This is a genomic window from Proteiniborus sp. DW1, from assembly GCF_900095305.1.
Lineage (GTDB): Bacteria > Bacillota > Clostridia > Tissierellales > Proteiniboraceae > Proteiniborus.
The window spans coordinates 1-57,671 of the sequence record NZ_FMDO01000057.1 but is presented as its reverse complement, the minus strand read 5'-3'; the positions used below and the strand labels follow the sequence as shown (position 1 = coordinate 57,671).

At 33.1% G+C, this 57,671-nt stretch carries 52 protein-coding genes and 1 pseudogene; 48 read left to right on the top strand and 5 right to left on the bottom strand.

From position 1 onward, the window contains the following. The first annotated feature begins 101 nt into the window (after positions 1–101). Positions 102–1,493: a PdaC/SigV domain-containing protein gene (locus DW1_RS14150; protein WP_074351524.1), complete on the top strand. Its 1,392-nt coding sequence runs from the start codon at positions 102–104 to the stop codon at positions 1,491–1,493. Between the two features lie 110 nt (positions 1,494–1,603). Here the strand turns inward: DW1_RS14150 and DW1_RS14145 are convergent, their stop codons facing one another. Beyond that, the gene (locus DW1_RS14145) at positions 1,604–2,611 is read right to left on the bottom strand and encodes an XdhC family protein (RefSeq protein WP_347499870.1); all 1,008 of its coding nucleotides are present in this window, start codon (positions 2,609–2,611) and stop codon (positions 1,604–1,606) included. Positions 2,612–3,054: 443 nt separating this feature from the next. Between DW1_RS14145 and DW1_RS14140 the strand changes: the two genes are divergently transcribed. Continuing rightward, on the top strand, positions 3,055–3,312 hold the full coding sequence (locus DW1_RS14140) for a YkuS family protein (protein WP_074351523.1): 258 nt from the start codon (positions 3,055–3,057) through the stop codon (positions 3,310–3,312). A gap of 79 nt (positions 3,313–3,391) precedes the next feature. Here DW1_RS14140 and DW1_RS15705 read toward each other — a convergent pair whose 3' ends face one another. Next, positions 3,392–3,721, bottom strand: a complete 330-nt coding sequence (locus DW1_RS15705; RefSeq protein ID WP_074351521.1) for a P-II family nitrogen regulator — start codon at positions 3,719–3,721, stop codon at positions 3,392–3,394. Further along, a complete protein-coding gene (locus tag DW1_RS15700; protein WP_074351519.1) occupies positions 3,722–4,090 on the bottom strand; it encodes a P-II family nitrogen regulator in 369 nt (122 codons plus the stop codon). It lies immediately after the preceding gene. Positions 4,091–4,367: 277 nt separating this feature from the next. Between DW1_RS15700 and DW1_RS14125 the strand changes: the two genes are divergently transcribed. The 41 genes and pseudogenes from DW1_RS14125 to DW1_RS13940 all read left to right on the top strand — a co-directional run bounded on the left by DW1_RS14125 (position 4,368) and on the right by DW1_RS13940 (position 46,646). Next, on the top strand, positions 4,368–5,063 hold the full coding sequence (locus DW1_RS14125) for a response regulator (protein WP_074351517.1): 696 nt from the start codon (positions 4,368–4,370) through the stop codon (positions 5,061–5,063). A gap of 37 nt (positions 5,064–5,100) precedes the next feature. Next, positions 5,101–6,456, top strand: coding sequence for a HAMP domain-containing sensor histidine kinase (locus tag DW1_RS14120; protein WP_074351549.1), 1,356 nt, complete (start codon positions 5,101–5,103; stop codon positions 6,454–6,456). Next, on the top strand, positions 6,457–7,962 hold the full coding sequence (locus tag DW1_RS14115) for a hypothetical protein (RefSeq protein ID WP_074351515.1): 1,506 nt from the start codon (positions 6,457–6,459) through the stop codon (positions 7,960–7,962). Between the two features lie 229 nt (positions 7,963–8,191). After that, entirely contained in the window at positions 8,192–9,685 is a 1,494-nt protein-coding gene (locus DW1_RS14110; protein WP_242942512.1) for an amidase family protein, read from the top strand. Between the two features lie 145 nt (positions 9,686–9,830). Further along, on the top strand, positions 9,831–10,586 hold the full coding sequence (locus DW1_RS14105) for a tetratricopeptide repeat protein (protein WP_074351511.1): 756 nt from the start codon (positions 9,831–9,833) through the stop codon (positions 10,584–10,586). Between the two features lie 463 nt (positions 10,587–11,049). Continuing rightward, positions 11,050–11,202: pseudogene (locus tag DW1_RS15845) on the top strand (DUF1905 domain-containing protein); the annotation flags it as partial. Between the two features lie 628 nt (positions 11,203–11,830). Continuing rightward, positions 11,831–13,705, top strand: a complete 1,875-nt coding sequence (locus tag DW1_RS14100; protein WP_083605694.1) for an endonuclease MutS2 — start codon at positions 11,831–11,833, stop codon at positions 13,703–13,705. Between the two features lie 642 nt (positions 13,706–14,347). Next, positions 14,348–15,346, top strand: a complete 999-nt coding sequence (gene dhaK / locus DW1_RS14095; protein ID WP_074351510.1) for a dihydroxyacetone kinase subunit DhaK — start codon at positions 14,348–14,350, stop codon at positions 15,344–15,346. Positions 15,347–15,457: 111 nt separating this feature from the next. After that, a complete protein-coding gene (gene dhaL / locus DW1_RS14090; RefSeq protein WP_200800536.1) occupies positions 15,458–16,093 on the top strand; it encodes a dihydroxyacetone kinase subunit DhaL in 636 nt (211 codons plus the stop codon). Beyond that, the gene (locus DW1_RS14085; protein WP_074351508.1) at positions 16,093–16,614 is read left to right on the top strand and encodes a type 1 glutamine amidotransferase domain-containing protein; all 522 of its coding nucleotides are present in this window, start codon (positions 16,093–16,095) and stop codon (positions 16,612–16,614) included. The genes dhaL and DW1_RS14085 overlap by 1 nt, the downstream gene beginning before the upstream one ends. A gap of 10 nt (positions 16,615–16,624) precedes the next feature. Continuing rightward, a complete protein-coding gene (gene dhaM / locus DW1_RS14080) occupies positions 16,625–17,023 on the top strand; it encodes a dihydroxyacetone kinase phosphoryl donor subunit DhaM (RefSeq protein ID WP_074351506.1) in 399 nt (132 codons plus the stop codon). Positions 17,024–17,070: 47 nt separating this feature from the next. Continuing rightward, entirely contained in the window at positions 17,071–17,637 is a 567-nt protein-coding gene (locus tag DW1_RS14075; RefSeq protein WP_074351504.1) for a glycerol-3-phosphate responsive antiterminator, read from the top strand. A gap of 59 nt (positions 17,638–17,696) precedes the next feature. Continuing rightward, positions 17,697–18,044 (top strand): Lin0368 family putative glycerol transporter subunit, encoded by a 348-nt coding sequence (locus DW1_RS14070; protein WP_074351502.1) that lies wholly within the window; start codon positions 17,697–17,699, stop codon positions 18,042–18,044. Between the two features lie 61 nt (positions 18,045–18,105). After that, the gene (locus DW1_RS14065) at positions 18,106–18,438 is read left to right on the top strand and encodes a Lin0368 family putative glycerol transporter subunit (RefSeq protein WP_074351500.1); all 333 of its coding nucleotides are present in this window, start codon (positions 18,106–18,108) and stop codon (positions 18,436–18,438) included. A gap of 56 nt (positions 18,439–18,494) precedes the next feature. Next, positions 18,495–19,994 carry a glycerol kinase GlpK gene (gene glpK, locus DW1_RS14060; protein WP_074351498.1) on the top strand — a complete coding sequence of 500 codons (1,500 nt, stop codon included), beginning with the start codon at positions 18,495–18,497 and terminating at the stop codon, positions 19,992–19,994. 229 nt (positions 19,995–20,223) lie between these two features. Further along, entirely contained in the window at positions 20,224–21,666 is a 1,443-nt protein-coding gene (locus DW1_RS14055; RefSeq protein WP_074351496.1) for an NAD(P)/FAD-dependent oxidoreductase, read from the top strand. A 12-nt stretch (positions 21,667–21,678) separates the two neighbouring features. Beyond that, positions 21,679–22,938 carry an NAD(P)/FAD-dependent oxidoreductase gene (locus DW1_RS14050; RefSeq protein WP_074351494.1) on the top strand — a complete coding sequence of 420 codons (1,260 nt, stop codon included), beginning with the start codon at positions 21,679–21,681 and terminating at the stop codon, positions 22,936–22,938. Between the two features lie 4 nt (positions 22,939–22,942). After that, complete coding sequence (locus DW1_RS14045) at positions 22,943–23,311, top strand: DUF1667 domain-containing protein (protein WP_074351493.1); 369 nt, start codon at positions 22,943–22,945, stop codon at positions 23,309–23,311. A 984-nt stretch (positions 23,312–24,295) separates the two neighbouring features. Then, positions 24,296–24,436 (top strand): hypothetical protein, encoded by a 141-nt coding sequence (locus DW1_RS15620; protein WP_159433599.1) that lies wholly within the window; start codon positions 24,296–24,298, stop codon positions 24,434–24,436. Between the two features lie 408 nt (positions 24,437–24,844). Continuing rightward, complete coding sequence (locus tag DW1_RS14040; protein WP_074351491.1) at positions 24,845–25,159, top strand: RNHCP domain-containing protein; 315 nt, start codon at positions 24,845–24,847, stop codon at positions 25,157–25,159. Positions 25,160–25,469: 310 nt separating this feature from the next. After that, positions 25,470–25,868: a hypothetical protein gene (locus DW1_RS14035; RefSeq protein ID WP_074351489.1), complete on the top strand. Its 399-nt coding sequence runs from the start codon at positions 25,470–25,472 to the stop codon at positions 25,866–25,868. Positions 25,869–25,909: 41 nt separating this feature from the next. Next, complete coding sequence (locus tag DW1_RS14030; RefSeq protein WP_074351488.1) at positions 25,910–26,269, top strand: hypothetical protein; 360 nt, start codon at positions 25,910–25,912, stop codon at positions 26,267–26,269. Positions 26,270–26,286: 17 nt separating this feature from the next. Beyond that, positions 26,287–26,457, top strand: coding sequence for a hypothetical protein (locus tag DW1_RS15615; protein ID WP_159433598.1), 171 nt, complete (start codon positions 26,287–26,289; stop codon positions 26,455–26,457). Positions 26,458–26,864: 407 nt separating this feature from the next. After that, positions 26,865–28,982, top strand: a complete 2,118-nt coding sequence (locus DW1_RS14025; RefSeq protein WP_083605693.1) for a BglG family transcription antiterminator — start codon at positions 26,865–26,867, stop codon at positions 28,980–28,982. 32 nt (positions 28,983–29,014) lie between these two features. After that, a complete protein-coding gene (locus tag DW1_RS14020; protein WP_242942511.1) occupies positions 29,015–29,296 on the top strand; it encodes a PTS sugar transporter subunit IIB in 282 nt (93 codons plus the stop codon). 50 nt (positions 29,297–29,346) lie between these two features. Then, entirely contained in the window at positions 29,347–30,726 is a 1,380-nt protein-coding gene (locus DW1_RS14015; RefSeq protein ID WP_074351482.1) for a PTS ascorbate transporter subunit IIC, read from the top strand. A 101-nt stretch (positions 30,727–30,827) separates the two neighbouring features. Then, entirely contained in the window at positions 30,828–31,736 is a 909-nt protein-coding gene (locus tag DW1_RS14010; RefSeq protein WP_083605692.1) for a PfkB family carbohydrate kinase, read from the top strand. Positions 31,737–31,790: 54 nt separating this feature from the next. Continuing rightward, positions 31,791–32,717: a tRNA modification radical SAM protein MnmL/YtqA gene (locus tag DW1_RS14005; RefSeq protein WP_074351480.1), complete on the top strand. Its 927-nt coding sequence runs from the start codon at positions 31,791–31,793 to the stop codon at positions 32,715–32,717. 238 nt (positions 32,718–32,955) lie between these two features. Further along, complete coding sequence (locus tag DW1_RS14000; protein ID WP_074351478.1) at positions 32,956–34,356, top strand: isoprenoid biosynthesis enzyme family protein; 1,401 nt, start codon at positions 32,956–32,958, stop codon at positions 34,354–34,356. Next, the gene (locus tag DW1_RS13995; protein WP_074351476.1) at positions 34,353–35,207 is read left to right on the top strand and encodes a GNAT family N-acetyltransferase; all 855 of its coding nucleotides are present in this window, start codon (positions 34,353–34,355) and stop codon (positions 35,205–35,207) included. Before DW1_RS14000 ends, DW1_RS13995 begins: the two co-directional genes overlap by 4 nt. Before the next feature lie 26 nt (positions 35,208–35,233). After that, positions 35,234–35,767, top strand: coding sequence for a GNAT family N-acetyltransferase (locus tag DW1_RS13990; protein WP_074351474.1), 534 nt, complete (start codon positions 35,234–35,236; stop codon positions 35,765–35,767). 157 nt (positions 35,768–35,924) lie between these two features. Further along, a complete protein-coding gene (locus DW1_RS13985; protein WP_242942509.1) occupies positions 35,925–36,503 on the top strand; it encodes an RNA polymerase sigma factor in 579 nt (192 codons plus the stop codon). Then, positions 36,490–37,794, top strand: coding sequence for a DUF4179 domain-containing protein (locus tag DW1_RS13980; protein ID WP_074351471.1), 1,305 nt, complete (start codon positions 36,490–36,492; stop codon positions 37,792–37,794). The genes DW1_RS13985 and DW1_RS13980 overlap by 14 nt, the downstream gene beginning before the upstream one ends. 233 nt (positions 37,795–38,027) lie before the next feature. Next, a complete protein-coding gene (locus DW1_RS13975) occupies positions 38,028–38,315 on the top strand; it encodes a sodium ion-translocating decarboxylase subunit beta (protein ID WP_074351469.1) in 288 nt (95 codons plus the stop codon). 24 nt (positions 38,316–38,339) lie between these two features. Continuing rightward, positions 38,340–38,792: a GNAT family N-acetyltransferase gene (locus DW1_RS13970; protein WP_074351467.1), complete on the top strand. Its 453-nt coding sequence runs from the start codon at positions 38,340–38,342 to the stop codon at positions 38,790–38,792. A gap of 106 nt (positions 38,793–38,898) precedes the next feature. Beyond that, positions 38,899–39,678 carry an APH(3') family aminoglycoside O-phosphotransferase gene (locus DW1_RS13965; RefSeq protein WP_074351544.1) on the top strand — a complete coding sequence of 260 codons (780 nt, stop codon included), beginning with the start codon at positions 38,899–38,901 and terminating at the stop codon, positions 39,676–39,678. A gap of 43 nt (positions 39,679–39,721) precedes the next feature. Beyond that, positions 39,722–40,162, top strand: coding sequence for a J domain-containing protein (locus DW1_RS13960; RefSeq protein WP_074351465.1), 441 nt, complete (start codon positions 39,722–39,724; stop codon positions 40,160–40,162). Positions 40,163–40,207: 45 nt separating this feature from the next. Next, positions 40,208–40,930: an NAD-dependent protein deacylase gene (locus tag DW1_RS13955; protein WP_074351463.1), complete on the top strand. Its 723-nt coding sequence runs from the start codon at positions 40,208–40,210 to the stop codon at positions 40,928–40,930. Between the two features lie 149 nt (positions 40,931–41,079). Beyond that, positions 41,080–43,002, top strand: coding sequence for an ABC-F family ATP-binding cassette domain-containing protein (locus tag DW1_RS13950; protein WP_074351461.1), 1,923 nt, complete (start codon positions 41,080–41,082; stop codon positions 43,000–43,002). Between the two features lie 202 nt (positions 43,003–43,204). Further along, on the top strand, positions 43,205–43,414 hold the full coding sequence (locus DW1_RS13945) for a hypothetical protein (RefSeq protein WP_074351459.1): 210 nt from the start codon (positions 43,205–43,207) through the stop codon (positions 43,412–43,414). A gap of 706 nt (positions 43,415–44,120) precedes the next feature. Next, the gene (locus DW1_RS13940; RefSeq protein ID WP_074351457.1) at positions 44,121–46,646 is read left to right on the top strand and encodes an EAL domain-containing protein; all 2,526 of its coding nucleotides are present in this window, start codon (positions 44,121–44,123) and stop codon (positions 46,644–46,646) included. Between the two features lie 279 nt (positions 46,647–46,925). Here DW1_RS13940 and DW1_RS13935 read toward each other — a convergent pair whose 3' ends face one another. Next, positions 46,926–48,227, bottom strand: a complete 1,302-nt coding sequence (locus tag DW1_RS13935; RefSeq protein WP_074351455.1) for a helix-turn-helix domain-containing protein — start codon at positions 48,225–48,227, stop codon at positions 46,926–46,928. A gap of 441 nt (positions 48,228–48,668) precedes the next feature. Continuing rightward, positions 48,669–50,093, bottom strand: a complete 1,425-nt coding sequence (locus tag DW1_RS13930; RefSeq protein ID WP_074351453.1) for an FG-GAP repeat domain-containing protein — start codon at positions 50,091–50,093, stop codon at positions 48,669–48,671. Positions 50,094–50,462: 369 nt separating this feature from the next. Here DW1_RS13930 and DW1_RS13925 point away from each other — a divergent pair, with 369 nt between their 5' ends. From DW1_RS13925 to DW1_RS13905, 5 genes are all read left to right on the top strand, one after another. Next, the gene (locus DW1_RS13925) at positions 50,463–52,649 is read left to right on the top strand and encodes a DNA topoisomerase III (RefSeq protein WP_074351451.1); all 2,187 of its coding nucleotides are present in this window, start codon (positions 50,463–50,465) and stop codon (positions 52,647–52,649) included. A gap of 107 nt (positions 52,650–52,756) precedes the next feature. Next, positions 52,757–53,452 (top strand): response regulator transcription factor, encoded by a 696-nt coding sequence (locus tag DW1_RS13920; protein WP_074351450.1) that lies wholly within the window; start codon positions 52,757–52,759, stop codon positions 53,450–53,452. Positions 53,453–53,477: 25 nt separating this feature from the next. Beyond that, entirely contained in the window at positions 53,478–54,539 is a 1,062-nt protein-coding gene (locus DW1_RS13915) for a sensor histidine kinase (RefSeq protein ID WP_074351448.1), read from the top strand. Between the two features lie 329 nt (positions 54,540–54,868). After that, positions 54,869–55,636, top strand: coding sequence for an ABC transporter ATP-binding protein (locus DW1_RS13910; RefSeq protein WP_074351446.1), 768 nt, complete (start codon positions 54,869–54,871; stop codon positions 55,634–55,636). Next, on the top strand, positions 55,623–57,584 hold the full coding sequence (locus tag DW1_RS13905) for an ABC transporter permease (RefSeq protein ID WP_074351444.1): 1,962 nt from the start codon (positions 55,623–55,625) through the stop codon (positions 57,582–57,584). Before DW1_RS13910 ends, DW1_RS13905 begins: the two co-directional genes overlap by 14 nt. Positions 57,585–57,671 lie beyond the last annotated feature (87 nt).

Below are 57,671 nucleotides of genomic sequence, written 5' to 3'. Positions count from 1 at the left end.
ATATTTATAATTTTTTCTTAAATCGTAATCTTTCTGTAACTCATAGATATCTAAAAAGTATTATTATTATTGAGACATTTAAAATATGAGGAGGAAGAGAATTGAAAAGGAAACCATTTAAAAAAGTAATGATTTTAGCACTAACAGCAGTAGTCTCACTATCAACTATAGGCTGTCAACCTTCTGTCAAAGCAGAAACCTATAAGGTGGCTAGGGAAGATATTCAAGTAAATGAAGAAGCATTGAATATTTCAGAAGAAAATATAGAAGGAGAAGTAAAGATTCCAAGTATGTTAAACCTATCTGATAGCGTGGTCCAAGATAAGATAAATGCCACACTTAAAGATGACATTATGAGTTTTGTTGATAGTCAGAAGTATTTAGGCGAGCACTATAAAGAAGGTAATGACCCTTCAAAGTTGTTGATAGATGTAAGCTCAGAGATTACCTTTAAAGGTCAAGATCTGGTGAGTATATTAATTTTAAAACAGTCTAAGTATGAAGAAAACTATACATATAAAATAAAGACTGCATATACATTTGACTTAAACACAGGTAAAAATATTTCTCTAGATAAACTTATTAATGGTAATGAAGACTACAGAGAAACTATTAGAAGCTATATTGAAAAGAACTATAAGGAAAAAAGTAATATAAGAAAATCGGATATTAAAGATAACCAATACTATTTACGAGATGGAAAGCTATATATATTCTTTAATGGGTATGGTTTTGATGAAGAAGTTAATGATAAGGATCAGTACCATGTACCTTTTGAGATTTTTAAAGAAGGAGTAGACCTTCAGCCAAAATTAGAGCCTTATGCAGTAGAATTAAGTGCTAAAAGGATTAAAGAATCAAATGAATACTTTGAGACAGATATGAATATTCCAGTTGTTTCAGGGTTAAAGGATGAGAAGGTACAGGGTATTATTAATAAAAGATTTGAAGAGGATGCTTTAGAATTCAAAAATAAGATTGAAGGCTTTGCAAAGGAAGCCTATGAGGAATCACTAAAGGAAGGATTTACATATTATAAGTATTCTGCAAATATAACATTTGAGGAAAAAAGGAATCAAGGGGAGATAGTTAGCATATATGTTGTCTACCATCAATACACAGGTGGGGCTCATGGAATGTATTATCCAGTCACCTATAACATTGATTTAAAAACAGGAAATCTTATTGCACTGAAGGACCTATTTTATGAAGGAACTGACTATATAGGAATACTTGATAGTAAGGTAAGAGAGCAAATCCAAGCAATTAACGAAGAGGAGAAAGCTTTCGTGGAAAAATCAGGAAAAGAAGATAGCTTCTATTCTTATTATGAAGGTTATGAAGGAATAAATGAAGATCAATTATATTATTTGACTGATGATAAATTAGGAATATACTTTGGTCTGTATGAGATTGCTCCTTATGCAGAGGGCATACCTACATTTGAAATTCCTTTAGAGGATTTAAAGGAATATATGGAGCCAATAGAATAGATACTTTATCTTGCCTATTTAAGACAATAATAAAAAGGTGATATGCCTGTATACGGTGGTATCACCTTTTTATTTTACTTAATTATTAAAATTTTTGAAATATGTTCCTTTTAAAAAGATTCAATAAGTACATCAATTATTCCACCACATACCATGCCTTCATCTTCAGCTATTTGTCCTGTCATGTCAACATGTTCTATGGTATATTCATTATTTAGTATTGTATTTCTTGCAATAGTTATTATACTTGCTTCACTACAGCCTCCACCAATAGTCCCCATAATCCTTCCATCAAGCCAAACAATCATTTTTGCTCCAGCTTTTCTAGGAACAGAACCCTTTGATGAAATAATAGTAACAAGTGCTCTAGGGACTTCTGAATCCTTAGACATTTCTTCAACTACAGCTTCATCAAACTCAGGCCAGTTAAATTTCATACCAGATTCCTTATTTATAGCTTTGCCTCTAGCCCTTCTATAGCTAATAACCTGAGCTATTATAGAGATAGCTATTTCTTCAGGAGTGACAGCACCGATGTCTAATCCAATAGGAGAGTTAATACTGTCTATTTGCTCTTGTGGATAGCCTTCTTCTAGCAACTCTTCCTTCATAGCTTTTACCCTACGCTTAGAACCAATCATACCTAAGTAGGCAGTATTGTGGGAGAGTGAATTTCGTAAGCATACTCCATCATGCCTATGGCCCCTTGTAACTATAACAATAAAATCTGATTTTCTAATATCTAGGCGAGAGAAGACATTTTCAAAGCTATCACAAATAACCTCATCTGCTTCAGAAAAACGACCAGGGTTTGCAAAGCTAGGCCTATCATCTGCAACGACCACAGAAAAACCAACTTTAGTGCCGAATTCAGCCAAAGGTTTGGCAATATGTCCTCCACCTAAAATAATCAACCTAGGTTTTGAAAAGTAAGGTTCAATTAAAATAATCTCTCCTTCATGTTCAACGAGCTGGAGATTACCTGAGTCAAAAGCAAAAATCACTTTTTCACGAAGCTCTTTACTCATATCATTGAAAAGGGGATTATCGTCTATATTATCCTTAGCTAGTACGATTTTATTTACTATAGAGCCTTTTTTGTTATTAATGGGCTTCATGAAGGTTAACATAACTGCTTCATTACCAGAAGACAATTTGTCCCATAAGTCTTTATAAATATGATTAAACACTACTAGACACCATCCAATCCAAAAAATTTTGTTATGACTATTTTATCATATAAATTATATTTTTAAAGCTATAAAGCTATAGAATAGTAGCTGGACAGAGATTAATTAACGGTTTATTGCTAAGCTGTCGGTGCTATTGGCAAACATAGAGAGGCACAGGTTGGCATGAACTGATTTTTTGTTATTTTAAGTGCCAGAGAAGAATTTGATTTTTGAGTTATTTTGGTTCATTTACTTTACTAAGGGAGACAGTTTTTGCATTGTCTGCTGTCCCTAATACTTTGGAATGACTAAAGAACATTTTAATATATTCCCAAAAACACTGAATATATTAAAAATCAATTGCACAAAATAACCTTGAGGTGATACATGTGAAAAAAGTTGGTGTAGAAAAAGGACTAAGAAATGTTGCAGATTATTTAAGTAAAGAAGGTTATAATGTTCAAGAGTTAAGTGGTTCAATAGACCAAAATCTTTCAAGGCTAGATAATCTAGATTGTATAGTAACTTCAGGACTAAATACAGATATGATGGGTCAAAGTGCTACAGAAACCAAGACCCCAGTAGTTAATGCAGATGGATTAACTCCAGAAGAAGTTAAAAGTATGATTGAAAGACAAACAAGATAATAATTACATTGCCAATAAGAAGAAGCATAAAGAAAGGCCTGCAGATTTGACATAATCAAATGATGCAGGCAATTTATTTTTAGTTATTATTAAGATAATGGCTTATTCCCACAGCTTTTTTTACATCTATGACAAATGCAATGCCCTTACCAGGTTTGTTTATACCAACCTTATCTGAAATAGCTTGTAGTACCTGCTCTGTTTTACTAACATCTACAAGGCTCAATACAATTTCCTTTTCTGGTTCCATAAGAAAGCCAAAGAGCTTTGCAACTTCATGTATTCCAGAACCCCTACCACTAATAACAGTTCCGCCTTCAGCCCTAGCTTCTTTGGCAGCATTTATTACATCTATCGAGTGGCCTTTATTGACAATAGTTATTATTAAATCGAATTTATTATCATTCATTTAGAACCCCCCCTTCTTACTTGTCCATTTGTCAAGTAGCTGGGTAATACCAAGGTGATTTTTTACATCTATGATAAATGAAATACCATTGCCTGGCTTATTTAGGCTTGCTTCACTTGAAATGGCATCTAATACATTGTCAGCATCTTCCTGCTGGACTAATGTAAGTATTATATCTCTTTCTAGCTCAAAGTCCATTCCCAAAACATTCTGATATATATTTTTATCTGCTATTCCTTTACCTAAAAGAATAGTTCCACCATCTGCACCTGAATTTTTAGTTATGTCTATAATACTAGGGCCTAAACCCTTCTTTACTATAGTGATGATAAGACTGTATTTACTTTTATCAGCATTATTTACTGTCATCATAAGTGCTCCTTTCTATTAAGGCTGAAGCAAAATTGATAATATAAATATTATAATTAAAATGTATCAATAAATCAATGTACTACAGGAAATACCCCTGTAAATTGAATCGTAACCTTTTTGTAAAGCTTTAAATTACATAAAAGTATATTATTGTAATATACAATAACTATTAATAAAATGATAAAGGGAATTATTACATTTCCAATAGGGTTTCATGATAATACTAATAAATGTATAATAAAACTTAGAAAGATACAGTATTGGAGTGATAATCATGGATGAAACAAAAGTATTAGTAGTTGAGGATGAAGCACCTATAAGAAAGCTTATTTCCATTAATTTAAATAGAGCTGGCTTTAAAGTGCTGGAAGCTGAGTCTAGTGAAGAAGCATTAGAAATAGTCAAAGAATCTGATCCTATGGTGGCTGTTCTAGATGTTATGTTGCCAGGAGTTGATGGGTTCACCCTTTGTAGTTATTTACGTGATAAATCTCCTAATATGGTGATTATTATGCTAACTGCTAAAGGTCAAGATACAGATAAAATAAATGGTCTTGAGATCGGGGCTGATGATTATATGGTTAAGCCTTTTAATCCTATGGAGCTAATTGCAAGAATAAAGGCAAACTTAAGAAAAATCCATATTGTCAACAAACCTTCTACTGATGTAGTTAGACTTAATGACATGGAGATTGATTTGTCAGCCCAAAGGTTTTTCAGAAAAGAACAAGAAATAGAGCTAACCCCAACAGAATTTGCTATTATGAAGATGTTTTTACAAAATCCTGATAAAGCATTAAGCAGACATGACATATTAGACTTAGTATGGGGAGAAAGTTATTTTGGTGACATAAAGATAGTTGATGTAAATGTAAGAAGAATCAGAGAAAAAATAGAGGATAATCCTTCTGAACCTAAAATAATTGAGACCGTATGGGGAGTAGGATATAGGGTGCGAGGAGAGAAATAATTTGAAGAGTATAAAAAAGAGATTAGTTGTATACTTCATGTTCATAATTGTAATTACAGTATTGACTTTAGAGATATTTCTAATAAATACTGTAAAGCAAAATTATTATAAAAATCTAGAAAGTAACCTTTACAATCAGATAAAAATGTCTACTAACTTATACTATCAATACTTTTCAGATACTACTCTCCATGAAAATGTATTAAATAATGTAGATACTTTTTGGAGACAAACCTCAGCACAGGTTCAGATAATTGATTTAGATGGAAACATTATCATGGATTCCATAGGAGTCACTAGTTTTGATAGTAAGAAAATGGATGATGTAAGTAAGGCCCTTAATGGTGAAATGGGAAAATGGATTGGAAGAGTAGACTACGATACTGAGCAAGTAATGGCCATATCCTATCCTCTTAAATCTGGAAAAAATATTGTGGGAGTTCTTAGATTTATTACTTCATTAAGAGAAGTAAATAAGGATATCAGACAAATATCAGCTGTGTTTATTTGGTTTGGTATAGTAGTCATCATCACCTCAGGCTTTTTAAGCATATTTATGGCGAAATCAATTATTGGTCCAGTAAAGGAAGTAACTGCTGCAGCGGAGAAAATGGCATTAGGAGATTTTAAGGCTAGAAGTAATAAGAAGCACGATGACGAAATTGGGAAGCTTTCTGATACATTGAACTACATGGCAACTGAGATACTCAAAAGAGAACAGTTAAAAACAGATTTTATTTCTTCTGTTTCTCATGAATTGAGAACTCCCCTAACATCCATAAAAGGCTGGGCTATTACCCTAAAGCAGGGCTATGAAACTAAGGAGCTCCTAATGGATGGATTGGATATAATTGAAAAGGAAAGTGATAGGCTTACTTTAATGGTAGAAGAGTTGTTAGACTTTTCAAAGTTTGTATCAGGTAAAATAGCTCTTGAAAAGCAGTTAATTGATGTTACTAGAATTATAGAACATATAAAGAAGCAGTTGACTCCAAGAGCTTTAAGAGATCAAATAGATTTTAAGGTCATTTATGAAGAAAATCTTCCGGAGACTTATTCCGATGGCAATAGATTAAAGCAGCTTTTTATAAATATTTTAGATAATGCATTTACATTTACTCCATCTGGCGGTCAGGTCATATTTAGCACTAAGTATGAGAACTCCAACTTTATTTTTAGTATTGAAGACACAGGCTGCGGGATACCAGAGGAAGATCTACCAAGGGTTAAAGAAAAATTCTATAAAGGGAAAACGAGCAAATCTAAAAATGGAATTGGCTTATCTATTTGTGATGAAATAGTATCATTAATGAATGGTACTTTAGAGATAAAAAGTCAGCTTAGTAAAGGAACTTTAGTTTTGATCACAATTCCTTTAGAGGAGCGTGAATAGATGAAAAAGGTAAAATTAATTTATGTATTGATTTTAATAGTTGTAGTCATGGTAGGATGTTCTGCTTCTCCTAAGGAATCTACTGATAGAATTTCATCACCTAACAACAATCAGGTTCCTGTATCAGGGACATGGAAGGTTGCTAAAGTTATTGAAAAAGATTCAAAAGAAGATGACACAATTAATGCAGAGTGGGAAAATAAAATAGTCGAGTTTTCTAAAGAATATATGGCATTAGATGACTATTATTTAGAAGAACCAGGATATCAGGTTAAACGTGTTAATGGAAAGGAGTATTTGCTATATAATCATAAAACCTTTTTAAAAGATTTCAATATTCCTGATGGAGAGATAGAAGTTATTACAGTAACAGATGGGGATAAGCATTATTGTGAAATAGTTAGAATAAGTGACAGTGAATTAGTTTTAAGTGCTTCAAGTTTGAATCTAAACTTAATAAAGATTTCTGATGAGGTAAGTAATGATTTTAAAGTTCAGGAGAAGCAAAAAGAATCTGATGGTACTAACTTAGTGATAAATAAAGAGAAGGCACTTCTTCGTTCAGGAGTATTGTTTGGTTTGCGTTCAGATAATCCTGATGGGTATTCTTATAGAACCCTATGGATTGGTTTTAAAAACAAAAGAGTAGATCCTATTTTAGAAACAGAGGGAATAATTTTTCCAAGAAGAAGTGGATTTTGGAAAATGGAAGCAGTTACATGTGAAGAGGATGATAGGACAGAAGACTTCTTGTATGCATATAACATTTCAAAAGATAACCTTTATGAATCAAGAGTGTTTCTGCAGCTTGATTATTCTGATTGGGCTGACAGAGTAGGTAAGATAGAAAAACGAATTGACTATATTGGCAATGACTATGTATCTATTCAAGTTTCAGGAAAGGGAAGCTATGAGTATAGTGATAAAATATGGCAAGAGGATATTTTGCAAATCTTACCTATAGATAGCTTATCTAGTAAAAAGAATATTAAAATCACAGATCTTTCTGAAGATGAAAGCCTTGGAGCTATAGAGCTTGGAATACAAAAAACTATGACAAAACTAAATATTCAAGAAAGTGATATTTTAAATAAGCATAAGCTTTTAGATAGCTTTGGTCTAGTGAGAAAGATGGGGCATTGGTTTTTTAAAGGAAGAATCAATTATATGCTAGATAATGAGTTTCGCTATGCGGACTATAATATTAGCATACTTCCTCCACCTAAACTAGTAATATACGATGAGCTGGATATAACATGGACACATATAAAAAACAAGGTACCAGGAGCAATTGATGCCTTTACCTCACCTAATAAGGATATAGTCCTTGTCTTTACTAAAAGCGAAATAATAATCTACGGAATCGAACGTGGCGAAATAGAAAGCTCACCTTTGAGGAGAATAACCTTAAAGGATAACGAAACAATAATAATGGCAGAATGGGCTACAGGAGATTATGTAGATAATTGGACTAAAACATTAGGTAGTTTAAATGCTAATGAATAATACTTAGAATAGCACCTGCTTTTTTGATATGAATGTAGGTGCTATTCTTTTGTTATCCTAAGAGTTAGTGAGGAATATCTATTATTGAAACTTCATAAGACATTTGTTTCCTTTTTGTGTTCAAATAATAAAGATTATGCAAGAGGTTTACATATATAATTAATATAAGGGTTAATGTAAACGTTTTTTGAAAATGTATATTAAAAATAAACTTTGGTAGGTGATACTAGTGAGTATAGAAAACGTAGGATTTACATTAGAAGAAGCGACAATATCATCAGTCCACGAGGCAATGAAAAGAGGAGAACTAACTTGCCGTCAACTAGTAGAGATGTATATAAAGAGAATAGAAGCATATGACAAAAAGGGACCTTCTCTTAACTCGGTAATTATGATAAACCCAAAGGCTTTAGAAATAGCAGATGAACTAGATAAAAAGTTCAAAGAATCAGGCTTTACAGGAACGCTACACGGAATACCAGTATTATTAAAGGACAACGTAGATACAGGTGATATGCCGACTACAGCAGGTTCTTTAAGCTTAGAAGGTGTAGTTCCAGAGGATGACGCTTTCATTACTAAAAAGCTAAAGGAAGCAGGTGCAGTTATAATTGCCAAAGCGAACCTCCACGAATTTGCAGTGTGGGGCGAAACAGTTAGTTCTATATTAGGTCAAACTATAAATCCATACGATTTAACTAGAACACCTGGAGGTTCAAGCGGTGGAACAGGAGCAGGTATAGCTGCTAACTTCGGAATCATAGGAATAGGAACTGATACCATTAACTCAGTGCGTTCTCCTTCTTCAGCTTGTAGCTTAGTTGGACTTAGACCAACTGTTGGATTAGTAAGCAGGGATGGTATAGTGCCTTATTCAATGACTCAAGATACTGCTGGACCAATTATGCGTACAGTAGAAGATGCTGCTAGAGTATTAGATGTAATAGCTGGATACGATCCTGCTGATCCACAGACAGCTTGGTCCATAGGACATATTCCTGAAACATATACAGCTTTTTTAAACAAGGACGGATTAAAAGGAAAGAGAATAGGAGTATTAAAAAGCGCCTTTGGTACTAAGGACATACATCAAGAGGTAAATGAAGTAATCAACAACAGCCTAGAAGAAATGAAGAAAAATGGAGCTACATTAGTACCTATTGAAGAAAACATAGATACAGATAAGCTTGTTAAAGAGGTAAGTGTTCATCTTTATGATTTAAAAGCTCATTTAAATGTATACTTACAGGATTTAGGCTCACGTGCAGAGGTAAATTCCCTAGCAGATGTTATTGCATCAGGTAAATACCATGAAGGAATAGAAGAGAATATTAAGTTTGCAGAAACTTTAGATATAGGTACTCCAGAATATAACGAAAGACTTATTAAGAGAGCTCAGCTTAGAGACCAAGTCATGAGAATCATGGCAGAACATAACTTAGATGCAATAGTATATCCACATCAAAAAAGACCAGTAGTCAAAGTTGGACAGCCACAAGCAGAGAGAAATGGAGTAATAGGCTCAGTAACAGGCTTCCCATCCTGTGTAGTACCGGCAGGCTTCACAAAGCCAACAGATACAGCACCTATTGGAGTACCAGTAGGACTAGAAATACTATGCAGAGAATGGGATGAAGGAAGATTGATTGAAATAGCATATGGATTTGAACAGGCTACACATTTTAGGAAGGCCCCTGTTAGTGTACCTTGTTTAGAAGGATAATTTTATATATTAACTAAACATAGTATTCATTTAAACCTACTAAGAGAAGATTTTAGTAGGTTTTTTTGTTAAAAATTCCTGCTTTAATGTTTTTACATAAGAAGACTTCGTTAAGACTACATTATATGATACTGCAGCTAATATAATGGCTAGAAATATTAACAAAATCATGAGTGAAAGAAACCTAAATATTTTCATTAAGCCAGAAGACCTACTCAACCCTAAAAGATACGAGGCAAGAAAAAAGGCTGATACATATATTGAAAGACTAGAAAATGACTTAGCTAATAAAAAATTTGACATTGAATTGGACGAGCTTAATGAAATCGAAGCTTTTTTAAATGAGTGGGATTTAGCTGATAAAAAAGTAAAAATATATGAAATATTAGGCAATATCTTTTATGAGTCTAATAACTTAAGCAAGGAATACTACTACTATTTTAAAGCATTAGAAGCTTCTTATGATTTACCAAATATGAAAAAGCGATATAGGATTGCTTTGAAATTAGTAAGTAATTGCATAGTTACAGGTAAATGTAAAGAGGCTATTAACTTATGTGAATATATGCTATTAAGCCAAAATGATATGCCTGATATAGCTAAAGGAGCATTTTATTATAATATTGCTTTAGCCCTTAAAAAATTAAATAATATTGATGAATGTCTTAGAGCTTTAAATAAAGCAAAGGTCTTTTTTGATAAAAGTAATTATAAAAACTTAAAAAGTATTTTTATGTTAGAAGGTGTTTGTTTTTATAGGCTTGGTGATTATAGTAATGCATTACAGTCTTATAGCAAAGTAATAGAAATTTTAGATGAAGAAAACCACCTTGATGAAATCTGTGCTACATATATTAATATAATCTTGACTTATATGAAAAAAATGATAAGAAAAGTGTAATAAAATATCTTGATAAGGTCATGGACAAGCTACCTTATATCAATGAAGACTCTTTCTACCTAACTGAAATTTATTTTGAAATTTCAAATGTTTTATTATACTTAAAAAGATATGATGCCTGTAAGGAGTATTTAAAAGTTGCTTTAGCTTTAGCAAATAAGGCCCTTTGGTGATAGTTAGAGTAGGTATTTTCTTGAGGAAGGACAAAAGGACAGATACAATGTTTTTTAATAAAGAGTGATACTTTACCATAGCAAAAGTATGGCAACTGCAGAAAATAAATTTACGTAGAATAACAAAATATAATTTAGAATAGAAAGAACCACTAGCTTTTACTCCATAAAAAAATGAGACAGCATATCTATGTGCTTGTAAGTATACTAATAATTCACCATATTAAAAGATGGCCCACATGATAAGCTTTAATAAGAAATAAAAACTGGGGCCCCTTGCATTATATATAACATGTGATGGTGAGCCTTATGCTGGCAGTTCAGTAAGGATGAAGACACCGTGTCATATTATATGAATTAGAAAAGATATTCGAGCGAAGATTGGAAAGCAACCAGGTGATACTATTAAAGTTACAATTACAGAAAGAATAGTGAAAAAATAAATAAAAGTATATACTTTAACAATAAGGATTATCATATGGTAGTGTATAGATAAAAAATAATATTAATACTTGAAGTTTCATATTACAAATGATACAATATATATTGATTTACGACAAGGGAGAATGTTTTATGATAGAGGTTGTTCTTAACTAAGTAATTTAATATTTGAGTCTTGAAATATCTAAGTACCTATATTTAATAGGTCTGTTTGTTGTGCGATTGAATTAGATATTACTTTCAAGACTTAAGCTTAGATAAGAACACAGAAAACAGTATCTTTATTTTAATTTGGATAATCTATCTGTGCTACTGCACAGATTTTTTGTCTTATATAAAGCTTTTTACCTTGTGAAAGTCTTGTATCTATGCGCTAGGTAGGTGATTTTAAGGCTAGAGCCATAAGGATATGATTTTCACTTTATGAGTAGAGCTATTTAATTGCATCACATAGCTTTATTTCATAATTATTTAGGTATCAGGATTTATGAATAAAAGATTGCAGAGGCTGTAAGTGAACATGTGTTCATTTACAGCCTTTTGTTTTTTGTCACTAAAGTGGGAGGTGAGTGGATGTTAAGTGTGGTTAAAGTTATGATGTAAAATTATAAAAATATTTGGAGGTTAAGGATGAATAAAAAAACTATTGAATTATTGGAATATAACAAAATAAAAGAAACATTAAAAGGTTTTGCATTATCAGATTTGGCAAAGGAAGAGATTGATAAGCTAGAACCATATATAGACATCAGTTTAATAGAAAAAAATATGAATGAAACTACTGAAGCAAGGGCTATAGTAGATATTAGTTCAAGTGTTCCGATTCATAGCTTAATTGGAATCAATAATGTAAAGCAAAAGATTAAAAAGGGCATAGTACTTAACCCTGAGGATTTAGATAATGTAGCAGGTTTATTAAGAGAAGTGACAAAGCTCAAAAGATTTATGTCAGATAAGGAACACGTAGCTCCTACTATTAGCTCATATGCACTATCTACTTTTGGGCTAGACTACTTAAGGGAAGAGATTGAACGTTGTATCGTCCATGGAAGGGTAGATGATAGAGCTAGCTCTGAATTATCAAAAATACGCAAGAAAATCGTAATTCTTGAAGAAAGGATAAGGAGTAAGCTTGAGAGCATACTTAGAAATGAAAAATATAGAAGTTATCTTCAAGATGGACTAATCAGTACACGGAATGGAAGGTATGTAATTCCAGTAAAGAATGAATATAAGAAAAGTATAGAAGGAAGTATTCATGACATGTCTGGAAGTGGCTCTACAGCCTTTATAGAACCAGCAGAAGTTAAGAGATACCAGGACGAGCTTAATGTATGTTTAATTGAAGAAGAAAAAGAAGTATATAGGATATTATCTACTCTTACTGTAATGATAGAAAATAGAGAAAGAGAGTTCAATAGAAATATTGAAGTTATGTGTCATTATGACTTCATTTTTGCCAAAGGCAAGTATAGTAAGAGTATTGGTGGAACAACTGTAAAATTCAATACTGATAATTATATAAATATTAAGAAAGGAAGACATCCTCTTATAGGAACATCAGCAGTACCATTAGATTTTACAGTTGGAAAAGAGTACAAAGGAGTAGTTATTACTGGTCCAAATACTGGTGGCAAAACTGTGGCACTTAAGACTGTAGGCTTGTTAACTATGATGGCTCAATCAGGTATCCATGTACCAGTAGAGAATGGAAGTGAATTTGCTGTATTTGCAGATGTGCTAGTAGATATTGGAGATGGTCAAAGTATAGAGCAAAGTCTAAGTACATTTTCATCTCACATAAAAAATATAATCAGTATTTTAGATATGGCAAATAAATATACTCTAGTTATTATGGATGAAGTAGGAGCAGGAACAGATCCAGGAGAGGGTATGGGAATAGCCGTTGCAGTTCTAGAGGAGCTTTACAAAAAAGGTGCAACAATTTTAGCAACTACCCACTATAGTGAAATCAAAGATTTTGCCTTAAATCATGAGGGATTTGTAAATGGTTGTATGGAGTTTGATATCAATACCCTTAAGCCCTTATACAAGCTTAGTATTGGTAAAGCAGGAGAGAGTAATGCTTTTCTGATAGCATTAAGGTTAGGTATGAGTAAAAATTTAATTGAAAGAGCTCATGAAGTCACTTATAAAGAAAAGAAGGAGTATTTAGAATATAAAAGTGAGGAGAGAAAAGAAAATTGGGAAGATAACAATGAATCTATTGCTAATGAACAAAAACTACAAAAATTTGAGGAGGCCAAACGACTAAATAAGGGACTTGAAAAGCAAAGAAAGGGGTCTAAGTTTAATGTAGGAGATAGTGTATTCATTAGCTTTATGAATAGAGCAGGAATAATCTATGAGACTGAAAATGCAAAGGGAGAATATGGTGTATTAGTTATGAAAAAGAAGCTAAAGATAAGCAAAAAACACCTTTCTCTTCATATTGCTAAAGATAAGCTATACCCAGAGGATTATGATTCTGATACTGTGTTTTAAAGTAAAGAAGACAGAAAAAAGAAAAATATTATGAATAGAAAACATGAAAAGGGGATAGAAATTGAGATTAAGAAGCAGTAAGAAAGTTTCTTGCTGCTCTTTACAAAATTATAATACAATTTAATTAATTATTTAAATAGGGGTTGAAAAATTTTTTAGGAGGCAGTCTAGGCAATTGAGTTTTTAAGGGAAAACCTATTATGAAAAAAGGCAGTGCATATGACTGTATCAAACTAGAGAAAATATTAGTGAAAGAATATGTTAAGCTATTACAAAGAAAATCTATTAATATAAATGCTTATATAATTTAATAAAAATATAAAATTATTGCATATATATAAATAAATAAGCATATCTATAGTATTAATATATGGACATAGTGTATAACAATTAAATAATATGTGGAGAATTGGAGAACCGCACTATCTAACTTATGGGGACATAAGGCTAGATACGTGCGGTTTTTTGTACAAAAATGTGTAGATAAAATGTTATATGGCTTTGTCATAAACTAAACTCGGAAAAATATACATGTAATACAAGCTTAAAGGCCTAGTTTGAAATATTTACTAGGTCAAAGGAACGCCGAATTAAAGAAAAGAGTTTTTATGTAGGTTTAATTATTTGAAAGGAAGTGGAATGATGAAAAAGATTATTAACAGCAGAGAGAACGTTGTAGAAGAAATGCTTCAAGGTATAGTAGCAGCTCATCCAGAGTATGTGAAAAGACTAGAAGGCTTTAATGTGTTAGTCAGAAAAGATTCTCCAATAGAAGGTAAGGTAGGCTTAGTAAGTGGTGGAGGAAGCGGACATGAGCCATCCCATGGAGGATATGTTGGAATGGGTATGCTAGACGGAGCAGTAGCTGGTGAAGTATTTACATCACCTACACCGGATCAGGTTTATGAAGCGATTAAAGCTGTAGATGGTGGTGCAGGAGTACTACTAGTTATTAAAAATTACACAGGAGATATTATGAACTTTGAAATGGCAGCAGAAATGGCTACAGCTGAGGGAATAACTGTTGAAAGTGTTGTAGTAAATGATGACGTAGCAGTTGAAAATAGTACCTATACCACAGGAAGAAGAGGAATTGCAGGAACTGTATTTGTTCATAAAATAGCTGGTGCAGCAGCTGAAAAGGGTCTAGAGCTTAGTGAAGTTAAAAGAGTAGCTGAAAAAGTAATCAAGAATGTTAGGTCTATGGGTATGTCCTTAACTCCATGTATAGTTCCAGCAGTAGGCAAACCAAGCTTTGAAATAGGCGAGGATGAAATGGAAGTTGGCTTAGGTATACATGGGGAGCCGGGAACTCATAAGGAAAAGATACAAACAGCAGATGAAATAGCAGATCATCTGCTAGAGAAGATACTAGGAGATATTGAAATCAATGAAGATGAGGAAGTAGCTGTTATGATAAATGGCTTAGGTGGCACGCCATTAATGGAGCTTTATATAGTTAACAGAGAAGTTCATAAGAAACTAAACGAAAATGGAATAAAGGTATATAAAGCTCTTGTAGGCAACTTCATGACATCTATAGAAATGGCAGGAGCATCAATAAGTGTACTTAAGCTAGATGACGAAATAAAGGAATTACTAGATGCAAGTGCAGATACACCAGCATTTAGACAATTATAGGTTTCTAAAAGCTGATTAACGGTAGTGTAACGATTGATTAACTACTGCTAAACTTCTTCTAGACTATTGTTTAACTGCTGTCCAAACTATTGTTCTCGGGGGGAAATAATTATGATTACATCAGATATGCTCCTGACATTGATTAAAAACATAGGAGGAGCAATAAAAGAAAACAAGGAGTACTTGACAGACTTAGATACTGCAATAGGAGATTCTGACCATGGAATAAACATGAGCAAGGGCTTTTCAGCAGTATTAAGTAAGCTAGATGGAATGGAGGGTAAGGACTGTGGAACCATCCTAAAAACAGTAGCCATGACTTTAATATCTACTGTAGGAGGGGCATCAGGCCCCCTATATGGTACAGCCTTTTTAAAGGCATCATCAGTAGTTAGTGGGAAGGTTTATATAGATAGACAGGATACAATTCAAATGCTGTATGAAGCTATTCAGGGAATAAAGTCTAGGGGCAAGGCTGACAAGGGAGATAAAACAATGCTTGATGCATTAATCCCAGCCTATGAAGTGCTCAAGGAATCTATAGAGAATGGAGAAGAAATTATTATTGCCTTTGAAAAAGCCGAAAATGCTGCAAAGGAAGGAGCAGAGTATACAAAAACAATTCTAGCAAGAAAAGGTAGAGCTAGCTATCTAGGAGAGAGGAGTATTGGACATCAGGATCCTGGGGCTACATCTAGCTATATTATCATAAAAACAATAGCAGATACTTTGAAGGAGGCAAGATGATGACAGGTAGAAAGAAAAAGATAGTGGTATTAGCAGAAGAAGGCTATGAAGACTTGGAGCTCTGGTATCCAGCTATAAGGTTAAGGGAGGAAGGATACCATGTTGATATAGTAGGCAGCGGAAGCCAAAAGAAATACACAGGAAAATACGGAACTACAGTACAGGTAGATTTAGATTATGATGCTATTTTATCAAAGGATTATGATGGAATAATTGTTCCGGGAGGTTGGGCACCAGATAAATTGAGAAGATGTCAAGGCATACTTGATTTAGTTAAGGAGTTTGCAGATGAAGGAAAGTTATTAGCTACAATCTGCCATGGAGGTTGGGTTTTCATATCAGCTAAGGTAGTTAAGGGCTATAAAATGACCTGTGTAAATGCAATAATTGACGACATTGAAAATGCTGGTGCTACTTATATAGATGATGAAGTGATTGTAGATAGAAATATGATAACATCTAGGACTCCTAAGGATTTACCAAGTTTTATGAAGGCAATTATCGATTTTCTTCAGCAGTAGGAGGATTTAGATGATTGGAATAGTTGTAGTATCCCATAGTAACAAAATATCTACTGGAATAGTAGAGTTATGTAAGGAAGTAGCAAGAGATGACATTAAGATAATATCTGCTGGGGGCACTAGAGATGGAAGATTAGGAACAGATGCAACTCTAATTATGGAGGCTATAGAAGAGGCCAACAGTGGTGATGGGGTAGCCATATTGGCAGATATGGGAAGCTCCATAATGAGCTCTGAAATGGCAATAGAGATGCTGCCAGAGGAAATAAAGGGAAAGGTAGTTATACTCGATGCTCCAATAGTAGAGGGTAGCTTGGCAGTAGCTATACAGGCATGTATTTCAAATGATTTGGAGGATATATTAAGAGCCGGAATGGAAGCAAAATATATGAATAAGATTGGGAACTGACTACCTCCAGCATCTATTAATAATCATATGGATGAGGGGTGTGTTAAATGTGGGATGGATTCTTTAAAAATATCATTAATAATCCAATAGTTGCAGCTATAAATGATCTGAATAAAGCAGAGGCTGCTATTAACTCACCTTGTAAAATAATCTTTTTATTAGCTGGAGACATATTTAACATAAAAAGCATTGTAGATAGAGTAAAGGAAAATCACAAGCTTATTTATGTTCATATAGACTTAATGGAAGGCTTTTCAAAGGATATCATAGCCCTACGGTTTATTAATGAGAACATTGGTCCAGATGGAATAATTACCACAAGAGGAAATATTGTAAAGGCTGCAAAGGAAATGAATATTTTTGCAATACAAAGACTATTTGTATTAGATTCTCTATCCTTAGATACTGGAATAAAGTCCATAAGAAGCACTAGACCAGATGCTATTGAAATACTACCGGGAATTATGCCAAGAGTAACTAAGGCAATACACAGTGAAACTAAGATTCCTGTGATTACAGGTGGATTAATAAGTAAAAAAGATGATGTAATCCAAAACCTAAGGTCTGGTGCAATTGGTGTATCTACTAGTAAGGAAGAGATTTGGTATATGTGAGGAGGTACAACCTAGGTATTGACCTAGTTGTATATATAAAAAAATAAGGGGGTGTAACTATGAAACATTTAGGTACAATTCTAGGAACTGCCATAGCAGGTATGTTTGTCATGAGCGTATGGGGAGCATTTGCCGGTGCTTATGGAATTGCAGGGGGATGGTTTGCTGGACTACTTATAATAGGCACTATGTGGTTTATGAACCATTCACTAGGACTAATTAATAACGATGGAGCATTTGTAGATATGGCAGTTGGCATCGGAATGGCAGGTACAATGAGAGATGTATTCATGAACGGGGGACAGGTATTTGTAGACGCACTACCAACTTTAGTAATAGTTCTTTTGGGCGGTATAGTAGGTGGCTTTACAGCTGCTAAGCTTGAAAAGTATTTAGCTTCAAAATAATGGGCTAAGATTTAACTACTTGAATTTCAAAATGAAATTATAATGAAAAGGGGGGCTAAGGATGACAGTTAAGTTAGCAATAGCTACATTTGCAGGAGGTTTTATATTCCCATTTCTAATTAGATTGTTATGGGGCAAAATGTGCGAAAACTGGGGAAATATTGGCGGATGGATGGCAGCTGGATTTATAGTTGGTCTTGCTTGGACATTAAATCATGGTGTGGGTATGATTTATCAAACAGGTGCATGGATAGACATGGCTTGGGCTGCAGGAATAGGATTATTTACAGCTTCAGTAGCTAGTGGAGACAAATTTGGAAAGGGCGCTGTTAATTATATAGTAGCATTAATAGGAGGCACTTTAGGAGGATTTATCCTATCTTGTTTCCTATAAAAACACACTTGAATATTTGACATATAAGAACTAAACTGAAATAAGGAGGGTACGTTATGGAAAAGAAATATATATTGGCCTTTGACCAGGGTACTACAAGCTCGAGAGCAGTATTATTTGACCATGATGGAAAAATAGTAAATGTTGCTCAAAAAGAATTTACACAAATATACCCAAAAGCAGGTTGGGTAGAGCATGATGCAATGGAAATATGGGGAACTCAAAGCGGAGTTGCTAGAGAGGTTCTAGAAACTGCAGGAATTAGACCTGATGAAGTTGCTGCTATAGGTATTACAAATCAAAGAGAAACTACAGTTGTATGGGATAAGAATACTGGAAAACCAGTATACAATGCAATAGTATGGCAATGTAGAAGAACTGCTTCCATATGTGATGATTTAAAAGCAAGAGGACTTGAAGATTATGTTAGAGAAAATACAGGACTTGTTATAGATGCATATTTCTCTGGAACTAAGGTAAAATGGATACTAGACAATGTAGAAGGTGCTAGAGAGAAAGCTGAAGATGGTGATTTGTTATTTGGAAACATTGATACTTGGCTAATCTGGAATCTTACAAGAGGAAAGGTTCATGTAACTGACTACTCAAATGCTTCTAGGACTATGCTTTATAACATTAAAGACCTTAAATGGGATGAGAAAATCCTTGAGGAATTAAATATTCCTAAATCAATGCTTCCTGATGTAAGACCATCAAGTGAAATCTATGGCTATACAGATGAGGCAACCTTTGGTGGAGCTATGATACCAATAGCTGGTATAGCTGGAGACCAACAGGCTGCATTATTCGGTCAGGCTTGCTTCGAGCCTGGTATGGCTAAGAATACTTATGGTACTGGATGCTTCATGCTAATGAATACAGGAGAAGAAATGGTTCCATCTAAGAACGGTCTTCTTACTACAATAGCATGGGGAGTAGATGGAAAAGTTGAATACGCACTAGAGGGAAGTATATTCATAGCTGGTGCAGTAGTTCAATGGCTAAGAGACGAATTGAAACTAATAGATAGTGCAAAGGATAGTGAATACTTTGCAACAAAGGTAGAAGATAATAATGGAGTTTATCTAGTTCCAGCATTTGTTGGATTAGGAGCTCCATACTGGGATATGTATGCAAGAGGAACTATTGTGGGCCTAACTAGAGGAGCAAACAGAAACCATATCATAAGAGCAGCATTAGAGTCTATTTGCTATCAAACCAGAGATGTTCTAGAAGCAATGCAAGAAGATTCTGGTATAGATCTTCAAGCTCTTAAGGTAGATGGTGGAGCAGTAGCTAACAACTTCTTGATGCAATTCCAATCAGATATTCTTGGTGTTCCTGTTCATAGACCAGAGGTTATAGAAACAACAGCTCTTGGAGCTGCATACTTAGCGGGTCTAGCAGTTGAGTTCTGGGAAAGCAAAGAAGAAATAGCTAAGAAGTGGAATGTAGATAGAGAGTTCAATCCTGAAATGAACGAAGACAAGAAGGCTGAACTATATGAAGGATGGAAGAAGGCAGTAGGCAGAGCACTTAAGTGGGAAGAAGCATAGGTCTAGACCATCAGTTCTTTTTTGAGACTATTCAATAAAAGATAATAATAATTAAGACTAGAGCAAGAGAGCCGTACAGTCTATGCCTATGATGAATAGGGGTAGATTTGAGCGGCTTTTTTTCTACTGTGAATTAGTAAAACAGATGTCATCCTGAGCGTAGCGAAGGATCTCTTCTTGAGATTTCTATATGGATTTTTTTATTATTAAAGCAAAAGGGGTGAAAAAGATGTATGATGTCACAATAATAGGTGCTGGCATAATTGGAGCTTTTATTGCACGAGAGCTTTCTAGATATGAGCTTAAAATAGCATTGCTTGATAAGGAAAATGATGTATCTAATGGAGCATCTAAAGCTAATAGTGCAATAATACATGCTGGATATGATGCCAAGCCTGGGACTAATATGGCAAAATTCAATTCACTGGGAAATCCCATGTTTGATAAGATATGCGAAGAGCTAGATGTTGAGTTCGAAAGAATAGGTTCATTTGTTGTAGGGTTTGACGATGATGATATGGAAACTATAAAAGATCTATATAAGCGGGGAATAGAAAATAATATTAAGGGCCTAGAAATAATTGACGGAAACAAGGTAAGAGAAATGGAGCCTAATCTAAACGACACAATAAAAGGAGCCTTATATGCACCTACCTGTGGAATTCTTAGTCCATGGGAATTAACCATAGCATTAGCTGAAAACGCAGTAGATAACGGAGTAGAGATCCTATTAAATAATGAAGTGCAGGATATTGAAAAAACTGATTTAGGCTATAAGATAATTACAAATAAAGGCGAGATAAACTCTAAATATGTAATAAACTGTGCAGGCGTATATGCAGATAAAATAAATAACATGGTATCTAAAGAATCTTTTGTGATAAAACCTAGAAAGGGACAATACTTTGTACTAGATAGAAGCGAAGGAGATTTTGTAAATACAGTAGTATTTCAATGTCCTTCAAGTGTAGGAAAGGGTATACTCATAACTCCAACAATCCATGGCAATCTATTAGTAGGACCTGATGTAGAGGATATTCAAGATAAGGATGACACTTCAACTGCTACAGAAAACCTAGAATACATAAAGGAAGTAGCTAGAAGGTCAGCTCCTACTGTTCCAGTAAATAAGGTTATAACCACATATTCAGGTCTAAGAGCAGAGGCAAGTACTGGAGATTTTATAATTGGAGAAGTCAAAGACGCAAAGGGATTCATAAATGTAGCTGGTATTAAGTCACCTGGACTATCCGCTTCACCGGCTATAGCTGAGTATGTAGTTGACATAATGAAAGATATAGCAGGGGGACTCAAGGAAAAAGAAAACTTCAATCCAAGGAGAAGAAGAGTTATTAGATTTAACAAACTAAGTGATGAGGAAAAAGCTGAATTAATTAAAAAAGACCCTAGATTTGGAAGGATAATATGTAGATGCGAAAGCGTTACAGAAGGAGAAATAGTAGATATTATCAACAGAAATGTAGGTGCAACTACAGTAGATGGAGTTAAAAGAAGAGCAAGACCGGGAACAGGAAGATGCCAGGGAGGCTTCTGTGGACCTAGGGTAGTTGAGATATTAGCTAGAGAGCTTAGTAAGGATATGGATGAAATTGTGAAGGATAGTGAAGATTCATATATATTGATAGGCAAGACAAATAAAGGCAATAGGTAAGGGGGTGATGGTGTGAACTACGATATTGTAGTTATAGGAGGAGGTCCAGCAGGCTTAGCAGCAGCAGTAGAGGCTAAAAAGAGCGGAGTAGATAATATTCTCATAATAGAAAGAGATAGAGAACTTGGAGGTATACTTCAGCAGTGTATTCATAATGGATTTGGACTTCATGAATTTAAAGAAGAGCTTACAGGTCCTGAATATGCTGAAAGGTTTATAGACCAAGTAGAAGAACTTGAAATAGAATATAAGCTAGATACCATGGTACTTAATATTTCTGAAGATAAGATTATTAGTGCAATAAACTCAAAGGACGGGCTAATTAATATAAAGGCAAAATCAATAATACTTTCAATGGGCTGTAGAGAACGAACTAGGGGAGCTATAAATATTCCAGGTACAAGACCTGCAGGTATATTTACTGCAGGAACAGCTCAAAGGTATATAAATATGGAAGGTTATATGGTTGGCGAGAAAATATTCATACTAGGTTCAGGAGATATTGGACTTATAATGGCAAGAAGGCTTACATTAGAAGGGGCAGAGGTTATAGGAGTAGCAGAGCTTATGCCTTATTCAGGAGGACTAACTAGAAACATTGTTCAATGTCTTCATGATTATAACATACCTTTATTCTTGAGTCATACTATAACAAGAATAGATGGAAAAGATAGAATCGAAGGAATACAATTATCAGAGGTAGATGAAAATAGAAGACCTATTCCAGGCACGGAGAAATATTATGAATGTGACACATTACTTTTGTCAGTAGGGCTAATACCTGAAAATGAGCTTTCAAAGAGTGCAAACCTAAAGCTTGACAACATAACAGGAGGGCCCATAGTAAATGAATCTATGGAAACCACAGTAGAAGGGATATTTGCCTGTGGCAATGTAGTTCATGTTCATGATTTAGTTGATTATGTAAGTGAAGAAGGACGTAGAGCAGGGAAAAATGCAGCCAAATATGTATTAGAAGGCTTTAGTAAATCAGAGAGACTTATTCACACCAAAGCAGGGAGAGGAATCAGATATATAGTACCGCAGATAATAAGACTAGAAAACTTAGATAATGCTATAACTCTTTTCATGAGGTCAGATGATGTATATTCTAATGTAATCATGAATGTGAAGCTAGGTGAAAAAGTAATTAGAAAAATTAAGAAGAGAACCCTCACTCCAGGAGAAATGGAGAGAGTAAACATAGATATTAGCCTCCTAAAAGATACTGCTACAGAGACTTTAGTTGTAGAATTAGAAGGAGGGAAATAATAGTATGGAAACTATTTGCATAGTTTGTCCAATTGGATGCCGACTAACCATAACCAAAGACCCTACAAGCCATGATGGCTATGTAGTCACAGGAAACCAATGCAAAAGAGGAGAGCGTTATGGAATACTAGAGATGACAAATCCTACTAGAGTGATTACCTCAACTGTTAAAATAAACAATGCCCATCTAAATAGACTTCCTGTAAAGACTAATGGAGCTATACCAAAGGATATGAACTTTAAATGTATGGAACTCATAAATTCCCTTGAAGTAGAAGCACCTGTAAAAGTAGGGCAGGTAATAGTTAAAGATATATTAGGTATAGGAGTAGACTTAGTGGCTTCTAGAAGTATGGAGCGATTTTCGGATTAGAGGAACTTGGGGAAATAAATACAGATGGTAGTTAAATAAAGTGTGGAAAGATTCAAACCATACAAATAGATAAGACTAATAAGATAATACATCCAGAAAGTAAAATAGTATTTATTTTATAACTGCAGCCAAGTAGAGATACTTGGTTGTTTTGTTACATATATTAATCACTTCTATGTTTTATATGAAAAACAAAAATATGGAAGGGAAAAGTTATTTTATGTAGAGTTAGTAAAAGTCTTATATAAATTTGGTACAATAGTCCTAATTTATACCCTTTACTCAACACTTCAATAAACAATATTACTAACTACTTTCAAATATGGTGAATTATTATCTGCTAATTAATGACAAACTTAATACTTTCTTTAGAATGAATTTTTTAGTCTATGCTCTCTCCTATACTTATCTTAAAGTATTCAATTAAATGAATAGATGCTTAAAATAAGAACGTGCTCATTAACAACAAACAGCTGATAATAATGAGACTTATAAAAGTAATAAAATGATTATTTTTTTTATTATAATCAATTAGTTTAGGAAAACGAGCAATTATTATAGCTGTAATAATTGACGTTAATGCTGCAGATATAGAAAAAGCGTTAATGTTTTTTGAAATGTAAAGCACTGATATATTCACTACAATAATGACTAATGAAAATATAATTTTTTTAGACATTTTTCACCATCTTTCCATATTTATATATAATATCATATACTTGACATTATACCATAAAGATGGTAAATTTTAAAAGAAGTTGCAACCCAGAAAAGTAAAAAAATCTCAAAATCACAAAGAATGATGTTATATAAAATCCCATAAAAATTGACCACCGCATCCTATGGCGGAATGAAAAAAGAAAAAATAGAGGGAGACTATGAAAACGGGGCTAGATTATAGGTTTGGATATGCAATAGAAAGCAAAAAGAGATTTAGCTTAATAAGAGAAGCTGGATTTGATTGTGTCATGCTTTGGTGGGGAGATGAGTTTAAGAGATATAAATGGAGAAAAAGAATTATTACCTGGCCTAGCTAGAAAATCTGGGGTAGAAATAGAAAATATACATGCTCCTTACGAAAGTATGAATGAAATACGAAAAGATAATAGTACAGAGCCTGTGTAAATACGGAGCGTTATGCAACAGTACTAACTCATTTCTAAGAGTGTTTATGGGGTCAATTTTTTGATATCTTGTGACAGAAAGAAGGAAGTGAAAACTTGAGCAACAAAGTATTATTCTTTACTCAAAGCTAATTGGGGACGAACGCCAATGTTAGTGAGAATGAAACTACACATACCAGTGGAAGGTGGGCCCCACCCGCCTTACAGTGATTAATACAAAGTAAGACAAAGTTAATCATGGTTCGGATTTAAGGATGAAAAATGCCTTAATGAAGCTGGAACTGGAAGTAATCGCTAACCCTAAAGGAATGGCGGTGAATTTGTCACTTGTTCATTCAAGCCTAAATTAAAGAATAAAACGGAACCCATTTCTTGATTTAGCAAATAAATCAAGAGAGGGGAAGCTATTTTGAGTAGAGAACAAGAAAACAAAGGGTTTATTTGTGAAAATTGCGGACAAGTTGTCTTGCCATTAAAAAACGGTAGTTACAGAAATCATTGTCCATTTTGTTTATATTCTAAACATGTAGATAATAAGCCTGGAGATAGACAAAGCATGTGTATGGCTTTAATGAAGCCAATAGGCATTAAGAATTCATCCAAAAAAGGGATTCAGATAGTACATCAATGTGTAAAATGTGGTTCACGAAAAGTTAATATAATAGCAGAATATGATTCTCAGGCAGATAGTATAGAAGAAATAATAAAACTAATGAACTGCTAAAATTATATTAGTTGACATTATATGTACAAGTAAAAATTGATCTTATTAGATTAAACTATTGGAGATGAGTTAGCACCGTTGCATAACATTGTTGCAGAGTTTTAAGAAGTAATAAGGGAGATGGGTATGGGAAAAAACGTATTTTATTATTATTATTATTTGTAATTTATAGTACCGTAATTCTATTATTGCTCTTAGCAAAAAATGAAGAAGTATTGTCTTTAAAGAAAGCTATAAAGGATAATGAAATTCAATACGATATAAGGAGAAAAATTATTAGCTGACATCTTTTATTGAAAGGAAGAGAAATATGAGTTACACCAATAAAAATATTATTAAAATTCTCTTTACTATTTTATTTATAATATTATTATCTTTACCAAGGTTTATTAGCTTAGCTTTTTCAAATGAGATAAGAGATTTAATTGCTATTATAGTTGGAGCACTAGTACTTATCCTTATGATATATGAAACCCATGTTGATATAAAGAGAAAGCAATTTACTACAAATATATATTTAGCATTAATAGATATTATACAAGTAGTTGCTTTTGCAGTTTTAGGTTATCTCAGTTTTAAAAGGTATGATAAGGGAAATATCGAGGCTGTATTAAAAAGAAATGAATTTTCCATATTATTTGTTCTATTATTTGTAGGGACATCATTTTTAAAGGATTTTTTTAAAAGTGAAGCATTTAAGAAAAAGTAAAGCTTAGAGAAATTTTATTATTATTTATAGAGGTGGAAAGTATGTATAACTTTGAATATGAACTTACCGAGCAAGACTATATTAGTTTTAATTTGCATTTTTTCAACACATCTAAGTCATCAACTAGAATGTTGGTGATAACAAGGTTATTATTGGGGCTTTTAATATTGATTTCATCAAAAATTGTATTTCATAGATACAGTATTATTGAATTTATTATTTCTTTAATATTAGCAATAATCGTAGTATTAATCTTTAATCCATTTTTTTATTGGTTATTTAGATTAAGGATTAAGTGGCTCCTTAAGGAAGGAAGTAAAGGAGATATGTTTGGGAACAGAAAAATATGTATATCTGAAGATGGAATACATTCTGAAAAGCCTAGTTCCACATTGCATTAACAGGGGGATATTACTATTTGCAGTTTGGATTTGAGCCTGCATTACAATATAATATTATTTTATCAGAAAATAATCCTGAAAATGAATACCTAAAGATTCTTTTCTTAAACAAAAATAATGTAGGTAAGGTTTGTGGTGTCATGAGATTCTGCGATTCATTCTATAATGAAAACGGTGAACTGCTTTAACTTGAAGTGGTTTTTATATTCTGATTATTGAGCCTTGATGTTAATATATAGGTATGAACACAAAATAAAGATTTAAGTACTAACCTCAGATAGAAAAGAAAACTTTTAGTAACTATTGAAATGATTTAACTGGAGAGAACCAAGACTGTACCCCTGAAGGAAATAAGCAAATTTGTATTTTGAATTTCGAGAAGCCTGATACCCTATTAGGGTATTTTTTTACATAACCAATGATTTTTAATTTAGTACCTACAATATTGTAGGTGCTTTAGTTGTTTATTGATTTAAGTAAATTATCTAAGGTAAAGCTACTTTTGCCACATTTTGAAACAACAAATAATAAACTTCTATAGTAAATTCATAAATGATATATTTATACTAAGAAATATTAATAAATTGTAAGGGAAGTGAAAGCTATTATACTTTACAAAAGAGCTGCACAGATACTTACATATTTGATAAACAGTCAAACTCCTCATACAATATCTGACTTACAGAAGATAATGATGGTCAGTAATAGGACTATCAGGTATGATTTAGATTTAATAGATGATTTTTTAATATTTCATAAGCTTTCTAAGCTAGATAGGAAGCCCAGAGTAGGAGTACATTTTAGTGGAACTGAGACTGAAAGAAAAAGGGTAGCGGAGTTACTAGAAAGCATAAACGAATATAACTATGTTCTATCCCCAGATGAAAGAATTAAACTAATAATATTAGAATTTGTAGAAGCTGACAATTATGTCACTATTGAAAGTCTTAGCGACAAATTAATGGTAAGCAGAAGTACAATAAACAAAGATTTAAAAGCTGTTAGGCAGATATTAGAGAAGCATGATATTTCATTAAATCCTGTTTTTGGTCAGGGATTGAAGTTAGAAGGAAAAGAGAAGAACATTAGAAATATATTATCAGAAATGTGGCTTGAATATGTATATAGAGCTCAAGATGTAGGGAAAGATAAATCAAGACTTAAACGAGAAAATTTTAGGTATAGAAGGCTAGTATCAAGACTTAAGCAAAGAATTGACATTCCATTTGTGGAAAATTGTGCAAATATTATGGAAAGTGAATTAGGTATAGGGTATTCAGATGTTGCTTATGCCAATATAGTGGCAAATATGTGTATTACAATAAACAGATTAAAAAGAGGAAATAGAATAACTTTAACAGAGCAGGAAAAAGAAAAGCTAAGAGGTACTAAAGAATTTAATGTAGTTAGAAATTTTGTAGAAATAATTGAGGACTATTTCAGTATAAAGATGTGTGAGGATGAGATTGCATATATTGCAACCCATTTCTTAGGTGGAAACCTTTCAGAAATAGACAAAGATACACAGGGAGAATGGATTTATTTACAGCTAATCGTAAAGAAGATTATTCAAGAAGTCAATAAAAAAATAGCTGTAGATATTATTCATGATAAGAAACTTTTTACCAGTCTCTTAAAGCATATAGATCCAATGATTTATAGATTAAAGTATGGCATAAGGCTTGAAAATCCAATGCTTAAAAATATACAAGATAATTATAAATACTTATTTGAAATTGTAAAAGAAAGTATCGAGCCTATTGAAAACTATGCAAGTGCAAAGCTAAATGATGAAGAAATAGGTTTTCTTACAATACATTTTGGAGCTGCTATTGAGAGAGAAAAGGCTGCTACATTTTCTAAGCCCAAAGTATTGATAGTATGCAATGCTGGAGTCAGTACATCAGAGCTGATTTCTGTTCAGATTCAGTCTATGTTTGACGTAGATATAGTAGGCAAAATATCATATAGACAGCTTGATAGATATGTAACTGATGATGTTGATGTAATAATATCTACAGTTCCAATAAATAAAGATATAAATATAAAAAGTATCAATGTAAGTCCAATACTTACAGATGAGAATTTTCAATTACTGAATAAAATGTTCCTAAAATCGAAAAAAAGTAAAATTGAGATAAGAGGACTAATAAAAGTAATAGAGCAAAGCTGTGAAATAAAAAATTACCAAAAACTTGAAAAGGATTTGTATAACATTTTAAATATTGGTGTAATAAAAGAACTAGATGGAGATGAGGGACCTATGTTAATGGATTTAATTACAGAGGATACAATTGACCTAAATGTAGAAGCAAATACTTGGGAAGAAGTCGTGAGAAAAGGTGGAGAGCTATTAATAAAACATGAAGCGATAGAAAACCGATATATAGATGCAATGATTAACAGCGTAAAGGAGATAGGCCCTTATATAGTAATAGCTGAAGGAATTGCGATGCCCCATGCTAGACCTGAAGACGGAGCTTTAAAAGTGGCAATGAGTTTAATTACTTTGCAGAAGCCTATTGAATTTGGGAATGCTGATCATGATCCTGTAAAACTTGTGATATCATTTTGTTCAATAGACTCTAAAACTCATTTAAGAGCACTATCTGAACTGATGGTTCTTTTAGAAAATGAAGAGTACATTAGTAGAATAATAGATGCTAAAAGCAAAGGTGAGGTGATAAAAGTTATTGAAGAATGCAGCAAATAAACATAATCAAAGGAGAAAGGAGGAGGATTTTTGTGCTAAAGATTTATACTGTATGTGGAAATGGTATTGGTAGTAGCATAATGTTAAAAACAAAAGTAGAAGAGATTTGTGAAGAGAATGGAATTAAAGCTGTGGTAGAATCTACAGATTTTAACTCGGCACAAGGGAAGACTTGTGATTTTCTAATTACTGTCAAAGAACTAGCTGAACAATTTGATGATAGAGACGTTATTGTAGTACGAAGCTATGTTAACAAGAAAAAAATACAAGAAGATATACTAGAAATATTATTAGAAAAAGCAGGTATGAAGTAGTCAGTGTAAGTATTAATTGTCCTGAATTAATATTATAAGGGGGTAAGGGAATGGATATTTTAAAGGTTATATCTAATGATATCTTGACACAGCCTGCGTTACTTATGGGACTCATTTCATTAATTGGATTATTGGCACTTAGAAGACCCTTTAACAAAATTATGACAGGTACATTGAAACCTATTTTGGGATATCTAATGCTGGGAGCAGGTGCAGATTTTATTGTAGCTAATCTTGAACCTTTAGGGCAAATGATTGAGCATGGATTTAATATTACAGGGGTAGTACCAAACAATGAGGCAATAGTGGCAATAGCTCAAAATGTCCTAGGTGTAGAAACTATGTTCATTTTATTATTTGGATTGATTTTCAATTTAATAATTGCTAGATTTACAAAATATAAGTACATTTTCTTGAGTGGACATCATACTTTCTTTATGGCTTGTTTATTATCTGCTGTATTAAGTACTGGAGGATTAGATGGAGCATTACTAATAGGTGTTGGCGGATTTATCTTAGGAGCTTGGAGTGCAATATCACCAGCAATAGGACAAAAATACACACTTAAGGTTACTGATGGCGATGACATAGCTATGGGTCACTTTGGAAGCCTTGGCTACTATCTATCAGGTTGGATTGGGAAATTGGTAGGAAAGCCTGAAGATAGTACTGAAAAAATAAATATTCCCGAAAAATTTGGTTTTTTAAGAGATACAACTATTTCTACTGCAATAACTATGATGGTATTTTATCTTGTAGCTGCAATTGCTGCGGGGTCTGAGTTTGTTTCAGGAATATCAGGTGGTACAAACTTTATAGTTTTTTCACTAATGACTGCGTTAAAATTTGCTGTAGGAGTAACTATTGTTTATAGCGGAGTAAGAATGATTCTAGGAGATTTAATTCCTGCATTCCAAGGAATAACCCAAAAAATTATTCCAAATGCAGTGCCAGCAGTTGACTGTGCAGTATTCTTTACTTATGCACCAACAGCAGTTATCATAGGATTTCTTTTTAGCTTTATAGGTGGAGTTATTGGAATGGTTATTTTAGGTGTAGTAGGAGGAGTATTAATCATCCCAGGATTGATTCCTCATTTCTTCTGTGGAGCTACAGCAGGAATATATGGGAATGCAACAGGTGGTAAAAGAGGTGCAATGATAGGAGCTTTTGTCAACGGATTAGCCATAACGTTCCTTCCTGCTTTACTTTTACCTGTACTAGGAAACTTAGGTTTTCAAAATACAACATTTGGGGACTTTGATTTTGGAGTATTAGGAATTATATTCGGGAAAGCTGCAGATGCTTTTGGAAAAATGGGCATATATGTACTAGCAGCAGTTTTTGTATTAGCTCTAATCATACCAAGCTTTTTTAAAACAAAATCTCCTGCTCTAAATAACAATCCTGAAGCTTCTAGAGACAAATAGGATGAATTATAAATAGATTTCTGCATAATCAAATGTCTATGTGGCATTTGATTATGTTTTTTGCATAATAAATTAAATGATTCTGACTAGGAGGGAAACAAATGATAGATGTATTATGTATTGGGCACTCTGCATATGATATAACTGTTCCTCTTAATGAATATCCAATGGAGAACATGAAATATTCAGTGTCAAAGATTATAGAATGTGGAGGAGGACCTGCTGGTAATGCAGCGTATCTATTATCTAAATGGGGAGTTAATACAGGATACATTGGATTATTAGGCGATGACGTATATGGAAACAATATAATCAAAGAATTTAAGGATGTAGGAGTAGATGTGTCTTTAGTTTGTGTTAAGGATAATTATCCAACACCTCTTTCAACAATTATTGTAAACACTAGCAATGGAAGTAGAACCATAATAAACAGAAAGGAGCCTCATGAAGATATTGCTGTAGATGCTGACGAGTTGAGAAAAATGAATCCTAAGGTAATTCTCGTAGATGGACATGAACTAAAGACTTCCTTAGAAGCTATTGAGATGTTTCCGCATTCTAAAACAATAATAGACGCAGGTTCTTTGAAAAAATCAACTGAAGAGCTTGCTGCTATAGTTGATTATTTGGTTTGCTCAGAAAGATTTGCATTAGATTACTGTAAAATGAAATCTTTAGAAACTAAAGCAGACATGGAGATATGCTTTAACAAACTAAAGAAATTAAATAGAAATAACATAGTAGTTACTTTAGGAGAAAGAGGGCTTATTTATGAGAAAGATAATAGAATGATAAATATGCCAGCCTTTGGAGTTAAGGCCATAGATACAACAGGAGCAGGAGATATTTTTCATGGTGCCTTTGCCTATGGTGTTTTAAAAGAATTTGATTTAGAATATAATCTAAGGTTTTCTTCTATGACTTCGGCGTTATCGGTTACAAAGTTTGGCGGAAGGACATCAATACCTGAGCTTGAAGAAGTGAATGCTAAATTAATTCATTTAAGCTAAAATAGTATTATATAGTATTATAATATACATAAGACAAGTAAAGGCAGTGATAATATGATGTGGGGAGATAAAAGATATCTTTCCTTTAACTATGAAATGAAAAGAATATTTGATTCTAAGGCAATAAAACTATCTCTAGATGGAGGGTTTACCTGTCCTAATAGAGATGGGACTTTAGGAACTAGGGGATGTATATTTTGTGGAGAAGAAGGCTCGGGAGAGTTTGCAGCTTCTAGATGCTTAGATATAAATAAACAGGTTGAGAGTCAGAAACAGCTCTTGTCTAAAAAGTGGGATAGCGGAAGATATATTGCCTATTTTCAAAACTTTACTAATACCTATTCTACCTATGAAGATTTAAAGGAAAAGTATTATACAGCTATATCCCAAGAAGGAGTAGTAGGCCTTGCCATAGCCACAAGACCAGATTGTTTCTCTGTAGAAATATTAGATTTACTTGAAGAAATCAATGAAAAGACTTTTTTTTGGGTTGAACTTGGCCTACAAACTATTCATGAAAAGACTGCTAGATTTATAAGAAGAGGATACCCATTAGATTGCTATGAGGAAGCTATTAAACAGTTAAAGAAAAGAAATATAAAGGTAGTGACTCATTTAATATTTGGGCTGCCTAATGAATCAAGAGAAGATATATTAGATTCAGTAAAGTATGTAGCTGCAACAGAGACTTGGGGAGTTAAGTTTCATTTATTATACATTCAAAAAGGCACAGACCTTCATGAGTATTACAAAAAATCGCCTTTTCATATACTATCTATGGAAGAGTATATATCTTTAATAGTGGATAGTATTGAATATTTACCACAGGATATGGTTATCCATAGGCTTACAGGTGACGGCAAAAGAGCTTTATTAGTTGAGCCATTATGGAGTCTAGATAAGCTTAGGGTGCTGTCAGGGATTGATATGGAGCTAAAAAGAAGAAATAGCTATCAGGGAATAAAGTATCAGAATGGTTAGGCTATTAATGGAATTAGATTAAGTTCATAATTCTATTGTTCCATATTGCCTAGGAAATTATATGTGGATATACCTAATTAAACTTAATCAAAACAGGTTAATTTAATGTTATTTTTTATGTAAAACAGCATGTTTCTAAGCATGCTGTTTTTTTACAAATAACAACAAAATTCAACAATAATATTTCGATACTCTAATAAAAAATAAAGGAGTTTCTAGCAATTTATAGAATAATATTATGTATCTTTATGTAAAAAAGGTGGAATTATTTTATTCTTTTATAGAAGACAGATTATTGGAGTATGGGATAGCAGATAGAGGTGAGTATGTGACTATTAGAAGAGAGGATTACGAAAAGTCTAATCAATTATTGGACATAAGAAAAGTAGTTGACTATCTAAAACTTAAATATATTAATGCCTGGTGGAGCACAAAGGCTGATTTTTACAAGTTTGGAGGAGAAATCAGATTATTAGAAAAGCTTTCTAACGAAAGAAAAGTAGAAAGGTTCAGAAAAGAGCTTTTTGAGGAACTACATAATATGCCTAATGAAGAGGGCAAAGAAAGTGAATGGGTTGGTAGGATATTTTCATTAATAAAAGAGATGGAAATGAGTATTATTGGAGATGAGGAAAGCTATATTAGTTTTTTTGTGGATAAAGGATACTCAGTAGTTACAGAAGAATTTATTCAAGAAGTTAAGAAGTTTGATTCAAGTATGAATGTATATGATATATTTCAAGCTATTAGAAATGTGTGGATCATGAATAGTATCCAGGTACTATTTAATATGGAACCCAAATTAACACCTTCTATTTTCTCATATAGTATGTTATATCCTTATAGTGACAACTATCTTGATGATCCTGAAGTATCAGTTAAAAATAAAAAGGATTTTAGTAAAAAGTTAAAAAAATGGCTTTGTGGAGAAGAGGCTAATGTCTCAAACATTAACGAAGAAAATGTCTACAAGCTTGTTAAAAGAATTGAAGGAGAATTTCCAAGAGAGAAATATCCTCAGGTACATCAAAGCTTATTAGCTATTCATAAAGGCCAAGAGGAAAGCCTTGTTCAGCAGAGAGAAAAAACTCTTCCTTATGAAAGAGATATAATTGGCATTAGTTTTGAAAAAGGAGGCACATCAGTATTAGCTGATGGCTGTCTTGTAAAAGGAGAGCTTACATTAGAAGAAGCAGACTTTATGTTTGGTTATGGTGTGTTTCTTCAGATTATTGATGATCTTCAGGATGTAGAAGAAGACTTAAGTAATGGACATATGACTATACTTTCTCAGGTTGGTCAAAAGTGGCCTTTAGACAAGTTGATAAACAAATTACTCTGGTTTATTGAAGAAGCTGTGGATGATGCAAAAATCTTTACAAAGGAGGATTCTATAAAGCTAAAAAGAATCATAAAGAAATGCTGTATTGTCATGATTTTTGAAGCAATATCAAAAAACAAAAAGAGATTTAGTAAGAAATATATTAAAGAACTTGAAAAATATTCTATGCTTAGATTTGCATATTATAAAAAATTAAAAAGAAGGTTCCAAAAAGAATTTTCATCAAAGGATATATTAGATATTTGCACGGTATTAAGTAAAAAGTATAATTTCAATGAAGTAGAGGTGTTTAGATGATAAATTATAAAAGATGCACAGATGTGAACGAAGATACCATATTTCAAGCTTTTCAAATTGGCTTTTCAGATTATATCATAAAGATTGAGATGTCAAAGGAGTTCTTTTTTAAGCGATTTTTTGGACCAGAGGGAAATAGCCTAGAGTATTCTGTCATTGCCCTTGATGGTGATAAGCCAGTAGGGCTTAATCTAGCTGGCATTAAAGTATATGAAGGAATAAAAACACTTAGATGTGGAGCATTATGTATTCATCCTGAATATAGAGGTACCGAAGTTGGAAAAAAACTTTTTGAACTCCACAAGGAAATAGCTTTAGAGAATAGTTGCAAGCAGATGTTTTTAGAGGTTATAGTAGGCAATGATAGAGCTATTAATTTTTACAAGAAAAAAGGCTATGAAAAGGTGTATGATATAGTATATTACTCACATAACAATCCATCAGAGATTAAAGGAATATTACCTAGTGATTTAAGAGTAGAAAAAGTAGGTATAGAAATTTTAAGGGCTTTAAAAAATAAAATCTCAGATATACATATAAATTGGCAAAACGATTTTGATTATGTTAGTCAAATTGACGGACAAATACATTACGGGTTATTTAAAGATATTAAAATAATAGGAGGATTGAGTATCCATCCTAAAGGAAAGATTAGCTTCATATGGATTAGTCCTGAGCTTCGTCATCAGAATATAGCTAAAGGCCTTATCACCTATGCTGTGAATGACCTTGGTATAGAAAAATTAATAATTAACTTTCCTAACAATGCAAGTCTTTTAGGCTTTATGAAGCACTTAGGCTTTACTAAAGACTCAATTTCACAGTATGAGATGTATTATACACTACTATAAAACTATTAATTTTTAGGGGGTTACTAATGAGAGTAGAAACTGAAAGATTATATTTAAGGCATTTTGATGTTGAAAAGGATTTAAAGGATTATGCTGATATTATGGGAGAATATGAGGTTGGCAAATGGCTTCCAAAGGGAGAAGGACATACCTTAGAAGAAACTGAGAAATTTATGAATTATATGATAAAGCATTGGGAGAAATATAACTATGGAATATGGGCTGTTGTAGACAAAGAAAGCGATTGTCTATTAGGGCATTGTGGTCTAAACTATATTAAGGATCTTTCAGAAGTAGAAGTCTTATATGCATTTGGCAAGCATGCTAGAGGAAAAGGATATGCTACAGAGGCAGCAAGGGCATCTCTTGAATATGCATTTAAGCAAATAGATTTGGACAATATTATAGGTCTTACAAAGCAAACAAATACTGCTTCTATGAATGTTTTAGAGAAAATAGGATTGAAGTATATTAAAGATATAGAAATATTTAATCTAGACTGCAAATATTTTAAGATTACAAAAGAGGAGTACGAAAACTTTGAAAAAAATAAAGTGTAGATGTAAACAAGAAAAAGGCTTCCATTAGAAGCTTTTTTTGTTAAAAAAAGCTTCTAATGGAAGCCTTTAAAGGGAGTGGATTCATTGACGCAAACTTCTAAAATGAAAAAGATAGAAAGCAGAGCTTTTCTATTGGCTATAAAAAAATATATTTAGAATGAACTTTTTTTATAATGATATACTCTTATATATGAAAGAAGGTGGTAAGGTGGACATAGAATTACTAGTGAAAAAAGCCAAAAAAGGTCATAAGGATGCATTAGTTCAGCTAGTTATGGAAAAAAAGCAGGACTACTATAAACTGGCCTTTATATATATGAAAAATAAGGATGACTCTTTAGATGCAATGTCTGATATGATAGTGATTTTACATGAAAAAATGCACCAGTTAAAAAAACCAGAAGCTTTTTACAGTTGGAGCAAAACTATTCTAGTAAACTGTTGTAAAAAAATTTTAAAAGAAAGAAACAAGATAGTTTCATTGGAAATTGTTGAAGAGCAGGGACATGAAGGTGGATTAAGAACTATGGATGAACAGATAATGGTAGAAGAACACCTATCTAAGCTTAATGAAAAGCACCAAGAGGTTATTAGGTTGAGATATTTTTTAGATTTAGATTATCAAACTATATCAGATATATTAAAAATTCCTCTTGGAACAGTAAAATCACGTATTTCTATTGGGCTCAAAAATTTGAAGGAAAGCCTTGGAGGTGATGAAATTGAAAGAAGTTGAAAGACTATTAGCTGAAAAAAAGAAAGACATAGACAATATAAAAGTGCCAGAAGAATTAGAGTCAAGACTATACAAAGCATTAGAAAGCAGTTCACAAACTAAGGTAAGGAAGAAAAACTGGAGGATAGCTGTTACAGTGGCTTGTATTGTATTTTTACTCGTGGGATACAACTTTAATGCTCTAGCATACTATGGGAAAAAGCTTCTTGGATATGATAATGTAATGAATGGAACCTTAAGACAGCTAAATGAGCTAGGAAAAGGTCAGCCTATTGGGAAAAGCCATACGTTCACTAATGGAGTAACTGTGACCTTAGATGGTGTAATGGTTGATGAAAACCAGCTTTTAGTTTTTTATACAGTAAAGGACCCAGATGGAGCTGTTAATGAGAAAGACCATTTTATTATGACTATTAAAGGATTTATCAGGGAATACAATCCAGAAGGTGGGCAGGGGGAAATGAATGAAGAGAAAACAGAGGTAAAATGGATTTATAGCTTTGAGAAGCCTTCTGTTTTTGAGAAAAAACTGAAATTAGAGCTTATGTATTTTAATAATAAAAACTATGAAAAGGGAGAGATTAGATTTAGTATTGACCCAAACAAGGCAATGGGCCATACATTGAAGCAAACCATAAATAAGACAGTAAAAGCGGGAGATACAAAACTTCATTTAGTGTCCATCGTAGCTTCTCCGACTAAAACTGTACTCCATGGGAAAATACAAAATATTATAGAGTTTGCAAAGGATCAAATACTTGGAGAAAGGCTTCGACCTAATAGTGTAAATATTAAGCTCATAGCAAATGGGAAGGAAGTAGATTGGCAGGGCGGAGGTATGAGTACAGATATGAAGGGAATCAGATTTCATAGTGAATATGATGCATTGCCAGATGACTTGACCTCGCTCCAGCTTAATATAGAAAGCTTTTCTGTAGACCGCGATGTGAATAAAAAGGTAAACCTAAATAAAGAGTTAAAACATATAAAAGTTCAGGCTTTAGGACAAGATATTGAAATAAATCAAGTCTATGAGTCAGGAGACAGCACATATGTTACTTTTACTACGAGAGATGATGTAGTGCTTACGAAAGTGGGGCTTATAGTAGATGGAGAGAGAATAAATCTTAAAGAAACTATTAATAGTGACTTGAAAAAGCTAGAGGATGGAACAATCCTTCATACTAGAACATTGCATTTTCCTAAGACGGGCAGTAAGTACGAACTGAGCATAGAGAAAATAACTTATACACAAGCTTATAACAAGATTATTGATATTCCATTAGATTAAAAAATAGCATTCTACTTGAATCAAATTATGCGATAGGATAAAGCTTTATCTTATCGCTTTTTTGATATTAATATACATCAAGAATATGTATTTATGAAGGAGAAAGATAGCTTATATAGAAGTATTTATATGAAGGGAATATTGTTTTCTATGATTTGCTATAAAAGCTTTGTAAGGAGTTAGAGTTAATCAGACTGTAAAAGGAATGCAAAGCACATATGGGAGTGAGCATATTGGATAAAAGGAAATTTTCCAAGATAGTTTTTATAATTACCCTTATAACTGGGATAGTTACCATAATGATGTTAGGATTTGATTTTTTATTGCCTATATTTTTATCATTCAAATTGAAAAGAGATATAAAGCACGGAAGTTCTATAGGAATTATTGGAGGTGCAGATGGACCAACAACAATATTTATCTCAAGCCAATCATCATCACATCTTCTTACTGGCTTATTTGGACTGCTTACAATAGCAGGAATTATCATTTTACTTACTATTAGAAAGCAAGTAAAGTAAATATTATTATAAAGAGGTGAAGAGATGATTAGAAGGCTTGATTTGAATGACATAGTAACAGCAGAGGCTGTATTAGACTTACAAAAGGCATCATACAAAGTTGAGGCTGAGATTTTAAATTTTTACGAAATCCCTCCTTTAAAAGATACAATAAAAAGTTTGCAGGAATGTGATGAAATATTTTATGGATACTACATTAACGATGTCTTGGCAGGAATTATATCATATAAAGTTATTGAAGATATTTTAGATATACACAGGGTTGCAGTACATCCTAGATTTTTTAGAATGGGTATTGCGGGAAGACTTATTAGCTTTGTGGAAAAAATCCATAGAAATATAAATAAGCTGGTAGTTTGTACTGGAGCAAAGAACTTGCCTGCCGTTAATTTATATCTAAAAAATGGATATAAAAAAGTAAAAGATATAGAGATTAGTGAAGGAATTTATATATCAGAATTTGAAAAATTATTGTAATTGGAAAGACTGTGAACCAAAGTTTATCAGGGAGATATAGATGGAAATAAAGCCATTAACTTAAACTAAGGAACTGAAAATGACAGAAAAACCTAGAGGTGATATCATGAACAATTTAAATACTTCTTATCCAAAAGACTTAAACGAACTCCTTGCTGGAATGAGCTGTGAGGAAAACAATATAGGCTGCTCAAATGCAGGAGTTTATAAATATTATAATGACAATGTTTCATACTACTTAAAAATCCAGCCTTCATCACAAGAACTAGAAAAAGAGTATAAAATAATAGACTGGCTAAGAGATAAATTGCCTGTACCAAAAGCACTATATTTTAACTCCTATAATGGCTTGGATTATCTGCTTATGACTGAAGTTGATGGGGAAATGCTTTGTTCGGACAATTTGCTATCTAAGCCAGAGGAAACGGTGAAGCTATTAGCTGATGGTATAAAAATGCTTAGCTCTATTCCAATTGATGATTGTCCTTTTGATAATAGTTTAGAAATAAAGCTAAAGGATGCCTTGTATAATATAGAAAATAATTTTGTAGATATGTCTGATTGGGAAGAAAACAATAACTTTAGAACTCCTGAAGAATTACTGAATTACCTAAAAAACAATAAACCTAAAGCTCATACACCAGTATTCACTCATGGAGATTACTGCCTTCCTAATATCTTTGGCAAAGATAATAAAATTAGTGGCTTTATAGACTTAGGACGAGCTGGTATAGCAGATATTTATCAAGACATAGCTTTATGCGTTAGGTCTTTACAACACAACTTTGGGACGGACGAGTATACTGAATTACTTTTTAAACATTTAGATATGGAAGCAGACTGGGAAAGAATAAACTATTATATACTTCTTGATGAACTTTTTTAGCTAATGAAAGCTTTTTATTTTTTCGATATAACTGGGGGGTAAGATGGAAATAGACCAATTAAAACGTAAGTTAAGGGAATTAAAGAAGGAAGAGAAGCGGATACGTTTTAGTTACGACCAGATTTCAACTTCAAAGAGATATGTCTGGGATGATTATTTTTCTACAAAAGATGTAAATAACTTATCTGTAAAGTATCCACTTAGGAATCTAATCAAACTTAGCAATGAGGACTTAGATGGTGTTTTTGAAGAATACTTTTATAGTGTATATTTCCAGCATTGCAAAGAAAATGGGCTGAACTTTGTGGATATCTATGATGTGGGTCTTCTATCAGTATTCGGATTGAATCCAGGAGCTTCTATTGATGATATTAAGAAAAAGTTTAGAGAACTAGCAAAAAAATATCACCCAGATCATGGAGGGGATAATGACAAAATGGTTGAACTGATAGAAGCATACAATAAGCTAATTAATAAGGAATAATTAAATAGGATAAATTAGATAGAGTGGTATAGAAGGAGGGGTGCTATGAGTATTGAGAAACTAAAGGATATAATTAAAGAGAGCAACAATATTGTATTTTTCGGAGGTGCTGGGGTATCTACCGAAAGCAATATACCTGATTTTAGATCCAGTACAGGGATTTATTCAACAGAGAGCAGCTTAAAATATCCACCAGAAATGATATTAAGTCATAGCTTCTTTATGAATCACACAGAAGACTTCTATAATTTTTACAAGACAAAAATGATATACAAAGATGCTAAGCCAAATGATGCACATCTTGCCCTTGCAGAACTAGAAAGAAGAGGCAAGGTAAAAGCAGTAATAACTCAAAACATAGATGGACTTCATCAAATGGCTGGCTCAAAAAATGTACTTGAATTACATGGATCTATATATAGAAACTATTGTACAAAGTGCCACAAATTCTTTGACCTCAACTACATACTAGAATCTACTAATATACCAAAATGTGATGAATGTAATGGTATAGTAAAGCCAGATGTGGTTCTCTATGAGGAAAGTCTAGATATGAATGTACTAGAAAAAGCTTTAGAATATATTCAAGAAGCAGATGTGCTAATCGTCGGAGGAACATCCTTAACAGTTTATCCAGCTGCAGGATTGATAGAGTACTATGAAGGAGATAAGCTGATTCTAATAAATAAGTCACAGACACATTACCATAGAAGAGCTGCTTTGACATTCAATGAAAGTATTGGTAAAGTACTTAAACAAGTCATTTAAGTAATATATTAAGTGCGACATATAACCACTTCTCGCCTTATAGAATCCATTGAAAAAATTGGACATGTTATCAGCCTCCTCGTATTTGCGATTTTATTTCGTATATGTTATAAAGAATTATACACAAATGAATAGGAAGGGAAAACAGTATGAACCTTATAAGCATAGAGAACATTAAAAAAAGCTATAGTGAGAAACCACTACTCAATAATATAAATCTCGGAATAAATGAAGGAGATAAAATAGGTGTTATTGGAATAAATGGCACTGGTAAGTCAACTTTACTAAGGATTATTGCTGGAGTAGAAGTGCCAGACGAGGGTAGAATCATAAAAGGAAACTCAGTTAGAATAGAATATCTACCACAAAACCCTGACTTTGACCCAGAAGCTACAGTACTTGAGCAAGTCTTTAGGGGTAATTCAGAGAGCATGAAAGTGATAAGAGATTATGAAAAAGCTATACAAAATCCAGATACACCTGCTGAAGAAATCACAAGGCTAACAAGTGCAATGGATACAGTGAATGCATGGCAAATAGAAAGTGAAGCTAAAACAGTATTAACAAGACTTGGAATATTGGAATTTACTGCAAAGGTAGGCACATTATCAGGTGGACAAAGAAAGAGAATCGCCTTAGCCTCAGCACTCATTACCCCTTCAGAATTGCTTATTTTAGATGAACCTACTAATCACCTTGACAATGACACAATAGATTGGCTAGAGCAATATTTAAACAAGAGAAAAGGTGCACTTCTAATGGTTACCCATGACAGATACTTTTTGGACCGAGTGGTAAATCAGATAATTGAATTAGATACTGGAAATCTTCATATATACAAAGGGAATTATAATTATTTTCTTGAGAAAAAGCTAGAAAGGGAAGAAATTGAAGCTGCAAGCGAGAGAAAAAGACAAAGTTTAATGAGAAAAGAGCTAGCATGGATAATGAGAGGTGCCAAGGCTCGTACTACTAAGCAAAAAGCTAGAATAGAACGCTTCGAACAATTAAGCGAAAAAGCTACAAGTACAAAAGATGAGAAATTAGATATATCAGTAGCCAGCAGCCGTTTAGGTAAAAAAGTAATAGAGCTGGAGCATATAACTAAATCCTATGATAATAAGAAGCTAATAGACGATTTTAGCTATGTAGTGTTGAGAGATGACAGAGTAGGTATAGTAGGACCAAATGGAAGTGGCAAATCAACTCTTATAAACATTATCAGTAAAAGACTAGAACCTGACAGTGGAAATATAGAAATAGGAGAGACAGTAAGAATTGGACTCTTTTCTCAGGAAACTTATCATATGGATGATAGCTTAAGGGTTATTGATTATATAAGAGAGAGTGCAGAATATTTATCAACAGCAGATGGACAAAAAATAAGCGCATCACAAATGCTAGAAAGATTTTTATTCCCACCTCAAGAACAATGGGCTCCTATAGGCAAGCTTTCAGGTGGAGAAAAGAGAAGATTACATTTATTAAGAGTGCTTATGGACGCGCCTAATGTTCTGCTTTTAGATGAGCCAACTAACGACCTTGATATAGAAACCCTTACTATTTTAGAGGATTACTTAGATGACTTCCCAGGAGCAGTTATTGCTGTTTCACATGACAGATATTTTCTAGATAAAATGGCAGAAAAAATATTTGTATTTGAGGGAAACGGGAAAATAAAGCAATATACTGGTAATTACTCATTATTTAAAGAAAGTGAATCTTTAGATAATGAAGACAATACTCCATATGACACCCCGAATAAAAGTAAGGATAAGAATAATAAGGCTCAAGATAGTAAAAATGATTCAAAAAATGAAAAGAAAAAGCTCCTCAAATTTACCTTCAAGGAACAAAAAGAGTTTGATGAAATAGACAACATAATTGTAGGACTTGAAGAAAAAATACAGGAAGTTGAGACCAAAATAAATGAATCATCTTCTGATTATGTACTATTACAAGAACTATTGGCTCAAAGAGAAGAGCTAGAAAAACAACTGGACGAAAAAATGCAGAGATGGGTTTATCTAAACGAATTAGCTGAAGAAATTGAAAGGAATAAAAAGAAATAGCTTTATCTTAGATGCTTTTATAGATATATAGTTTAGAATTTTGGTCTTAGTCCATCGGAAAAGCATGGAACGCTATTCCTCCTGAAAAACCAAATTTTCTAGGTGTATACCTCGGACGAATCACTCGTAGTTTTTCAATTAACCGTTGGAATGAGCAAAGAGCCAAAAAACGATATAATGGCGCAGAGCTGCTACTTTCTGAATGAAAGAAAAGAAAATCTTTGACGCATTAATTCAGGTTTGTGGAAAATATATTGAAGTAGCAAGAACAACCCAGCTTGAAAAACAAGCTATGGGTTGGAAAAAGTGGGCAGCGATTGCTGCCTGTATAGTCATAGGTATTATTGGAGTACTTTTACTGCAAAACATCTTCCCTTTTGATGGTAGTACAGGAAGTGGTGGTGCAGGATAGGAACTAGATCCTACAGAAGAGCATTACTATTTAGAGATAAGACCAATAGAACAAATAGAACAAATAGAATAAAAAGTTTTAAATCATAGTAGAAAATCATATGGCAAAGTTTAGGTCATTCAAGGACCAAATAAACTTCGCCATTTTTTGTGCTTAAAAGCAAAAAGAGATGATGAGAAAAAAGCCAAAACTATTTATGTATGATATAGTTCTGGAAGAAATGAAACAACTAATGGTTGTTATTCCTAAATTTTAGCTAAGAGAAGTGATATAGAAAGTATAATCATGCATTTTTATACAGATTAAATTCTAATTAAAAGACAATTAATTTAGTTTGAATTTGTTCTAACTAATAGGGTATCATATTATTATACAGAAGATGAACTTATGAATATTAATAAAAATAGTTGAATTACAATATCAGAAGCTAATCGAAGGACAAGCTTGAAATTGCTGTTTGTGAAAAAGGTAGGATGATGCCCTACAAATCGTATATAAGGTAAGGAACAGTTCTGGAAGTATCGGGACCAAATTACTACATAATATAGCTATGGTATTACAGAAAGTGCTTAATGAAGAAAAGGAAGACGGGATAGTGGTGCTATTGAAAGAAAGATTTTTAAAATTACTAGGGAAACTCCTCAAGGAATTAAAGTAATTTCAAGGAAAGCCAGGAGCTAGTGTGGCAAAAGAAGGAGGATTCACAATGCAAATTAAGATTTTGATAGTTGATGACTCAGGAACTGACAGATTGAGCATCAAAAATATGCTAAGTGAATATTACATATTGACTGCTCGTGACAGTGAGGAAGCCATGAGTGTGCTTGAGGAACATGATGGGGTTGACTTACTCATACTCAATCTGAATATGCCCAATATGGATGGTTTTCAAGTTCTTGAGGCTTTAAAAGAGAACGAACGACTTAAGGAGATGCGCACCATAATATTAACAAATCATGATGAACTGGACAATGAAATCAAGGGTCTAAAGCTTGGTGCAGTGGATTATATTCGTAAGCCAATTCATATGGATGCACTGAAAGCTAGGATTGATGTTCATGTTGCTCTATTACGTGCTCAGCAAGCCATAGAGCAACAATTGGATGAACAGACGATTACCTTTGACATGGTTTTCGAACAAGCCCCTATTGGCATTGCAATTTCATATAACTATGATCCGGAACACCCTGATGAGGCTATTGTAATATTTAACTCAGTGTATGAACAAATCACAGGCAGAACAAAAGAAGAGCTGACTCGTTTAGGTTGGACAAAGATAACTCATCCAGATGATTTGGAAGAAGATATGAAAAATTATAAAAAACTCCAATCAGGCGAAATCAAGACTTATTCAATGGAAAAACGATATATCAAACCAGATGGTTCAGTCGTTTGGGCACATGTGATAGTTGCTTCTTTTAATTTATCAAATAGTAAGCAATACAGTCATATTTGCTTGGTTCAGGATATCACTGAGCGTAAAGCCATTGAAAAAGCACTGAAAGAGAGTGAACGTAGCAAATCTGTTTTTCTTTCTCATCTTCCTGGGCTTGCATATAGGTGCAATTACGATCGTGACTGGACAATGCAGTATGTTTCTGAAGGCTGCTTTAACCTCACAGGCTATCCATCAGAGAGCCTACTGTATAACAGGGACCTGTCTTTTAAGGATATCATTTCCCCCGAATATCATGAGGCTTTATGGAATAGATGGGAGCAAATTCTTGCAAAAAGACAGCCGTTTAAATACGAGTATGAAATTATAACTGCCACTGGAGAGAAAAAATGGGTTTTGGAGCTGGGACAAGGGATTTACAATGAACAAGGTGAAATTGAAGCGCTAGAAGGAATCGTTTTAGATATATCAGATAGAAAAGTAATTGAAGATACCCTAAAATTTAACAATGAGCATGATAGATGGACTGGGCTGTATAATCGAGACTATTTGGAGTCATTATTTGTAAAGGATGTTAGGCTAAAGAAGGGAATAAAAAAGGCACTTATTGGCATTAACTTAAGTCCGGTTCAGTTGTTAACAGCCAATTATGGGTTCCAGTATACTCAGAATCTGATAAAAAAGGCAGCTGAGGCCCTTAATCAGTATTGCACCCATAATCGTCTTTTATTTAAAGCCTATGAAAATAGTTTTGTTTTCTATATCTTTGACTACAAAGATAAAAATGAGCTTGTTGATTTTAGCGATGTTATTGCAAAAACTTTAGAACCCTTATTTGCAACAGATAGAATAGGCGGTGGGATTGGAATTCTCGAAATTGAACAAAATCAAAATGAGGTGGATATTGATTTACTTATGAGGAGGCTCTTGATTGCTTCAGAAAGGTCTGTTGGCTTGTTTGGAAAGGACTTTGAAGCTTCCTTTTATGATGAAAAACTGGAAGCCATAGTTAACCGGGAAAGAGATATTGTAGAAGCTCTTAACGCTATAGCTATGGGCAAAAATACTAATGACCATTTGTTTTTGCAGTATCAGCCTATTATGAATTTAAGAACAGGTTTGATTTCTGGCTTTGAGGCACTTGCCAGATTAAAGACAGAAAAGCTTGGACTTGTGTCCCCAATTGAGTTCATTTCTATAGCAGAGAAAACAAAGCTTATTTTTTCGATTGGTGAAAAAGTGATTATAACTGCATTTCGTTTTTTGAACAAGCTCAAAGAGCATGGATACGATGAAATCTGCGTTTCAGTCAATATTTCTGCTATTCAGCTATTGCAAACTGATTTTGCAGACAGGCTGTTTGAACTTATGAGGGAAATGCAGATTAACCCGAAGAGCATGGGGATTGAGATTACAGAGTCAGTCTTTGCTTCTGATTATGAAACTATCAATAATGTTATTGAGAAATTAAGAGACGCAGGGCTTTACATAGCTATAGATGATTTTGGGACTGGATATTCTTCACTGGCCAGAGTAAAGGAATTAAAAGTAGATTGCATGAAAATTGACAAAATGTTTATAGATAAGTTGATAGACGCAGATATAAATAAGGCTATAACAAGTGATATTATTTCGTTGTCACATAAACTTGGGCATTATACAATTGCTGAAGGAGTTGAGCATGATATTCAGTTGCAGTATTTAAAAGAACATGACTGTGATAAAATACAGGGATACCTGATCAGCAAGCCTCTTGATGAAGAAGATGCGATTAAGTTCTTGGAAAGCAAGAACAAGCATAACTACCAGTCAAATGACAGCTCAAGTTATCGGTGAGAGTCAAGACCCGTTTATTCAAGAACTAGGCTTGCTGACAATGACAAGTTATCTATGGAAATAGCTCAAATAATTGAATCTGCTTGTAAATTGTTTAGGTAATTTTTATTATTTGTCATCTGAGGAAGGATAAGAGTAAGATTATGAAAATGTTGAAAACACTAGATTTCAATACTTACAAAAATACAAAGAAAACTGTCAAATAGACTTATACCCTCGATACGCATTTGCGGGAATATATCGAGGGTATAGTTTATTTCTGAGCATTTAAAAAAGTAATTACTTAAATATGTTCTCTATTTTTTCCTTGTTTTGAATTATGAAATTCAGCATCTGTCGATTTGTTTTAGCAAGCTCCTTATACATGTCATGCTTTTCAAAATATGCAATGCAAATCATCTGAATAGAGCAAATCACATAAAATACTGCTTGCTTTTCTTCAGGAGTAAGTTTACCCTCAAGGTCATAACCATGTAGAATCCCTTCTAGAATATCTAACCACTTCTCATATGCATCTTCACTGCTTTCAGATAAAATTCCAGTTGCACAGTAGCAAACATCCCATAAACGTATATTGACTTCACTTAAGTCAAAATCAATAAAACCACTTATCTTGTCACCATCAAACAAGATGTTGCTAGGATTTGGGTCTCTATGGATGAGTTGCTTTGGTAACTTATCATATAGTTTTCCAAAGTATTCAATAAAGCCGTCAAAAAAGCTATCATCAATTCCCATGTCCCACTGTATGTTCTGTTGCTTAACATTCGGTAGTACCCAGCTTGTAACATTTTCATAAATATTTACTTCATCGGGTAAAATATCTTTTTGTATAGATTTTAATGCCTTGTGAAGTCGTGCGATGCTTCTTCCGTATTCTTCACCAAACTTGATGCGACTGTCTCCGAATCTGTCAGACTTAGTGAGTGGATTGCCTTTTAATCCTTGTGTAAGAACAAAAGGTTCCTTCTGGTTCAGATACTCATCCCCTGTTTTTGTTAGGACAGGCAGGGAAGAAACAAAACCTTGCTTATGGAGTGCTTTAGAAATTTTAATATTTTTAATAAGCTTTTCGCGACTACCAGTTTTTAAAATGTAATCATTTCCCACTCTCCAAACATTTCCCGAAGTTTTTGCTCCATCTGCCATATGGGCACCAATGATGGGAAGATTTTTTTCAATACTCCAGTTTTCCAAAATTTTTCGTAATTCCTTATCGGTATACATAATTACCACCTCCGGTTTTTTTGGTTTATGCTCTTGATAAATGCTAAGATACTTTTTTGGAGAACAGCCATACATCTTTACAAATGCCTTGTAAAAACCAGCATAGGTATCAAAGCCGTATTCAAGCACAACATCGATAGCCTTACGACCGCCGGCGATTTCAGCAAGGGCATGATCAAGACGTCGCTTTAGAATATAGCTGGCAACCGAAGAACCCATAACAGATGAAAATAAACGGTAATAATGATATGTCGAATAATTTGCCATCTGTGCTAGCTCTTCAGATGTAATGTTGGCTTTTAGGTTTTGCTCAATATAGTCCAGTGCAGTTTTGATTAATTCAGTGTATTGCATGTTATCCTCCTTCCGTATCGTGGCTTTAGTATACACTAGGCATAATGTGAAAACATTTCCTGTATAGCTATTATATTAAATCTTACATGATAGTTAAATCTCAACTATTCTATGTTCAACATAATTAAAGGAAATTTTCATTTTATGGCGAGAAGAATTCCTAGAAAAGAGTAAAAGTAGCTTGATTAAACAGATGACTTAATTGATGAACTTGAGGAGAAAATACAGGATTTGGAGGCTAAAACAGGCGAAGTAGCTATTGATTATATATGAGTACAAGGACTATTGCTCAATAATAAGAGCTAAAAAGATACAGAAGTAAGTAAAGCATGTTTAAACGAATTGGGTTAAGAAGCTGAAAAAAGCAAGGAATCATAGACAAAATATTAGAGGATGTACGTAAATAGGTCAAGCAAGCTATTTAACGTACATCCTTTGTAATTAAATCAGTGGATATATGGTGATATCTGGCTTACCATCGCCATCCATGTCATACTCTATGCCGCCATCATCACTCTCTCTTATGGTTATATCAGCCTTTCCATCTCCATTATTGTCAAATTTAATTTCATTTCCTGGGCTATCGTCTACACTTACATCTGGTTTGTCATCATTATTTATATCTACTGTATTATCATCTGGCTTATACTCTGATAAAGGAACGTCCTGTGTAAGTGGTACAAGCTCAATTTCACCAATAGGAGTAGGTAACTCTTTTTCTGTTTTCTTAGCATGACCTACAATACTTCCTTGAAATTTCATATATCCTAAGCCATAATAATGAATATTTAAATATGCAATTGGTCCGCGAGTAAATACAGTGAACGGAATTGGTTCAGCTTCATCATCCTCGGACTCGTGTTCGCCTCCCATATATTCTAAGCCATCCAGTACTAATTGAAACATTCCTTTACCTACATAGCCCTTAGGTATTAGAGATACTAAAGGAACACCAGTTCCTCCTATAGTATCGTATTCTTCAAATACAGGTATTAATTTAAAGCTTGCATTATCGTCCCCGTACATAAGACCAAAGATCAAGGGTAAATTAAAACCTTCTATCTCCAATCCTACGTCCTTTGCACCATATAATCCAAGCTTTGCCTGACCATTATAAGTGCCCTGCATAGAATAAAAATATGGCGATGTAGTATTCTCCATTAATACTCTGCATTGAAGCATCGTTTCAGTTCCATCAGGAAGCATTATCTTATAGTGATCATCTACATCTAATACCCAATCAAAACCATATTTTTCAAGCATATCTGCCATTCTTGCAATTTGACCCTTAGAAACCTTTTTAACTCCATAGCCTGAGAAGCTGTTTACAAAAGCCATTAGTCCATTGCCTTCTTTTGTCTTGATTCGATAGCCTGGGACTACTATATCCTCCTCACCCTCTTCTCCATATTTAACTATCCTCACATCTTCAGGTATTTCGTCAGTAGTCATATAGCATATAGTAACTGGTGCATTAACTTCAACACTCCCTGTTGTACCTTTCTCTGTCAAATAAAATCCAGCATAGTTATTTTTTCCGATAAAAGAGGAGCTAATAGGTGATACTTCAAATATTCTTTCATTTTCTACAGAGCCTTCTGAAAAGGCAATATCTAGTCTTGCATTATTACCACAAGAAAAGGTAATTACTTTGCTAGTTTCAGAACTGATAACATGCTCCTCTTTTTGAGATTCATCAAAAACTGGCTTTCCTTGATTTAAAGCTTTTTCACTTACTTCACTTGTAATATTCCCTACTGTTTGATCTATTGCTTGTTTGATATCTTCTAATTTCTCTGGCTGTTTAGAACTGCATCCTGAAAGAATTAGAAGGATACAGATCAAAAGGAGAAATTTTATTTTCATTTCATAACCTCCTTATTTCTTTCTATGTATCTATTATAAGTAACTGGGTAAGCATTTAATTTACAAAAATTGCTTAAAGCTTTTATGAGGATTGCTATTATTATATGGAAATAGTAAGGGCACTAAGGGACAGGGAAGTACTCTAATATGAAAAACTGGATTATAATATGCAAAAATTATATACTAAAAGAGAAAGATGAAATTTGCAAAGGATAAGAGCATATGAGAAAAAGCTGACAAGCACCTCATCTTAATGAGACATAATATACAGAAGATTAGCATTAAAAAGTCAATACATGAATTAGATAATTAATAGATTGAAATAAAAATAATAAGTTAATCATAAGAGAAGAACGGAGCTGATTTTAAGTGGCATATACATTGGTATTGGCTGAAAAGCCATCTGTAGGTAGAGATATAGCAAGAGTATTGAAGTGCAATAAAAAGGGAAATGGATATTTAGAAGGAGATAAATATATAGTTACATGGGCATTAGGGCATTTAGTTACATTGGCAGACCCAGAGGAGTACGACAAGAGATATAAGGCTTGGAAACTAGAAGATTTGCCTATGCTTCCTTCTCAGCTTAAGTTAGTGGTTATAAGACAAACTGGTAAGCAATTTAAAATTGTTAAAGAACAGATGTACAGAAAAGATGTGAAAGAGATTGTAATAGCTACAGATGCAGGGCGGGAAGGAGAGCTTGTAGCAAGATGGATAATCGAGAAGGCAAATGTAAAGAAACCAATTAAACGATTATGGATATCCTCTGTTACAGATAAGGCTATAAGGGAAGGCTTCAGTAAATTAAAAGACGGAAGAGAATATGAAAACTTATACGCTTCTGCAGTAGCACGTGCTGAGGCTGATTGGCTTGTAGGTATTAATGCTACACGTGCACTGACATGTAAATATAATGCACAGCTTTCATGCGGTAGAGTCCAGACCCCTACCCTTGCAATGATAGCAAAGAGAGAAGAAGAAATTCGAAATTTCAAGCCAAGAGACTTTTATGGAATCCAAGCTCTGTCAAAGGATCTAAAACTAACATGGCAGGATAGTCAAACAAAAGACATAAAAACCTTTGATAGGGAAAAGTGCGAAAGAGTACTTTCGTCTATTAAGGGCAAGGATGCTCAGGTCATAGAGGTAGATAAGACCTATAAGAAGACCTTTTCTCCTGGACTATACGACTTAACAGAACTACAGAGAGATGCAAATAGAATTTTCGGATATTCAGCAAAAGAGACTCTTTCAATAATGCAAAAATTATATGAGACTCATAAGATTCTCACATATCCAAGAACAGATTCTAGGTATATTTCTTCTGATATAGTAGATACATTGAAGGATAGAATAAAGGCTTGCAGTGTTGGACCATATAAGGCATTAACTGCTATTATTTTGAGAAGTCCAATAAAGGCAAACAAGTCCTTTGTAGATGATAGCAAGGTTTCAGATCACCATGCCATCATACCAACAGAGCAGGCAGTTTTCTTGAATGAATTAAGTGATAGAGAACGAAAGATATATGACTTAGTTGTAAAGCGCTTTTTAGCTGTGCTTTATCCACCTTTTGAATATGAACAAACTACCATAAAGGCTAAGATTGGCAATGAAACATTCATTGCTAAAGGTAAGATAGTTAAAAGTCAAGGTTGGAAAGAGGTATACTCAAACATCTATGAGGACGATGTTGAAGATGATGTGAGAGAACAGCTATTACCTAATATAAATAAAGGAGACATGTTAAAGGTATCCTCAATAACGCAAACCAAGGGAGCAACTAAACCACCAGCACCTTTTAATGAAGGTACCTTGCTTTCAGCCATGGAAAATCCTAAAAAGTATATGGAGGGCGAAGACCAAGCTCTAATTAAAATTATAGGAGAAACTGGTGGAATAGGGACAGTAGCTACGAGGGCAGATATTATTGAAAAATTATTTAATACATTTTTGATAGAAAAGAAGGGTAAGGACATATTTATTACGTCTAAAGGTAAGCAATTACTTGAATTAGTTCCTGAAGATTTAAAATCACCGACACTAACCGCAGAATGGGAGCAAAAGCTAGGGGCTATTTCAAAGGGTAGGTTAAATAAAAACATTTTTATTAATGAAATGAAGGCATATTCAAAGGAAATAGTAGATGAAATAAAGAAAAGTGAAGATAAATTCAAGCATGATAATATTACAAAAACTAAATGCCCAGAGTGTGGTAAGTACATGCTTGAGGTAAATGGCAAAAAAGGCAAGATGCTTATATGCCAAGATAGAGAATGTGGATACAGAAAAAGCATCTCAAAAGAAACTAATGCAAGATGCCCAAATTGTAAAAAAAGATTACAGCTGTATGGAGAGGGAGAAGGACAAATTTTTATCTGTAACTGTGGATTTAGAGAAAAGCTATCTGCATTTAATGAAAGAAGAAAAGAAGCTAAAAATACAGTCTCCAAAAGAGATGTATCTAGATATCTTAAAGAGCAAAAGAAAAATAAAGAAGAACCAATAAATACTGCTCTTGCAGATGCATTATCCAAGTTTAAGCTGAAGTAAATAGATTTGTCATCCTTAGCTTAGCATAGACGTAGGAACTCCTAATCCTTGCCAGTAGAATAGGAAACTTAATATTTGTTATCATATGATTTTAATAGGGGTGCATTATGTACAAAATAATGATAATCGAAGACGACAAAAAGCTTCAAGATTTAATAAGGAACCATTTAGAGAAATATGGCTATGAAACATGTTCAGTAGAGAATTTCTCACAGATAAAAAAGGAATTTATTCAACATAATCCTCATCTAGTTCTGATGGATATTAATCTTCCATACTATGATGGCTTCTACTGGTGTAGAGACATAAGGACAGTTTCAAAGGTTCCTATAATATTTATTTCCGCAAGGGGCTCAGATATGGATCAGGTCATGGCTATTGAAAACGGAGGGGATGATTATATTACTAAACCCTTTTCCTATGATTTGCTCATAGTTAAGATAAAGGGTGTTATTAGAAGAGTGTACGGAGAGTATTCTGAAAGCAGCCATAGTGAGGTATATGAAGTAGATGGGCTATATCTGCATATTCATCAGAATATAGTTGAATATAAGGGTAAAAAGATAGAGCTAAGCACTAAGGAATTTCTACTATTGTATTCTCTATTAAAAAGTGTAAATCAAATAGTCTCAAGAGAGGAACTTCTAGAAATACTATGGAATGATATTGATTTTGTAGATGATAATACCCTTTCAGTAAATATTACAAGACTTAGAAAAAGACTTGAGGATATAGACATAGAAAATGCTATAGAAACTAAGAGAGGACAAGGCTACAAACTGGTTAACAATTGGAGTAGATAGTCAAGAGGATAGAGGTGTGTAGATGGTGAACTTTAAAAGCTACATTAAAGATAGAATTAGCTATATAGTAGTATACTTTGTCAATACATTTCTAGTAATTTTGACAATGTATCTGTCAATAGTCATTAATCAAAAGAGATTTCCAAGAGAAAATGTACTTTATGCCTTCTTGATATCAGTAGTATTGGTTTCATTTTTTGTTGCATATGACTATTTAAAAAATAGACCTTTTTATAAATACCTTAACAAAGCAGCCAGTTTATCTAAGGATTTAGAAATTATACTAGGTATGACAGAGGGCAAGACTAGTGAGCAGTTAATGTATAACAAAATTTTGAATGAAACTTACAAAGTGTATAATGACAAGATTTCTAAATATGAGGAAAATCATAAACATTATATATATTTCATTAATCAATGGGTACATCAGATGAAAACACCTGTATCTGTAATTAATCTTTTACTTCAAGATAGTAGTGTGGAACGTTATAAGGAGACACTAGAGAGCATTTCTGAGGAGAACGAGAAAATAAATCGTGGACTAGAATTGATGCTTTTTAATGCTAGATTGAGTCAATTTAATCTGGATTTTAAGGTTGAAAAAGTAGACCTGAAAGCAGCTATTAGAAAAGTCATAAATGATAACAAAAAGTCATTAATAAGACATTCTATATTTCCTAAGATTATATGTGAAGAAGATATAATAGTAGAAACAGACTATAAGTGGATATCTTTCGTGATAAATCAAATACTAATAAATGCCATAAAATACTCAAAAGATGTCCCTATAAATGAAAAAAATATTATTTTTAAAGTGGATAATGAAGGAGCAAGGATTGTTTTGTCTATTGAAGATCAAGGCATTGGAATACCCAAGGAAGATAGAAATAGGGTGTTCAATGCATTTTTTACAGGTATAAATGGAAGAAGGACCTCTGAATCTACTGGAATGGGGATGTATCTATCTAAGAGAATATGTGATGAACTAGGTCATGGATTAACCCTTGAGTCAGAAATAGGGAAAGGGACTAAATTTTTTATTATTTTTTATAAAGGGAAAAATATATTTAAACTTTCAAAAATGTAAGAAATCTAATTAAAATGAAAGAAAAATCGATACTAGATTTTTCTTTTTTTCTTTATAATAAATATATAAACTAACCCATGGGATGGATGGAATGTTTGCGAAACAAAATACACGTTTAACGTTTCGAACATGAGCAATTCTAAAGCTCATTCCAATGAAAAATCTTAAAATTTGCAAACTCGCTTCGCTCAGACATGCAAATTTCTTAACAGATTTTTCATTTACATTCGCTAAGAATTGCAGTCATGTTCTGCAAATGTTTCACTTAGCATTTTGTTTCGCAAACAAGAAATTAAAGAATAAATTGGAGAGCAAATGGAGGTATTGGAATGTCAGTTTTAAAAGCAGATAACATAACTAAAATATATGGAAATAAAAAAAGCGGACTAACAGTAAAGGCCCTAGATAAATTTAGTATCAATATAGAAAATGGAGAGTTTGTTGGTGTAATGGGACCTTCAGGTAGTGGAAAAACCACACTATTAAATATATTAGCTACTATAGATACGCCCTCTTCTGGAGAGCTTTATATAAATGGAACTAATCCTATGAAACTAAACGAAAAGCGTACCGCTTTATTTAGAAGAAAAGAACTAGGATTTATTTTTCAAGATTATAACCTTTTAGATACATTATCTATAAAAGAAAATATCATACTTCCTTTAGCATTAGAAAAAGTAAAAACCAAGGAAATAGAGGAAAGAGTAAGTGATATAGCAGACCTATTAAATATAAAGGAAATACTTAATAAAAGACCTTATGAGGTATCCGGAGGACAGCAACAAAGGGCTGCCTGTGCAAGGGCATTGATACACAATCCTTCTATAATACTTGCAGATGAGCCTACTGGAAACCTAGACTCAAAGTCTTCACAAGAAGTTATGGAATCTCTAAAGAATCTAAATGAAGAAAGAAATGCTACCATAATGATGGTAACCCATGATCCCTTTGCGGCTAGCTTTTGCCACAGAATAGTGATGATAAAGGATGGAAAGTTTTTCCTAGAAATAGTAAAGGGTGGCAATAGACAGGCATTCTTTCAGGAAATATTAGATTCACTTTCTCTGCTAGGAGGCAACTACAATGACATTGCGTGATATTGCTTATAAAAATATAAAAGGGAATTTTAATAGATATGTAATGTACTATCTAAGTAATACTCTAGTGGTTATGGTGTTTTTTATATTTGCTAACTTTATTTTTAACCCTACTGTAGCAAATGTAAAAACATTAGGAACTAAAGGAATACTAGCAGCTAATACTATGATAGTATGTGAAGTTCTAATCCTAGTATTTACCTTCTTGTTTACCTTCTATTCTATCTCAAACTTTCTCAAGTCGAGAGAAAAGGAGTTTGGGCTTTTATCCATGTTTGGACTTACTAAAGCAGAGATAAGAAGATATGTAATATATGAAAACATTATTGTTTCTTCTATATCTATTATTTCAGGACTTCTTTTAGGAATACTTTTTTCAAAGCTGTTTTTTATGGCTATTAGTGTAATAATGGTATTAAATGTTGAAATACCATTTTTGATATCTATCAAGGCTGTGGCCATTACTGCAATAAGCTTCATTGTGTTATTTCAGGGAATAAGCTTCATAGTTACACTTAGAATAAAGAATAACAATATAGCAGAATTACTAAAAGGAGCTAGAGTTGCTCAACCTGTACCTAAGTTTTCTAAAGCTAAAACAGTTCTAGCAATTTTATTTATTATAATAGGCTATGGACTAGCAGTAATGTCAGGGGTATGGATAATTATAACAATGTTTCCTGTGCTATTCTTTACTGTTACAGGAACCTATTTTCTTTTTTCACAATTCAGTGTATATATAACTACTAAGCTCAAGAGAAACAGAAAGATATTTTACAATGGCACTAACATGATTACATTGTCTCAGATAATATACAAGCTAAAGGACAATGCAAAGGTATTATTTATTGTGTCTATACTTGGAGCCATTACATTAACTGCTTCAGCTAGCGTATATTCTACTCAGCAGAGCATAAAGGTCAAATTACAGATGAGCCATCCTCATGATATTAGCTTTATGGAAACAGGAGCAGGCTTAAATGATATGTCTATTTTGCAAAAGGCAGAAGAGATCCTAGAAAAGCATGGAAATGAATTAAAACATAAGAACCAGGCAATATTACTAAAAGCTAAAAATCCAGAAAAACCAATTAGAGAAGTGAGCCCTTATTCAAATACAGAAGATTTTTATGTAATATCTAACTCTGACTATAATATTTTAGCAGAGCAGTTTAAGATGGAGAAGATAAGATTAACTGAGGGAAAGGTATATGTTAATTCATATGGGTCTAATATAGTTGGAGTTAAGGATAATTACTTATTCAGTGATGAGGAGTATTTAAATCTAATAATTAATGGAGAGTTAAATAAGTTTAAGCTTTCAGGAGAAGCAATTAGTGGTGTAGTAAATACTAATAAAAATAGAGCTAATATTGCTGTAGTAAGTGATGCTGATTTTGAAAGATTTAAAACTAATACACCAACAGAAGAACAAATAATGTACTATGGGTATAATGTAAAGGACTGGGAAAAATCAGCTAATGCAGTAAAAGAAATAGCTTCTATAATTCCTCAAAATGATAATATATATTTCTCAGAAAGGATATCAGATTTTGGAGATATAATGCAAACATTTTCGTTATTCTTGTTCATAGGAACATTTATATCAATATTATTTTTTATAGCTACAGGCAGCATTATATACTTTAAAATGTTTAATGAAATTCAAAAGGATAGACAGGAATTTTTATCTCTTAGAAAAATGGGTATGACTAATGATGAAACAAAGAAAATAGTATCAACTCAAACCTTTATAGTGTTCTTTTTACCTTTTATAGTGACTTTTAGCCATGCCTCATTTGCATTAATTGCTTTAGGTAATTTGCTTGGAGATAATGTAACTATGTATTTTCTTACTGTAGCTTTAATATACCTAGTATTCCAGACATTTTATTATGTGTTTGCTAAAACTATGTATATAAAACAAATACGCAATTTAGGAGTTTAAGAATGCCGAGCTAATGCTCGGTTTTTTTTGACCTAACCTAGCGAGAATAAATTAATCTAACAAAGAGGATAATATAAACTAACTAAT

Bases quoted from the DNA above. Each gene is read 5' to 3' on its own strand.
- DW1_RS14010 (WP_083605692.1), top strand. From the start codon at position 30,828: ATGATAGATGTATTATGTATTGGGCACTCTGCATATGATATAACTGTT.
- DW1_RS13905 (WP_074351444.1), top strand. From the start codon at position 55,623: ATGACATTGCGTGATATTGCTTATAAAAATATAAAAGGGAATTTTAAT.
- DW1_RS14145 (WP_347499870.1), bottom strand. From the start codon at position 2,611: ATGAAGCCCATTAATAACAAAAAAGGCTCTATAGTAAATAAAATCGTA.
- DW1_RS14015 (WP_074351482.1), top strand. From the start codon at position 29,347: ATGGATATTTTAAAGGTTATATCTAATGATATCTTGACACAGCCTGCG.
- dhaK (WP_074351510.1), top strand. From the start codon at position 14,348: ATGAAAAAGATTATTAACAGCAGAGAGAACGTTGTAGAAGAAATGCTT.
- DW1_RS14030 (WP_074351488.1), top strand. From the start codon at position 25,910: ATGTATAACTTTGAATATGAACTTACCGAGCAAGACTATATTAGTTTT.
- DW1_RS14005 (WP_074351480.1), top strand. From the start codon at position 31,791: ATGATGTGGGGAGATAAAAGATATCTTTCCTTTAACTATGAAATGAAA.
- DW1_RS14000 (WP_074351478.1), top strand. From the start codon at position 32,956: ATGTATCTTTATGTAAAAAAGGTGGAATTATTTTATTCTTTTATAGAA.
- DW1_RS14075 (WP_074351504.1), top strand. From the start codon at position 17,071: ATGTGGGATGGATTCTTTAAAAATATCATTAATAATCCAATAGTTGCA.
- DW1_RS13970 (WP_074351467.1), top strand. From the start codon at position 38,340: ATGATTAGAAGGCTTGATTTGAATGACATAGTAACAGCAGAGGCTGTA.
- DW1_RS15700 (WP_074351519.1), bottom strand. From the start codon at position 4,090: ATGACAGTAAATAATGCTGATAAAAGTAAATACAGTCTTATCATCACT.
- DW1_RS13950 (WP_074351461.1), top strand. From the start codon at position 41,080: ATGAACCTTATAAGCATAGAGAACATTAAAAAAAGCTATAGTGAGAAA.
- DW1_RS14125 (WP_074351517.1), top strand. From the start codon at position 4,368: ATGGATGAAACAAAAGTATTAGTAGTTGAGGATGAAGCACCTATAAGA.
- DW1_RS13955 (WP_074351463.1), top strand. From the start codon at position 40,208: ATGAGTATTGAGAAACTAAAGGATATAATTAAAGAGAGCAACAATATT.
- DW1_RS13945 (WP_074351459.1), top strand. From the start codon at position 43,205: ATGAAAGAAAAGAAAATCTTTGACGCATTAATTCAGGTTTGTGGAAAA.
- DW1_RS15620 (WP_159433599.1), top strand. From the start codon at position 24,296: ATGAGTTTAAGAGATATAAATGGAGAAAAAGAATTATTACCTGGCCTA.
- glpK (WP_074351498.1), top strand. From the start codon at position 18,495: ATGGAAAAGAAATATATATTGGCCTTTGACCAGGGTACTACAAGCTCG.
- DW1_RS13995 (WP_074351476.1), top strand. From the start codon at position 34,353: ATGATAAATTATAAAAGATGCACAGATGTGAACGAAGATACCATATTT.
- DW1_RS13910 (WP_074351446.1), top strand. From the start codon at position 54,869: ATGTCAGTTTTAAAAGCAGATAACATAACTAAAATATATGGAAATAAA.
- DW1_RS13965 (WP_074351544.1), top strand. From the start codon at position 38,899: ATGAACAATTTAAATACTTCTTATCCAAAAGACTTAAACGAACTCCTT.
- DW1_RS15705 (WP_074351521.1), bottom strand. From the start codon at position 3,721: ATGAATGATAATAAATTCGATTTAATAATAACTATTGTCAATAAAGGC.
- dhaM (WP_074351506.1), top strand. From the start codon at position 16,625: ATGATTGGAATAGTTGTAGTATCCCATAGTAACAAAATATCTACTGGA.
- DW1_RS14065 (WP_074351500.1), top strand. From the start codon at position 18,106: ATGACAGTTAAGTTAGCAATAGCTACATTTGCAGGAGGTTTTATATTC.
- DW1_RS14055 (WP_074351496.1), top strand. From the start codon at position 20,224: ATGTATGATGTCACAATAATAGGTGCTGGCATAATTGGAGCTTTTATT.
- DW1_RS13920 (WP_074351450.1), top strand. From the start codon at position 52,757: ATGTACAAAATAATGATAATCGAAGACGACAAAAAGCTTCAAGATTTA.
- DW1_RS14070 (WP_074351502.1), top strand. From the start codon at position 17,697: ATGAAACATTTAGGTACAATTCTAGGAACTGCCATAGCAGGTATGTTT.
- DW1_RS14045 (WP_074351493.1), top strand. From the start codon at position 22,943: ATGGAAACTATTTGCATAGTTTGTCCAATTGGATGCCGACTAACCATA.
- DW1_RS13985 (WP_242942509.1), top strand. From the start codon at position 35,925: ATGAACTTTTTTTATAATGATATACTCTTATATATGAAAGAAGGTGGT.
- DW1_RS13960 (WP_074351465.1), top strand. From the start codon at position 39,722: ATGGAAATAGACCAATTAAAACGTAAGTTAAGGGAATTAAAGAAGGAA.
- DW1_RS13990 (WP_074351474.1), top strand. From the start codon at position 35,234: ATGAGAGTAGAAACTGAAAGATTATATTTAAGGCATTTTGATGTTGAA.
- DW1_RS14085 (WP_074351508.1), top strand. From the start codon at position 16,093: ATGACAGGTAGAAAGAAAAAGATAGTGGTATTAGCAGAAGAAGGCTAT.
- DW1_RS14115 (WP_074351515.1), top strand. From the start codon at position 6,457: ATGAAAAAGGTAAAATTAATTTATGTATTGATTTTAATAGTTGTAGTC.
- DW1_RS13940 (WP_074351457.1), top strand. From the start codon at position 44,121: ATGCAAATTAAGATTTTGATAGTTGATGACTCAGGAACTGACAGATTG.
- DW1_RS13935 (WP_074351455.1), bottom strand. From the start codon at position 48,227: ATGCAATACACTGAATTAATCAAAACTGCACTGGACTATATTGAGCAA.
- DW1_RS14105 (WP_074351511.1), top strand. From the start codon at position 9,831: ATGGCTAGAAATATTAACAAAATCATGAGTGAAAGAAACCTAAATATT.
- DW1_RS13930 (WP_074351453.1), bottom strand. From the start codon at position 50,093: ATGAAAATAAAATTTCTCCTTTTGATCTGTATCCTTCTAATTCTTTCA.
- DW1_RS14100 (WP_083605694.1), top strand. From the start codon at position 11,831: ATGAATAAAAAAACTATTGAATTATTGGAATATAACAAAATAAAAGAA.
- dhaL (WP_200800536.1), top strand. From the start codon at position 15,458: ATGATTACATCAGATATGCTCCTGACATTGATTAAAAACATAGGAGGA.
- DW1_RS14035 (WP_074351489.1), top strand. From the start codon at position 25,470: ATGAGTTACACCAATAAAAATATTATTAAAATTCTCTTTACTATTTTA.
- DW1_RS14120 (WP_074351549.1), top strand. From the start codon at position 5,101: ATGTTCATAATTGTAATTACAGTATTGACTTTAGAGATATTTCTAATA.